A 54,942-nucleotide genomic window follows, 5' to 3' on the forward strand; every position below is an offset into this window, starting at 1 on the left:
TGTGCCTCGTCGCCGCGAAAGGCCTTCATGACATCGGCGATCGCCTGGTCGTTGCGGTGGTAGGGTCCGCCGACGGCGTCATGATGGGTCGCGACGATTAGGCGCGGTCCCAGGTCGATGAAGGTGAAGACCATTCCCTTGGGCTGTCGCTGGATCGGCGCTAGCGCCGCCAGGCTGGGACAGAGCCGATTGGCTTGGGCGACCTTGGCCCTCACTCCGCCCTGACTTTCCTGAGGAATGAGTTGCAGCGCCACCGGAACCGCGGCTCCGACCCCCAACAGGACCAGCACGACCGCCGCTGCGTGTAGCCATAGCTTGGGAGACTCCATCCAGCGCCCAGCGAACAGGACGATGAGCGCCGTCGCCGCGGGCAATGCCATCATCTGGGCCGCGGGGGCTGCCCGCATCTGCCAGAACAGAAGCGCCAGGGCGGCAACCGATGGCAGCGCCACGGCCAGCGTCCGGTACAGCAAGTCGCGGCCGTCCGGTCCCAACCTGGCCGCCTTCCAGACCAGGAACGCCCAGCCGATCAGGGCGGTGACTGGCAGTGCCACCGCGGTGCCGCCAATTCGCCACCCGTGGCGATAGAAGGGCCGGGCTTCGCGGACATGGTCCAACCACAACGTCGTCGCTTCGGGCGAGACCCCCTCCAACCGCTGCAGGCAGTGCGGCCAGGCCAAGGCGTGGAAGCCGGCCAGGAGGCCGCCAGCGACCACTGCCACGCCAAGCCGAGCTTTCCAGCTTTCAAGTCTGAGTAGCGCCAGCCCAAACATTGCCGCCCCGCCGAGGGCCGCGTCGCTAAGCCACACCGGCGACAGTGCGTCGCACACCGCGTGACGATTGGCGTAGGAAGCGAAGATCAAGAAACCGAGGCAAGTCGTCGCCACCAGCGAACCTGCATAAGCCGCAAGCCGCCGGCGCTGCTCGCGATCGGCCACCCACAGCAGCACCGTGGCGCCGCCGAGCAAGGCGAGGTAAATCATCATTTCGAGGCCGATTGCCAGCGAAAGCCCGCTTGCAATGCCGAGCACCGCGCCACCGCGAGCGCGCCTGGGGTCGGCCATTCCGGCAATTGCAACGCCGAGCAGGGCCAATTGCCAGCCATGGTGGTCGATCCGGAGCGGCGCGAACATGCCGATGGTCGAATAGGCGGACAACAGGCCGATTAGCGGCAGCGGCCAGGCCTTTTCGCTGACGAGCCGCTTCATGGTCAAAGCCAGAGCGAACATCAGCAAGAGCAATGGCAGCAGCGGTGCCACCGCCACGGCGATCCGTTCCGCATCGGCGCCGCCCACCAGTGGCCTCATCAGCAGGATGATTCCGGCAATCGGCAGGTCGACCAGCCGCGACCAGTGGATATTCCCTCCCCCGTGCGCGGGGTCGAAGCGATGCTGGGTGAGGTCGAACCAGCCTTGCCCGCCCAGCCACGCCCGGACCTGGGCCAATCGAAGATTATCGTCGGTATCGGGCAAGGCGAAAGCATGAATGGAACCCGACCGGCCAGCGATGACGACCACGACATAGGTCAGCCAGGCGAGGACCAGCATCAACCGCCAGTGACGGAAGAAAGGATCGGCCACCTTGGCCTGCAACTTCGCAAAACGATCTTCGGTCATCCCACCCCGCAAACACTCGGCCGAAATTCGAAGATTGTGTCCTAGCGGCAAGCCACTAGAGAGCAAGCCGATGATCCAGTCGGCCCTACATTCACTCGATCCCGAGCGCCGGACGGTTTTGCTCCAGCTCGTTCGCTATGCCCTGGCGGGGCTGGCTATCACGCTTGCCGCCGCTGCAAGCTATTGGGCCATCGCGGATCTTCTGCACGTGGATCCGATGCTAAGCTATACCATCGTCTTCATTATCTTTTCCGGCATCAGCTACGTCACCCATGGCGAATTCAGCTTCAAGGGACACGGCGAACGCGATCGCCATCATGTCCGGATGGGCCGTTTCTTCGCCATCAACGTGCTGGGATTCCTGGTCAACCAGGGCTTCATCTGGGTATTGGTCAAGCAATTGGGAGGTCCGACCTGGTGGCCGACCATCCCGATGGTTTTCGTAACGCCGCTATTGACCTTCGCCCTCCATCGCCGCTTCGTCTACGCATGAGCACCGTCGAACTCAGCCTGGTCATGCCGGTCAAGGACGAGGAGGCGGCGATCGGCCCTTGCCTCGCGCGATTGATCCCGGTTCTTGAGGCAATGGACGACCCGGTCGCCCGCTCATTCGAAATTTTGTTCGTCGATGACGGCAGCAGCGACACAACGCTGGAAGTGATCCGCAAGACCAATGCCGCCGACCCGCGAATTCGCGGCATTTCGCTGTCGCGCAATTTCGGCAAGGAGGCGGCGCTTTCGGCCGGGCTCGACGCGGCTCGTGGGAAAGCGGTGGTCCCGCTCGACGTCGATCTCCAGGATCCGCCCGAGGCGCTGCCGAAGATGGTGGCCAAGTGGCGCGACGGCTTCGACGTCGTCTATGGCGTCCGCGATAACCGGGAGAGCGACAGCCTGCCGAAACGGATTACCGCCGACTTCTACTATCGCGCGCATAACTGGCTTTCGAACGACAAGATCCCGGAACATGCCGGCGATTTCCGCCTGCTCGACCGCCGGGTCGTGGACGTCATCCGCCAGATGCCGGAACGCAATCGCTTCATGAAGGGGCTGTTCGCCTGGGCCGGCTTCCGCCAGGCCGCGGTCAGCTACCATCGCGAGGAACGCAAGGTCGGCAAGACCAAGTTCAATTACTGGAAGCTATGGACTCTGGCGATCGACGGCATCACGTCGGCCTCGACCATTCCCCTGCGTATCTGGAGCTACCTCGGGGCGCTCGTCGCCCTTGGTGCGCTGGGCTATGCGGTTTTCATCATCATCCGAACGCTGATCTCGGGAATCCAGGTCCCCGGCTATGCCTCATTGATGGTCGCGATCCTGTTCCTCGGCGGCCTCCAGCTCCTCTCGCTCGGCGTGCTCGGCGAATATGTCGGCCGGATCCTGACCGAGACCAAGGGCCGGCCTCTCTATGTCGTGCGCGAACGCATCGGCGACGCTGACGGACCGGGGCTCTAATGGAGCGCAAAGTCTATGAGCAAATGGCCCAGCTCGATAGCCGGCACTGGTGGTTCACGGCGCGGCGCCGAATATTGGACGGGGTTATCGAGCGGATCGTCAAGCCGCCGAGGGGCGCTCGCATCCTCGAACTGGGCGCAGGCACCGGCCACAACCTTGCCATGCTGTCGCGCTTCGGAGAAATCGAGGCCAGCGAGCTTGACCCGGTAGCACGCGAGCTTGCAAGCGAACGGCTCGGCCGGCCGGTAGTCGAGGCAGCGCTGCCCGATCTGTCGATGTTCCCCGCCCACTCCTATGACATGATCGCGCTCCTGGACGTGCTCGAACACGTCCCCGACGACAAGGGATCGCTGGCTGCCATTCACGAGCGGCTGAAGCCCGACGGCGCGCTATTGCTGACGGTACCGATCAATCCCTGGATGTGGAGCGCGCACGACGTCGCCCATCATCATCATCGCCGCTATCGCAAGGGCGAGATCCGCAAGCTGGCCCTCGACACAGGCTATGACATCGAGCTGCTTTCACCCTTCAACAGCCTGCTATTCCCGCCGATCGCCTTGGTCCGGGCCATCGGCAAGCTGACCGGCAAGGACGACAGCGACGACGCCATGCCGTCCCCTGCGATCAACAAGGCCCTTGACCTTATCTTTGGGCTGGAACGGTCGCTGATTGGGCGGGTACCGATGCCGCTGGGCGTGTCGCTGGTGGCGGTGCTTCGCCGCCCCCGCTGAGCGGTTCGCGCTCCAGCAGGATTGAACCTTCGCCTGCCCATACCGGCCGCCAGCCTTCTACCCAGGTCCGCGGTATGGGGCGCATGTCGATAAGCCACAAATAGTCGAAGGCATCGCGGGGCAGATTATTGAGCGCTGCATGGACCGACCAGCCCTCATGCCGGCAGCCGGGATCGCGGACGATCTGCGACGGATCACGCTGGAACCAGCCTGCCGCGGGATAGCGGACGGTCATCAGCGTCGCTCCGGCCATCGGCCAATGGTCGTTGGTATAGGCTTCGCGCCGAACGGTCGCGATCGCGCCGAGGTGGTCCGATCTGCGCAGCGGCCATTGCTCGCACTTGTCCCATACCAACACCGCGACGCGCGAGCCCATCAGGACGTAATCGAGTGCCTTCAGCTGTTCGGCCTGGCGCTTGCCGGCGATCGCCATGCTCACCGTCGTCCCTGCCAGCCGGACCAGCATGAAACCCACTGCCGCAATCGCCAGCCAGGTCGCCAGCGGGTAGCGCGTTTCCTTCTTGAAGCGGATCGCCAGGATGAAGATTGCCGCGGCGAACGGGACCAGTCGCATATCGGCATAGGCGGAGCCGAACACGATCCGCGGGAGCAGCACATAGCTGGCCGCCAGCACCAGTCCGGAAAAAGCGAGGTTGCGCGACAGGGTCAGCCGGGGATGCACCAGCGCGAAGAGTGGCACCGCCAAAACTATCCCCGCCGAAACGATGTCATATGTCTCCCACCGGTCGCGGAACATGCGGAGCAGATATTCCCACTTATATTCCCAATCGAACCAGCGATGGGTCAGCCCGCCGGTGGCCTCGCTCCGCCACACGAGGATCAGCAGAACCGGCAGCGCCATTACCGAGGCGTGGTAGGCAGCCCGGATGATTGCCATCCACCAGCTCCATCCGCGATCATGCTGCCTCACCGCCTCGGCGGAAAAGCACATCAGGCCGAGCGTTCCCCAGCCGAACGTATGCGCGAAGAAGACGACGAAGCTGATCGGCACGAACAGCAAGGCCCGGAGCCTCGACTTGCCCAGTCGGCCGAGCCGCAGCCACAGGCCGAAGGCAAGCATCGCCAGCGCCATCGACAGCGAAAAATTGACGAAGCCGAACATGAAAGGGTGGCCGAATGCCAGGGGCAGCGCAAAAGCGACTGTCGGCGGCAGGCGATTATGAACTTCGCGCGCGACCCACAGCATTCCCGCTACGGTCAGTGGCGGGATCGACATGACCACGAGCTTGGTGGCCAGCTCGATTCCCAGCAGCTTCGACAAGGGCACGACGAGCAGGTCGACGCCGAGGTTGCCGATCGGCAGCCAATGGAAGGTGAACCATTGTTGCAGCATCTGGCTGTGCGCCACGTCGGCCGCGACCTTGTAGCGGCCCATGTGCCCGCCAATGTCCACGATCGGCGGAATTTGCGGATAGATGAACGGAACGAAGGCGAGCAGCACCATGGCCGCGACGAACGGCCGCCCTTCCCACCAGGGCCTCGCGGCGCCAGGCCGTGATGGAGGGGCCGCAGCCTGGATCAACTGCGGTCGCGCCTTCCAAGCAGGCGCAGGCGTAGCGCGTTCAGCTTGATGAAGCCCTCTGCGTCGCGCTGGTCATAGGCGCCCGCATCGTCCTCGAACGTCACGACCTTCTCGCTGTAGAGGCTGTGCGGCGACTTGCGGCCGGTAATGTGCACCCCGCCTTTGTAGAGCTTCATCCGCACCGTGCCGTCGACCTTGGCCTGGCTGTGGTCGACCGCCGCCTGCAGCATCTCGCGCTCCGGCGAGAACCAGAAGCCGTTGTAGACCAGCTCGGCATAGCGCGGCATCAGTTCATCTTTTAGGTGGGAGGCGCCCCGGTCGAGTGTCAGCTGCTCGATCGCCCGGTGGGCAGCGTGATAGATGGTCCCGCCCGGCGTCTCGTACATGCCCCGGCTCTTCATGCCGACGAAGCGGTTCTCGACCAGGTCGAGACGGCCGATGCCGTGCCGCTTCCCTAACTCGTTAAGCCTGGTCAGCAGCGCGGCTGGCGACAACGCCTCGCCATTTACTGCGACCCCGTCGCCCGACTTGAAATCGATGGTGATTTCCTCGGGCGTATCGGGCGCCTGGACCAGATCGTCGGTACGCGAATAGACATAGTCAGGCACCTCGGCCCAGGGGTCCTCGAGCACTTTTCCCTCGGACGAGGTGTGCAGCAGGTTGGCGTCGGTCGAGAAGGGGCTTTCGCCGCGCTTGTCCTTGGGCACGGGGATCTGGTTCTTCTCGGCGAAATCGATCAGCGCCGTCCGGCTGGTCAGGTCCCATTCCCGCCACGGGGCGATCACCTTGATGTCCGGTGCCAGCGCATAATAGCCGAGCTCGAAGCGGACCTGGTCGTTGCCCTTGCCGGTCGCGCCGTGACTGACGGCGTCCGCGCCGACCTGGCGCGCGATTTCGACTTGCCGCTTGGCGATCAACGGACGGGCGATCGAGGTGCCGAGCAGATATAGCCCCTCGTAGAGCGCATTGGCGCGCATCATGGGAAAGACGTAGTCGCGGACGAACTCCTCGCGCAGGTCGTCGATGAAGATGTGCTCGGGCTTGACCCCCATCAGCTCGGCCTTGTGACGCGCCGGGCCAAGTTCTTCGCCCTGCCCCAGGTCGGCGGTAAAGGTCACGACCTCGCAGCCATAGGTCCGCTGCAGCCATTTCAGGATCACGCTCGTGTCGAGGCCGCCTGAAAAGGCGAGCACGACGCGATTGATCTTGTCGGCCATTTGACAGTTTCCTTTGTGCTTCTTTTAGGGGGCGGCTGATGGCGCGCGCCTTGCCACCATCACCACCGCCGTTCAAGCGCCATACATGGTCAGCGGCCTAGCCTGGTTCACTTCCTGTAGATGAGGGTATGACCCATGAAGAAGTTTCTGATTCCTGTTGCCGCGTTGATGGCCGGGACGGCAGCCCTGGCCCAAACCGCACCGGTCGCGTCGCCACCGCCGGCAACGCCTGCGCCAATGGCCCATCCGATGGCCGACAAGGTTATGACCCGCGCCGAAACGGTGGCGATGGTTCGCGACCATTTCGCCCGCCTCGACCAGAATAAGGACGGCGTCATTACCACCGCCGAAGCCGCTGAGGGCCAGGGCAAATGGGCCGAACATCGAATGGAGATGGGCGGAGGCCCAATGGGCGATCCCAACGCCGCTTTCGATCGGCTCGATACCAACAAGAATGGCTCGATCAGCCGTGACGAATTCGCCAAGGGACATGAGCAACGAATGGAACGCCGTACTGCCATGCGCGACAAGCGCAAGGACGCGACCCAAGAGGCCAAGGACGGCAGGCGCCACGAGCACCGGATGGGTGGCATGGGCGCGCATATGATCGCCATGGCCGACACCAACAAGGACGGGAAGGTCTCCGAGGCCGAGGCGGAGGCGATGGCGCTTCAGCATTTCGACCAGATGGACACCAACCATGACGGCAAGGTCACACCGGAAGAGCGCCGCGCAGCCCGGCCGATGATGATGAAGCAAATGCACGGGGAAAAGACGACCGGCTGAGCCGCGTCCAACACTGAACCCCCGCAAAGGCTCGGCGCTATAAGTGGCGCCGGGCCTTTGTTCGATCCGCCTAATTCCCCCGGTATTTCGCCTCGGCCTCGGCCATATAATCGCGGGTGATCGGCAGTGCGCGGCGGTCGCGGATATACTGGATCTGGTAATTGTTCATCGCGCCATTTTCGAAGGCGACGATCCCGCCGGCCAGGTAGAATTCCCACATCCTGAAGAAGCGTTCGTCATACATGGCGACGATCTGGTCGCGCGCCTTGGTTGCGCGCTCCAGCCAATGGCGCAGCGTATAGCCGTAGTGGAGGCGGAGCATCTCGACGTCGCTGGCGATCAGCCGCACCTTCTCGCTGGCCGTGACCATCTCGGACAGGGAGGGCACATGATAGCCGGGGAAGAGATATTTGTCGGTGAACGGATCGGACGCGCCCGCGGCTCCATATTTGCCGATGGTGTGGAGCAGCATCACCCCGTCCTCGGCCAGCAGCTCCCGGCATTTGGCGAAGAATTCGACATAATGGGGCGCGCCGACATGCTCGAACATGCCGACCGACACGATCCGGTCGAACGTGCCCGTGACCGAGCGGTAATCGATCAGTTCGAAACGGACATGCTCTGAAACGCCCGCCTCCTCTGCTCGCCGTCGCGCGACCTTCAGCTGCTCCTCCGACAAGGTGACGCCGGTGACGTCGACACCGGCAACCTTGTGCAAATAGATCGCAGTCCCGCCCCATCCCGAGCCGATGTCGAGCACGCGCTGGCCGGGCTTCAGGTGGAGCTTGGCCGCGATATGCGCCTTCTTGTCGGCCTGGGCCTGCTCCAGGCTGTTACCGGGGTCGGTAAAGTAGGCGCAGCTATATTGCCGGTCGTCGTCGAGGAAGAGCTCGTACAGCTCGTCCTTAAGGTCATAATGGTGGGCGACGTTGCGCTTCGACTTGGCGGCGCGGTTGCGGCCGAACAACCGCTTCCAGCGCAGCTTGCCCTTCTTGATCGCCTTGCGCGCATTGCCGCCGTCTTCCCAGCGGTTGTTGGTGGTGATGAGCTCCAGCAGGTCGAGGATCGTCCCGTCCTCGACGATCAGCCGGCCGTCCATATAGGTCTCGCCGACCGCCAGGCGCGGATTGCGGACCAGTTCGAACAGGACCTTGCGGTCGGTGATGCGGACCGTCAGCGCCTTGCCGCCGCCGGGACCATATGTGCTGCGCTTGCCGTCGGGCATGACGATCGTGATCTGCCCCTGCCCCAGCAGCGATCCGATTAACCGACCAATCAAGCTCATCCCTGCGCTCCCTTTGGATAGCAGGTTGGCCGGTCAGGCGGCGCTGTTCAAGCCTTGGCGCGCCCAACAACTTCCATTGGGGTCATTTGGGCCGCGTCGCGAATCGCCAACTGTCGGCGCACATCTGGGCGAGGTCGTGCATGGTGCGCCAGCCCAGTTCCCGCTCGGCTTTCCCAACCGCGGCGTACATCGCGGCGACATCGCCCGGACGGCGGGCGGCGGTTACATGCGGCACGCTGGCCCCGGTCGCCTGCACGAATGCCGCAATGAGCTCCAGCACGCTGGTACCGCGCCCGGTACCGAGATTGTACAATTGCAGCGCTTCGCCCTTGCCCAGCGCGTCCAGCGCCGCGACATGGCCCCGCGCAAGGTCGACAACATGGATATAATCGCGGACCGCCGTCCCATCGGGTGTCGGATAGTCGGTTCCGTAAACCTGAAGGCGGTCGATTTCGCCGAGGGCAGCGCGCGTAACCAGCGGCATCAGATTGTTGGGGATGCCGGTCGGTTCCTCGCCGATCAGTCCCGATGAATGGGCACCGACCGGGTTGAAGTAACGCAGGATGGATGCGCGCCAGCCTCGATCGGCACGCACGAGATCCATCAGCATATTCTCGCACATCAGCTTCGTCTGGCCATAGGGGTTGACCGCCTGGGTCGGATGGTCCTCGTCCAAGGGAAGCCGCTGGGGTCCCCCATAAACCGTCGCGCTGCTGCTGAAGACGAAGCTGCGCACGCCTTCAGCCTCCATCGCCTCCAGGACTGCCAGCGTCCCCCCTACATTGTTGGCGTAATAGGACAGGGGGTCGGCAACGGACTCCGCCACGGCCTTGCTCGCGGCGAAATGGATCACGGCATCAATCCGCTCCGCCGCCAGGGTGGAGCGGACAAGGCCAGGATCGCGAACGTCGCCGTTGACGATGGTCAGCGGACGTCCGGCAATCTCGCCAAGCCGGTCGACCACGTCGGGCACGCTGTTGCTGAAATTATCGAGCAGGACCGGCTCGTGCCCGGCATCCAGGACCGCGAGCGCGGTATGGGACCCAATATATCCGGCACCGCCAGTCAGGAGAATGCGCATCGAAAAGCCTGATTGTTGAAGCCACGAGCCCCCGCCCAGCAGGGTGGCGGCTTAGGCGGCGGCGTTTAAGCCTCGGAGTGCACCGTGCCAACCGACAAGAGTCGAATTCACCGAGGGAAATTTTGCTAGCTGTTTTCTGATGCAATTCCCGACGGCCGAAGCCGACCACCGGTGCGACTGAAGTCGGCAGTGAGATAAGTAAGGATTATTGGGTAGTGGTGCTGATCTTGCCACGCAACGATGTGACGATCTGTTCGCACCATTGCCCAATTGTATGAGCATGTTAGTGAGTAGGTTCAGGGGGCCAATGCAGTTCGAAATTCTGAAGTGTGCAGCTGGATCGCGGCTCCCGTGGAGAGGGTCGGTATTCGCGCCAGATGACATTACTACTGGGCCCGGTCACCGGCCGACGGTCGGCGTCAAGGGGTTATTGGCATGCCTCGTCCCGGTCCTTGCAGCTGGGCTGCTGTTGCAGCTCAGCACTTACCCCAATCACGATGTCGCCTGGGTGTTGTGGGGATCTCGCGAGATATTGGAGGGAGCAAGGTGGGGCATCGACGTAATTGAGCCCAATCCACCGCTCGCGTGGTATTTGTCTATGCCCACGACTGCGATCGCTAGCTGGCTGGGAGTGCCGCTGGATTGGACTTTTCGGATAGCGGTCGCACTTGCAGGGGCAATTTCAGCCGCCAGTTTCGCCCTAATATTGGCGGTGGGCCGATCGCGGAGCCAAACGATCATTCTCTGCTTGGTCGCTGGCCTATCGCTACTTATTCTTCCTGCACGCGAGTTCGGTCAGCGCGAGCATTTGCTGGCTATCGCCGTGTTGCCATATTTGGCGCTCGCCAGCCGGCGCGTTGGGCCGGAACGATGCTCGGCCGGACTTGTGGCGCTCATTATTGGTATAGTTGCCGGCGTCGGAGTGGCCCTCAAGCCTTACTTTGCAGCGGTTCCGATCCTGGTCGAACTCTTTGTGCAAATATTGAGTCGGCGGCAAGCACGGCTGCTACGCGCCGAGAACGTCGGCATGGGATTAGTCGCCGCAACTTACGCCATCGAGTTGCTTGCCTTTGAGCAGCCCTATTTGCAGCAGGCCGTGCCGCTTGCCCGCGAAATTTACTGGTCTTTTGATTTACCGTGGAAACAGGTCGTGGACCCGCTCCGGCTGCATCTCCTGCCAGCCGCACCGTTTGTTGCGTATGCGTTCGCTAGGCGCGACGGGACAGGAATTATTCTCTCGGCGGCGCTGTTCGGTGTGATTGCCTCATACCTGATCCAACATAAGGGCTATCCATACCATTTATTGCCCATCAGCATTTTTTCCTCCGTTTTGCTTGCTAACTTCGCGACTTCCGGGGGCGCGCTGGTTCGGACGCTAGCAGTCATTTGCCTTTCGATGCTCACGTTTGTCTGTCATCGCCCGGTAATTGGCTGGTGGAATGACAATCGGCCAGGCGGTGCCAGGGCGCTAGAAATTGATCGGATCCGATCATCGATCGCTGCCCACGCGGACAATGGAGGTTTCCTGATCGTATCGGTGCATCCATATCCGAGTTTCCCGGCCGCGATTTATACGCCTGCGCGGTATGTTTCGCGGACCAACAGTCACTGGTTCCTGCCCGCGGTCGCTCAAATACGGGCAAAGACGGCGCAATACCGAGACCGTGCAGCGATCGAACGGCATGCACGTGATTTCATTCTCCATGATCTTGCGTCAGGACCGGATCTCGTAATGATTGATACGGACGCCGGCCGTCATACCGTCGGGCCCAAGCAGTTCGATATTCTCGCTTTCTATCAGGAAGACCCGGCGTTCCGGTCGATCTGGACGCACTATAGAGAAATCGAGCGAATTAGTGGCTATCGTCAGTTTGTTCGCGTTGATCCGTTGCCACCGGGAGGTCCGACGAAATGAAGCGCGAAGAGCAAGCGCGGATCGCAGTGGTCATCCCTAGCTTCAATGTCGAGCAGAGCATCGAGGCGGTCATTGAAAGCATCCCGTTCGACGTCTGGCGAATCTACTGCGTAGACGACTGCAGTGATGATGAAACCTGGTCGGTCATATCGCGATTGGCCGAGAGTGACCCACGTGTCCGTGGCGTACGGCGAAGCAGGAATGGCGGGGTAGGCGCAGCGTTCGTCGACGGGCTATCCAAAGCACTTGAAGATTCTGCCGAAATTGTCGTCAAGGTCGACGGCGACGGGCAAATGAACGGAGCCTTCGTGGATGATTTCGCCAGACCAATTATGGACGGCGAAGCTGACTATGTGAAGGGAAACCGTTTCTTCGACATCGAGCGCGTGTTGGCTATGCCGCGGACTCGCTTGGTCGGAAACGCCGGATTGTCTTTTCTGTCGAAGCTGTCGACCGGCTATTGGAACCTGTTCGACCCCGCAAACGGATATGTCGCGATCCATGCCGACGTTGCGCGATTGATCCCGGTGAAAAAGCTTCATCAGCGATATTTCTTCGAATCTGACCTCTTGTTTCGGCTGGCGATTCTCCGGGCGAAGGTTATCGAGCTGCCATTGGAGACGGTATACGAGGACGAAACGAGCCATCTGAACGTATGGCGCTGCCTCGTCACTTTTCCGTTTCTACATGCCCGAAACTTCCTGAAGCGATTGTTCTACAATTATGTGCTTCGGAATTTCAGCTTAGGCTCGGTGGTGCTGCCGACAGGCCTGTTGCTGGTGGCATTGGGTGCAACCTACGGCGTGACCCAATGGATCGACAGCTTGAGAACCGGAGAGCCCGCAACCGCGGGCACCGTCATGCTGAGTGCATTGCCAGTGCTGGTTGGCATCCAGTTCGTCTTGAGCTTTTTGGCGCAAGACGTTTCGTCCGTGCCCGACGCGCCAATCCACAAGCGGTTGGTTCACAAAACAACGATTTTCACTCCGGGTCGGGAAGCGAGGCGTAAATGAAGGGCAGGATCGCGCATATCAGAAACCGGCAGCGGCTATTGCGCGAAGCGATTGGCTATCAGAAGGATTTCGAGGCTTGGGAAGAAAGCTGCGTCCCATCCTATTGCCATCCGAATCCGGCCGCAGCCTACGTCAGCTGGCTACGGCTGTTCGCGGCCGCCGACATGGCCAAGAAGGTGCGCCCGCCTGCAAAGAGGGTATTAGATTTTGGTTCCTCGATTGGAGAGCTAGGTCATCTACTAGCGGACGGCGTGCAGTATGAATTTATCGAAAGCCTGGATGCGGCTGCGGACTTTTTGAAAAAGCAACTGCCCGCAGCCAAGCGCACGACATTACAAGAAGCGCCAGTTGGCGCATACGACCGCATTTTCGCGATCGACTCCCTTGAACATAACACTGACTTTCGGGAGTTGCTTGCCGAACTTGTAGCGAAGCTCGCGCCGGGCGGGGCCTTGATTCTTTCCGGGCCGACCGAAAACCGGCTCTATAAATTGGGTAGAAAGATCGCCGGCTTTGAGGGCCATTATCACGAAACCAATATCCATGCGATTGAGGCGGCTGCCGCCGAGATGATGATCAGGCGTGCCGCCAAAACCATTTTGCCCTTGGCGCCTTTGTTCCGGGTGACGGCATGGACAGTAACTTAAGTTCCGGAAGCGAGGCGGTAGACTCGCTTTTACGGCTGCTACCCACAGCGATCCGCACAACAGTTTTGCAGATGGGGCGCTATGCCGTTGCAGGGCTGGCCATCACCTTAGCGGTCGCGGCGAGCTATTGGGGCCTAGCAGAATTCGCCGGCGTCGATCCGATGATATCGCTGACCGTCGTGGTCATCCTATTTGGCGCGGTCAGCTACATAACGCATGGCGCGTTTAGCTTCAGGGGGCATGGCGATAGGGATCGCCATCATATCCGAGCCAGCCGCTTCTTGCTCGTCGCGCTAGTCACGTTCGCGATCAATCAGTTTCACGTCTGGATGTTGGTGAAGCAGTTGGGTGGTCCCACTTGGTGGCCGACAATTCCGATGGTGTTCGTAACACCCTTGGTCACGTTCGCGCTGCTGCGCCGTTTCGTATATTACTAAGCAGCCGCCGCTTCCCGGTCTCGCTCCGCCCGGCTCTTCTTTTCCGCCGCCGTCTTCAGCTGACCGCAGGCGGCGTCGATGTCGCGGCCTCGTGGTGTGCGGATTGGGGCGGAAATTCCGGCTTCAAAGACGATGTTGCTGAACGCGCGGATCCGCTCGTCGGTCGAACATTCGTACGGCGCGCCGGGCCAGGGGTTGAACGGGATCAGATTGACCTTTGCCGGAAGCTTGTACTGGCGGATCAGCCTGACCAGTTCCCGAGCATCAGCGTCGCTGTCGTTCTTGTCCTTCAGCATCACATATTCGAAGGTGATGCGGCGGGCGTTGTTGGCGCCCGGATAGGCGGCGCAGGCCGACAGCAGTTCCTCGATGCCGTACTTCTTGTTGATCGGCACGATCTCGTCACGGACTTCCTTGGTCACCGCGTGCAGAGACACCGCCAAGTTGACCCCGATTTCCTCGCCGGCGCGCGACATCATCGGCACCACGCCCGATGTCGACAGGGTGATGCGGCGCTTGCTGAGGCCGAGGCCGTCGCCGTCCATGACGATCTTCAGCGCCTGCTTCACATTGTCGAAATTGTAGAGCGGCTCGCCCATTCCCATCATGACGATGTTGGTCAGCATGCGGCCTTCGGGCGAGCTCGGCCATTCGCCCAGCGCGTCGCGAGCCAGCATAACCTGTCCGACGATCTCCGCCGGCTCGAGATTGCGGACCAGCTTCATCGTCCCGGTGTGGCAGAAGCGGCAATTCAAGGTGCACCCCACCTGGCTCGACACGCAGAGCGTGCCGCGGTCGGCGTCGGGGATGAACACCATCTCAAAATCATGACCGTCGTGAGTGCGGAGCAGCCATTTGCGGGTGCCGTCGGTCGACACCTGCGCCTCGACCACTTCCGGGCGGGTCAAGGTGAACCGCTCCGCGAGCCACGGCTGCTGCGCCTTGGCGATGTCGGTCATCGCCGAAAAGTCGCTGACCCCCCGATTATAGATCCAGTGCCAGATCTGTTTTGCGCGGAGCTTCGCCTGTTTCGGATCGAGCCCGGCCGATTCCAGCGCGGCGCGAATTTCTTCCTTGGGCAGGCCGACCAATTCGACCTTGCCGTCGGCGCGTTGAACGGCCGCGCGCGGAACGGGCACGGGATCGATGGGGCCGGGGATCGGCATCAAATTAGTATCGGCGCTCATGGCAGGCGGGCGCCTTTACGTGAAAACTCAGCGATTTGCCAGCGCCGCCGCGCAGGCGGCCGCCGCGTCGATGGCCAGCGGCGCGCCGTCGAGGCTGTAGCGGTCGACGATCCGCCCGCCCCCGGGGCTTCTGGCTTCGAGCCGCATTCCGCCGCTCGCCCGCATCCTGGCGATGATCGCCTGCTCCTGCCCCGGGCCGCGACTCCAGGCCATGTCGCCCTGGGTCATCAGCAGGAACGGCGTGTCGCCAATGTATAGCATGACGCTGGCTCCTGCCCTCGGGACTCGGCTCAGCCGGGCGGCGAACTGGCCGTGCCGTGGTCCACCGGCATCGAACGACAGACTGGCGCGGGCCGGGGGGCGATCCTTGTAGACCGCGCCCAACGAGCGCGTTGCCGCCTCGCAAGTCCGCCCCGAACTGAGGGCCGCCCACTGCCCCCGTGCAGCAACGATCGATGGCGCGGCGGCGAGTGGTACGGAAATGAACAGAAATGCGGCGGCCAATATCCTCAATTGCGCAACCACCAGCCCATCAACGCAACGCCCAGCGCGATCGCGATCCCATAGGGAATGCCCCCTCTGGGTTGAAGCATCAAGACCCGCGCACGGACGGAGTCAGGCCATTTCAATCGCCTCAGCCCAATGATGATAAGCGCTTCGACGCCGCCCGCGATTGCGATAGCCACTAGCAAGCGCCAGCCGTTCGACAGGTCGAACCACAACACTGATGCCGCCAACAGCTTTATGTCGCCGCCGCCCATCCAGCCGCGGCCGAACGCGAATGTCCCGACCGCCAGCATCGCGGCGAACAGGGCGAAATTCTGCCACAGACCAATGATCGGGCCGTCAAGCGCAAGCGCGGCAAAGGCTCCGATGGCGATCGCGCCCGAAATCCAATCGCTAATCTTAAGACGCAAGCCGTCCTGAAGCGCGGCGGCCAGCAGCAGCATGAAGAGCGCGATCGCCAGCCATTGAGGAGCCAACGCGAGGAGATTCATTTAGAAACGCCCAGCGCCGCCAGATTTTCGGCCGCCCGGGCATACCAGCGGCTTCGCAGCTCAATCGCCTGGGCGAAGGCTGCTTCGGCTCGCTTGGTTTGGCCGTCCGCAGCGGCGACCACCCCCGCGTCGTTGAGTCGCGCCGCATAGGCCTCGTCACTCTCGCCCCGCATCCGGGCTGGAAGGTCCGCACCGACCGCCGCACGCGCCAATTCCAAGTTGTTGGCAAGGCGCGGCAGCGCGGGGTCGATCGCCGACGCTCGTTGAAAGAAGATCAGCGCCTCCGCCCATTGGCCGCGCAACATCAGCGACCAGCCCTGGTTATTGGGGACCTCGGCCCGCTTTGGATCGATGGCAGCGGCGCGGGCGTAGGCGGCGTCGGCCTCGGCCCAGCGACCCTGGCGGTCGGCGGCGGCTCCGCGCGCGTTCCATGCGCGCCAGCTGGCGGCGGGCACGCGCGTCGCCCGGTCGAGCAGCGCAGTTGCTTCGGTGGCTCGCCCCAGTCGAAGCGCTGCTATGCCCCCGCGTTCCAGCAACAGCCCGTCGTCCGGATGCACACCAAGCAGCGCCTTGTAGAGATTGAGCGCCTGCTCGTTTTCACCACGCGCCAAGGCAAGGTCGGCAAGCAGCCGATCGACCGGATCGCCCTTGGCTCCTGCCGCCACCGCGATAGCGAGCATCGCCTTGGCCTGATCTAGGCGCCCCGCCGCGATGGCGTGGCCAGCTTCGCTCAGTGAAATGGCCGGTGAAATCTGTTGTGCCGCTGGTTCCGGCAGCGGCGCTGGCGAGGCTGAATCGGCAAGTGCCAGGGCCAGCGCCAGCCCGAGGATCATGCGGTGCGCCTAGACGCGATCTCTCGCGCCGCATCGCGGCCGAGCAGGATGGTAAGTCCTCCCTCGGCACCTTCCTGCCGTTCGAGCGCGAACCCAAACTGAGCGGCGATCCGTTCGGCTCTCGCCGCATCCGGGGCTGAGAACAGAATGACGCTTTGCCTGCGGACCGCAGGAGCATCGCCGATCTTTGCGGCGGCAAAGCCGCGCGCCGCCAGATAGGCGCGGGTGCGAGCCGCAAGGCCTTGGACCCGGGCTGCATTGAGCAGGGTTACGGCGGGCTGCATCTTCTTTTCGAAGCGGATCGTCGTGCTGGTGGCGGTGCGGGTCACGGTTCGCGCTTCCCAGCGGGGCTCGGGCCTGGTGACCAGCGCCACCTCTCGCATCGACAGACGCTCAAGGCGAAGGGGAGCAACAGGATGCTCAACCGCCACCGGCGCGGGACGCGACGGTGCGAGGGCGACCGTCACGCTCCGCGCCGGCGGCGGCGGCAGCACGGGAACCGAGCCAGGCGCTTCGCGCGGCGCCTCGGGGGCGACGACGCGCGCCGCCAGCTCAGTCTTGACCCGTGCGGCTTCCTCACGCTGTCCCTGCGCATCCAGGGACTGGGCGAACAGCGAGTAAGTTTTCGTATCGGCAGGATTGACCGCCAATGCCATTTCATAGTGGCGACGCGACAGGTCGGTTCGGCCCATCCGATCGTAACAGGCAGCGAGTCCGAGCATCGCGTCGACGCTATCGGGCTCCTCCCGCAGCGCCTTGCGATAGGCTTCGACCGCCAGGCCGACATTGCCCAACGCCAGCTGCGCATTGCCTTCGCCGACGCGGAAGTTCGCAGGCTGGCGGCCAACCGCAAGCGGCTGCTTGATCGAGCGAACTTCGACGTTGCCGGTAGCACACGAAGCAAGGCCCGCTGCGGCGACAGCATAAAGGAGACAGCTACTGCGCTTGATCATATCAATTCCCCAAGGCTGGCATCACCGCGCGGATCGTACGGATCACGGCGGGAAGCATCAGCACCCCAATCATCACAGGCAACATGCAGCACACCAACGGTATCGACAGCAGCACCGGCAGCCGGTGCGCCTTTTCCTCGGCACGCATCCGGCGGCGCTCGCGCATTTCCGAGGCGTAGACGCGCAGCGTCTGCGCGACGCTCGATCCCAGCTTGTGCGATTGGATCAGAAGCGTTGCAAAGGCGCGAATATCGTCAGCGCCGGAGCGGTCGGCCATCCGCCGAAGCGCGTCTTCCTGGCTTCGCCCGGCGCGAAGCTCCAGCACCACGGCCCCCAATTGCTCCGCAAGCAGTGGGTGCGAACGGGTCATTTCCATCCCGACACGGCTGAAGGCCGCTTCCAATCCCAGTCCGGCTTCGACGCAGACGAGCATCAGGTCGAGGGCATCAGGGAAGCCGTTAATAATCTCACGCTGCCGCCGATCGGCCTTGGCGCGGATCCACAAGCTCGGCAGGTAGAGGCCGGCCACTGCTGCAATCATGCCGACGATGTAGAGCTTCATTGCCGACGGCGAACTGCCGCTGGCCCAAAGGAAGGCGATGGTCGCAAGGGGCAGGCCGATAACCATCAATAGCCGAATGAGCGAATAGGTGCGCGGTGCGTGACCCTTGGTATAGCCCGCAGCGACCAGCCTGCTGCGCAGGGTCGCATCCTTGGTGTCGACCAGTGGAACGCCCGCTTTTTCGATCGCCGTGACCAGCGCAATCCAGGCACCGCGTGCATCGTGAACCCGAAGTCCTGCGCCTGGCGCCACGCCGTCCTGTTCCGTCGAATGCCCGGTCGCGCCGGAAAGCCGCTGTCGAACCGCGCGCCTTTCCTCTACCGAAATCGTGAGCCCGAAGGTGACCCCGACCACCGCCACGAACAGCAGGAACAATAGGGCCATCCGTGCGGCGTCATTGGAAAGAAATTCGGTCATGACGCGCTACACCTTCAAGTCGATCATTTTGCGGATCGAAACAAATCCGATGGTATAGAGAATCAACAGCCCGACATATCCCGGCATGAACGCGGGATCGTCGGCAACGTCGAGATAGAATCTGGGATTGCCGAGAAACAGCAAGGTGAAGGCGACGATCGGCAAGCCGGTCAGCATTGCCCCGGTCATCCGTCCCTCGCTCGAAAGCGCCCGGACCTTCAGCATCATCGACGCTCGTTCGCGAATCACCTGGCTCAGATTTTCCAGGATTTCCGCCAGGTTGCCGCCCGTCTCGTTCTGCACCGCAAGGCTGACGACAAACATCCGCATGTCCTCAAGGTCCCAGCGATCCGCCATTGCCGACAATGCATCGCGCAAGTCTGCGCCATAGGTCACCTCATCGACGACGATCCCAAACTGGCTGCCGATCGGGTCGGGCATTTCCACTGTCAGCAAATCGAGTGCCGCGGCTATCGGATGGCCGGCACGAAGGCCGCGAACAAACACGTCGAGGGCCACCGGGAACTGGTCCTGCATCTTCTTGCGCATCCGGTTGGCCCGGACCTGGAAGTAGAGCATCGGGATGCCCGCGCCGATCACGAATGCGACGGTTGCAAGAAGCACTATTCGGCCGCCGCCAAGCGCCGCCCCACTGATCGCCATGAACAGGATCATGACGACGAAGATCAACGCTGGAGCGATCAGCAAGGTTAGCATCAGCCTGCCGGTCGGCATCGACACGCCGGCGGCCATCAATGTCTTTTCGAAGGCGATGGCCGGCCGTGCGATTATTTCCGGAAGGCCTTCGGGAAGGCTGCTTGCCCGACGGCGGAGCAATTGCATCGCTTCGCTGCGCCCCACTCCGCGATTGATCATATCCAGTCGCTGGTTGATGGCCCGGCTTTCCAGTCGGCGGCCGACGATGCTCGAAAGGATCCGCTCGACCGCGAATACGACTGCGGCAAAGATGAGGATCAGGGCGGTTGCTTTGAGCCAGACGCCGGTCATGCTTCGAAATTCCTGTCCGGTCGGAATAGGTCGGGCGCTAGTGTCACGCCATGCGCTATTACCTGCTCAAGGAAGCGCGGCCGGATGCCACTGGCTTCGAACCGGCCCTGCACCATCCCGTCCGACGATATTCCGGTTTGGCGGAAGCGGAAGATTTCCTGCATGGTGATGACGTCGCCCTCCATGCCGCTGATCTCCGACAGGCTGACGAGCCTGCGCCGGCCGTCACTCAGACGCGCGACCTGGACAACGACGTGGATTGCCGACGCGATTTGCGCTCGCGCTGAACGTGCCGGCACGTCGATACCGCTCATCCCGATCATCTGCTCGACGCGTGACAGGGCGTCGCGCGGAGTATTGGCGTGCACCGTCGTCATCGAACCGTCGTGACCGGTATTCATGGCCTGCAGCATGTCGAATGCTTCGCCGGCTCGAACCTCGCCGACGATGATCCGGTCGGGCCGCATGCGCAGCGAGTTCTTGACCAGGTCGCGTTGAAGGATTTCACCCTTGCCCTCAATATTCGCGGGCCGAGTTTCGAGGCGTGCGACATGGGGCTGCTGCAACTGCAGCTCAGCGGAGTCTTCGATGGTCACGATCCGCTCGCGATTGTCGATGAACGCCGACATGGCGTTGAGCATGGTCGTCTTGCCCGAGCCCGTTCCGCCCGAAATCAGCGTGTTGAGCCGGGCAGCGACAACTGCCTTCAGCACTTCAGCGACCTGAGACGGAACCGATCCGATTTCGATGAGCCGCGCCATGCTGATCGGCGTCTTAGCGAATTTGCGGATGGACAGCAGCGCGCCGTCGAGCGCCAGTGGCGGCACCACCGCATTGACGCGGCTTCCGTCGGCAAGGCGGGCATCGACCATCGGCGCGGATTCATCGACCCGGCGGCCGACAGCGGAGACGATCTTCTGGATGATCCGGATGAGATGCTTCTCATCCTTGAAGCGAACCGGCGACGGCTCAAGCACGCCGAAGCGCTCGACGAACACGCTGTCATGGCCATTGACCAGGATGTCGGTGATCGTTCCGTCTTTCAGCAGCGGCTCGAGCGGGCCAAGGCCGAGCAACTCGTCGAGAACGTCGTCAACCAGTTGGCGCCGTTCGGCATGGTTCAACGCATGGCGTTGCTTGTCGAGCTCCTCGAGGACGATGTCTCCGACTTCTTCCTCAATCTGCTCCCGCGACATAGTGTCGAGCGCGCTGAGGTTGATTAGGCTCAGCAGGCGCTGGTGAAGCTCGACCTTCAGGTCCGTATGGAGATCGACGGTCGTGAATGCCCCGGCGTCACCAGTCGCATCCAGGCGCCGGTCATGCTCGGTCCGCTCCGCGACCTCTTCAGGCGATATCTGGTCCTTGGGCTTGCGGATCTGCCACATGACTAATGCTCCAGCCCAAGGGCGGCGGTGACGCCCTGTTCAAGCGTGTCGATGTCCTTGCCAAGCGCGCACTTGCGCTTGACCTCCGCAATCGGCACGCCGCGATCGATTGCCATGCTCATCGTCTGATGGTCGTTGGCGACGGTGAAAGCGATCGGGCGCCGCAGCACCCGCTCCGCGTCGGCGGGCCCAAGGGTCCGGAACAGGCCTTTTTCCGTGCGATTGAGAACGATCCTCACATCGAGTTGGTCCAAATCCTGCGATGCCAGCAGGTCAAGTTGGCGCCGGGCGCGGTGGAGACTGGACACCCGCAATTGCGTGACCATCAGCACGAGGTCCGCCCGTGCCAGCAACGACAGCGACCAGTTGGTCCAGTTGGCGGGCAAGTCGATGAATACCGTCCCGAATTCGTCCGTGGCGAGATCGACGATCGACAGCAGCTGGTCGCTGTTAAGCGATTCCAGCGGCATGATATCGCGTGGCGCTGCGATCACGTGAAGGCCGCTTGAATCTTGTACGGCGATCGATCGCATCAGTCCGCCGTCGAGCCTTTTTCCGGCATCGATCAAGTCGCTGAATGTCAGTTTGGGATGAAGCCCAAGCTGAACCGCGGCGTCGCCGAACTGCACATCGAGGTCGATCAGGCACGCTTGGCGACCCACGGCTGCTTCGTCTGCAGCGAAACGGGTGGCCAGTTGGCCGAGAAGCGCAGTCGCCCCGACGCCGCCCTCGCTCTTGATCACCGCGACGATCTTGTGTTGACCGGCGCGTTGTCGCGGGCCTTGCTCCGACACCATCCGGCGGATCGGGTCGAGTGCGGTTTCCAGCTCTTCGGCGTCGATCGGCAATGGAATAACGTCATGCGCCCCTGCGCGAACCAGCGCACGAACCAATGCCATTGGCGGCTCATAGGCGGCGGCGATCAGCGGCACAGGCCCCTTGGCCAATTGCTCGAACCGGGCGACCGATGTCTTGTCGTCGGCATTGACCTGGACGACGGCCGCCGCTGCCCCGGACAGGACCGACGAATCAACCGTAGCGGACGGGTCGACGATCACCAGCTCCAGCGGGAAGCCGGATGCGCGGGCGCCGACCAGCTCATTCGCTTCCCCTTCGACACCGGCAAGCAACAGGCGCACGGGAGCGGGGCCGGTGTCGGCCATCCACTGGGCGCTGGGTCGATCAGGTGTGTGCACGCTCATAACATCCTCAATTCGAAAAAGTCCCCGAGCTATCCTCGGCGGTCAGCGTCGCGGAAGCCGCCGGTAGATTCCATCCGGCAAAGCCCAGCAAGGCAATTGGCTTGAATCGCATGTCCCGAACGGTGACGGTGACAAGAGGCTGGACATCCATCGTCTCATCGGCGGCGCCGGCATAGCCAAAGCCCGAACCTGAGTAGCTGATCACGACCTTGCTTGGGCTGATCAGCGGGTTCATCTGCGACATTCGCGTAACGATCGTGTTGAACGCGGTAGTGTCGACGGTGCTGTTAGAGAACGGGCAAGGGTCCACCTTGCACAGGCAGCCGCCACTGTTGCATTCGATCGTTCCCAATGCACTGGACGGAATTAGGTCGCCACTCTTGACCGTGCCAGCCACATAGCTTGCTTCGACGAGGTCCGGCGAGACCGGAGTCGTGACGATTGCCATCCGGGCGCCCATCTGGGTCGCCTTCTCGGTTTCGTTGAGCTGCCAGAAGAAGCGGCCGGTATCGATAATCCCGAACAGCAACAGGATTAGCAGCGGCAGGACGAGCGCAAACTCGGCGGCACTTGCAGCACGGCGATCGCCGAGAAGATGGTGGAGCATCAAGGTCATGACCCGATCACCGGAGCTTCGGATTCGGCGCGCAGGCAAAGGTTGGCCGTCGGCAGTCCGAGCGAACCCAGCACCGAACGGTAGCCGACTGCCGCGCTGACTTTGACGACCGGAATGTCGCCGGCGAGCGACTGGTAAATGCCGTCATAATCGTCGTTGGATACGCAGCGCACGGTGATGGTCAACGTCTGCGTCCCGCTCCCGCAATTTCGAGCCCAATAGCTGGCGCCGAACCGTCCCGTCCCCGCACCGGTGACGGTACCGGTCTTGGTGACATTCGCGATCAAGGTCTCCGCCCCCGAGCTAACTGTTGCCCCTGGGCAAGTGTAATTTGCTTCCAGCGGAAGCCTCGCCGCGTAGCGCGCGCCATCACGGACTTGTTTGACCAGCCCGTGTTCGTCGAGGAAGTAATTCCCGAGCTCGGCACTGCCGAACATCAGCACCAGCAGGAATGGCAATACCATCGCCATTTCCGCCGCCGCGGTGCCGCCGTCCTGGGCAAAGGGGTTGCGCCATTTCATCAGCGCACCAGGTACGGCCGGCTGCGGCTGTAATATTGGAAGCCTCCGCTGCCACCGACGGGCTGCGCGGGACCGATAACCTCACCATAGATTTCCTTGTCGTCGGTCACCGGGCTAATCGTCGCTCCAGGGACTTGGGCCTGCGTTCTCTGCAAGGAAGGTTCGGTGAGGAATATGTCGAAAACGCGCAGGATCACATAATCTTCAAACGCGGATCCTTTTCCTTTCAGATTGTCGCAATTGGCCGCTACGATCGGCAGGACACGTCGATCTTTGACGGTAGTAGCGGCGACAGTCGCAAACCTTGGCTTGTTGAACGCGCACTTCTTGACGATCGTCCAAGTTCGATTGCCTCCTTGAAGCTTGGAGCTGACATCCGCGGTTCCAATCTGGAGCGGGTCGAGCTTGCCGCTGCCCATGTTGGCAATTTCCCATTGGTAGACCTGGTATCTTGTAAGCGTCCCGGCGGACGCCCCACCACCGATCGCAGCTGCGATGGTCGCTGCCGTTTCGCCCGGGTGATTGGCGGCGATATACCCGGCCCGATCCCAGTTTCCGTCACCGAAGTTCTGGGCTCCCCCCGCCGTCGGGCACGAGCCGGTGTAATGGCAAGTGTCCCGTCCGAACTGCCTGGCTGCACCATTTTGTGCAAAGTCGCTTGCGTATGATGTCTTGCCTCCGGAGTTCACATTTCCGCCCGCTGCGGCCCCGCAATTTGGGCCGGCGGGCTGTGCTGCCGTACTGGAAAGTCGCACTTCAAACGTCATGTCCTGCGTCATATCCTTGCGCGTATCTTGCGCGGGACAGGCGACCCCAGTTGAGGGAACGCAATTGCTGGCATCGTTCTTGTTGCTGCCGGCGTAGACGTCCATCCGCGTATTGATCGCGTCGGTGGCGTTCTTGTTGCCGGGCTCCGTCTCATTGTCGTCCGTGTTCTGGCACCCGTTCAGGCCGTTCCCAAGCAGCGCGTTGAGCACCGCCGGGTTGCCGTTGCCGAAGTCGAGGAAACCGTAATTGCCGGGAGCCCAGGCGTTGCCGCCGGCGGTCTTCATGACAATTCCCTTGCCGACATCTTCAGGGGTCGGGAAATCGTCGGACGGAGCGCAGACCAGCAGCGGCGCGACGTTGCAAATGGACGATTCGATGCCCGCGACCGCGGTGGCCGAGACATCACCGGCGAAGGCGCCGACGATCGGCGTCAGCGCATAATTAGCGGCGCGGACCTTGGTGGTGACGATTACGTAGCGGGATTCGCTGTCGCCCGCGGCATCGCCATCGGCGACTTCTTCGCAAGCGGCGGCATTGTCCTGGATGGAATCATCGAATTCGCTGCAGAAGGTGATCGTCTCTATCTCGACCGCCGTGCCGTCAGCGTCGCTATCATTGGCAAATCGGGTCAGGTTTTCGGCAAGCCGGTCTTTATCATCGGAAGTAATCGCGTCGCGAGCTCGCTCGCGGGCCCCATCGGCCCGGTCCAATTGGGTCGCTGCGGCCAGCGCTGACTGGTCGGCGGCCTGCTGCAATTCGGTATCAAGGGTCGCGAGGCGCGCATAGTCAAAGGCAATTCCACCGGCGCCGATCAGCGCGAGCATCGACAGGGCTACGGTAGGCGCAACTGCTGCGCTCTTATCGCCCCAAATGTCGAAGAGACGCCGCATCATGCCACGTCATCCTTAATTAGACCCACCGGAGCCGCCGCTGCCCGAGCCCGACTTGGTGCTCTCCGTTCTCAGCGGCTTGGTTTGGCCCTTGCGGTAACGCTCGGTCGCCTTCTGCCCCTTTTCGCCGTGATAACCGGGCTGCAGGCTGTCAGCGGGATAAACCGGGTCGGGATCGACCGTCTGTACGGCCATGTCATATTTCAGCGCTTCTCCGAAACCGGGATCCACCGGCGTGCAGGCCGATGTGCCAGCAAGCGCCACGCCGGCGACGATCAGGAGGCGCTCAATACGCATGACCATATTCTTTCTCCAGCTTGGTGGGGTCGAGCGCGGCCATGCCGCCGCCCGCCGGCGGCATCGGTTGCACGGGCGCCGCCTGGGACGGTTCGCCAATCGGCCGGCCGACTGGCGATGTCCCGGTTGGCTCCAGCGGATTGACCCCAACACCGCCGTCGGTCCGGCCCATCAAGAACAGTTCGGCCTCGTCAGGCGGAGTCGCGTGGTCGGTCGGCACTTTCATCGCCGCCGCCCGTACCGGCTTCACCAGCCGCGGCGTGACAATGATCACCAACTCGGTCTCTTCCTTCTCGAAGTTAGTCGAGCGGAACAGGGTGCCGATAATCGGAATGGTGCCGAGGACAGGGAATTGGCGGATCGTGTCCCGGAAGTCTTTTCGGATCAGGCCCGCCAGCGCAAAGCTTTCCCCATCGCGCAATTCGATCGTCGTATGGGCGCGGCGGGTTTGCAGGCCCGGAACCCGTAGATTGTTGATGACTACCGAGGCGCTTGGGTCGATCGAGCTGACTTCCGGCGCCACTTCCAGGTTAATTACGCCATCGGCCAGCACGGTCGGGGTGAAGGCAAGGCTTACCCCGAACTGCTTGAACTCCACTGAAATCGCGGCGTCTCCGCCGTTGGTTCCGCTTTGGGATACCGGGATCGGGAATTCGCCGCCGGCGAGGAAGCTTGCAGTCTCACCGGACAGTGCGATCAGCGTCGGCTCGGCCAGGGTGGTGACAACGCCCTTCCGCTCAAGCGCGTTAAACGTCGCGTCGAAATTCAATCCGCCAATATGGAACACCCGCGACAGGATTCCGAAACTGTCGACGATCGAGCCAAGTGAGAGCGTCGGCGGATTGGGCGTGGTCGTTTCGGTAACAGCCCCGGTCACCGGATCGGTTGTGGTGACGGTGGTCGAACCGAGAGAGGGAGTCAGGCTGGCCCCTCCTCCGATCGCGCCCTGGAACCCATTGTTGCCGCTGCCGGTCACGAAGCTGCTGAACCCGAGATCCTTGAGCGCGCCGCGCTTAATTTCCGAGAAGCGGACCTCGAGCATGACCTGCTGCGACGAGCCGATCGAAAGAAGGTTGATGACCTTGCCCGGCGCATAGGATTCGGCGACCTGGACAGCCTTGTCGGCTGCCGGCCCGCTACTGACGACGCCTTCTAGTATGAGCGACTCATTGGAAATTCGTGCCCCAACCTGGTCGTTCGGCATCAATTCCGACAATTGGCGCTTAAGGCCGATCACGTCGGGCCCGACAGCAATGTCGACCACCGCAATCAGCGCGTTGCCGCGGTCGTAGAGGGTGAGACTGGTTGTCCCCATCTTCTTGCCAAGCACATAGAGCGAGCGGTCGGAAAGCGGCAGGATGTCGGCAATATCAGGATTGCCGATCAGTGCCTTGGCGAACGGCCGATCGGACCGCAGCACCTGGCTCTTATTGAGCGGCACGGCCAGTTCACCGGCGCGGACCTCGTCGGCCTCGCTGACGGTAATCTGCGCCGCGGCCGGAGCCGCGTACACAAAGACGGATGCAGCGACGGCGATGGAGGCGCCAAGCGCAGCTCCTTTCATGGTCCTAGCGAACATAGCCCCCCACCTCATAGTCTTTGGTTTCCGTTCCCCGGGTTACGCTGATCGTTGAAGTTGCCTTGGCCATCGGTGCGGCGCTGCGCACGACTGGCGAGCGCGGCCGGGTCAGGCGAGCAACCTGCGCGCGCCGTTCTGGCGGCGGCGGAAGCATGCTGCTGCCCGGCACCGGATTGGCGGCGGAGGGCCGCGAACCGGGCGGAAGCGATCCGTAATAGCTGTAGCGCAGGTCATCGAGGCTGACGGTCTCCACCTGCGGGATATTCTGCTCCTCGCCCGGCTTGCGCAGGACGAAGCTCAGCTGCCCGAGCCGCTGGCCGAGCGCGACTTTCTGCGCGTCGAGCGGAGTCAGTTCCAGCGTCGCGTTGCGTGTGGAGCTGGGCTTTCCATCGGCGCCGACCGCATCCTGGCCCATGGCAATGACGCGAATGTTCTGAAGAAGCACGTCGGTTACCTGCTCGCCACGGTCAGTGCCGTCGGGTCCGATCGCGTTACGGGTGATCAGCACGTCGACCGTGTCGTTCGGTTTGACGAAACCGGCGACGCCGGAGATGTCGTTGATGCGGACCGTTGCTGCGCGCATTCCGTCGGGAAGCAGCGCGGCGATGGAGGCGTTCTGCCCTTCGCCCGAAAGATCGGCGGCCAGAAGCGGCTGGTTGACCTGGATCGGGCGAAGCGCGACGCGGCGCTTGCCCATCGGCAGCAGTTCCGGAAGAGACTTGTAAACGCCCGGCGGTAGGCTAGTCGCCGGATAATTGACGAACTTGACCTTGTCGGGTGTGATGTCAACGCCATAGTCCAGCGGCATCGCGGCGACCGCGACCCGAACCATGCCTTCGGGCGATGCGGCGAGCTGCTTCTCGCGCCCGGTCAAATAGGTGTTGGCAAGAAATACGGCGAGCACGCCGAGAATGATGGCGACGCCTAGCGCAATTAATGTCTGCCTTTTCATCAGCCCGGTCCCCCGCTGAAGGCTACGCACTCATACATAACACAGGCCCGGCCCACCCGAGCGAGAAAAATGGACGGCCGCGCCGAGACGCGACCGCCCATAAACTTAGCAGACTGTCGAAGTAGGAGTATTAATGCAGTCAGCCGTATTGTTCATAGCGTTACCGATTGCGCCGCTGAGAGTCAGCGCCGCGATGGCGATAACGGCGCCGATGATGGCGAGAATGAGCGCATATTCCGCTGCCGATGCGCCACGGTCGTCGCGAAGCATGTTAATGAAAGTTTTCATTGTCCGTCCCCTTACTGTTGATCCCCCCGTCCCAGCCGGGACGAATGGATGGTCAGCGCCAGGGGAGGCGGACACTCATGATTTCAAACGGGCGGGGAGGGTCATCAATCAACAGCCCCCGCAATCATGTTTCCGCGGCCCCCCAGCCGCTAGACCCTTGAAACGTCTGCCTAGCTTAACTTTTTGTCAAGCATATCCATTTAACCCAAGTTAACACCCTGGCCTAATCGCGATTGCGGTAAATGGCTCGAGAAACTGCCATTTTTTCAATGGAGAAGGGCCGATATGGCGGAGATTCGATGATCGGGCCCTTGTCTCGAATCTGGACAGGTGGGGGCGGGAAACAGCCAATTATCGAAAGTTAAGGGTCGCCGGAGCCAAGCCTTTGCCCCGCATTTTGGGATCCGGTCCCCGAGTCGCATGTTCTCTGTTCGTCAATGCGAGTGCGCCGCTATCGCGACACGCAATGACGGAATGAAGGGTGGTGAGTTAGACCTCAACCCGATGGCGGAATGTCACATTCACCCGCTTCGACATCAACAAGTAAGGTAGCCACAGGCAGACGCTAATCAGCACCTTCTTGACGTTACCGTCGAGCAACGCATGCAACGCGCGGGCAACCTGTCCAGGAAGGCCCTGCGTCCCGGCAACGGCGGTAGCAATGCCCAACTGCATGACGATATCGATCAACCAAATGGCAACCAGCAAGCGCGGGAACAGCGGTACGCGGCGCAACCCCGCGACAAAGCCAATGGTATAGAGGCTGGATAGCAAGACGACGTCTAGGGTCATTACGAAACGGAGCGTAGATAGCCAGAGCGGAACATTTCCGGCAATCGCCGGCATCGCCGCAAGATATTCCAGCGCGCGGACGGGCACATTGAGGAGCATCCCGACCAGCAGCGAGACCATAATACCGTTGCTGCCATAAAGCGGATGCTGCTGCGCCTCGACCCGTTCGACATTGCGCCAGCGCCCGTAACGGGCAAGGCGCGTACGCGGTTGAGGCAGACCGTCGCCATTTTTAAACCAATGCAAGGCTAGCATCATCGAAGCCAGCGGCGCGCCAACTAGCAAAATGTAGGGAAGGAATGTCGAAAGGTCGGGTACCGAATGAATTGGGCTGACCGCAACGCGAAGGGCGCAAGCGAGGATCGCGACACCAACCCAGATCGTCATTATGCGCGGCAGGCGAGATTCGATTGAAAGCAGGAGCGCTGTAGACTTGGCCCGCAGCCGCTGATGGACTCTCGCGTAAGTTGCTCGCGCGTTGTTTCGGTAGAATGTCATGACGAAGAGGTACGGTGTTAACCTTACTCCGGAGTAAAAGATCCATCCTCTTCCCGGGTTCCGCAGGTTGGCATTACATGGCAGCAGGGAATGTCCGATGAGCCATCATGCCACCGTCAGGATCAGGTGTGCCAGTCGGAAACGCGTGCAGCTCGGTGAGCGACATGAACGCAGCAGGTGATAGGTAAAGGCGATGAGAGATGCCGATTGGGTCATGCCTGCGATTGTGTTGCTATTGCTGCAATACTTCTCGGCAATTTTTATTAGTCAACTGACCGGCTTCGCCGGGCGCCCACAAACGTTCAGCTACATGATTATGGCGTTGGTCCTGTCGTCGATTGGCGGCTTAGCAATCCTGTTACATCGGCTTTGGCGGATGTGGCGAGAGGGGGAGGAAGGGCCAATTGAGCGTTTGCGTGCAGATACCGATCCTGCAGCAGTGGTTACCTATTTTTTGGGCTTTCAGCTGGTCGCGCTGCAAATTGCTGCACTCACCTGGCTAAAGGAAATGCTGCCTTGGGCAATTCCCTACTGGGCAGATCCGCCCTTGGCTGCCTTCGACCGGGCAGTGCTTGGAACCGATGCGTGGCGAATCATCCCCGATAGATTCATCCATCTGCTCGACGTGCTTTACACAACCTGGGCGCCGGTAAAATTCTTTGCGCTGATGTTGGCCTTGGTCCTTCCCGCGTCGCGGCTTAAGGCTCAGGCAATGATGGCCTACTTTCTTACAGTCGGCCTGATTGGCGTATCAGGTCAGTACCTCCTGTCCTCGGGCGGCCCGATTTTCTATGATCGGCTCGTTAATACACGTGAGTTTGGCGCACTGGCCTTACGCACCCGGGAACTCGCCCCTATCGCCCACACCGCTTCGGAATATCTTTGGCACTCCTACCTCGGACGTGACACTTCGATCGGCAACGGCATTTCTGCGATGCCGTCGATCCATGTTGCGACAACGACCTGGGCCTCAATGATCATCAGCCGATTCTGGAGAAAGGCAGCTGTTGCGATTTGGACCTTTTGGGTCATAATTTTTGCTGGCTCTATCGCCCTAGGCTGGCATTATCTCAGCGACGGTATCGTGGGTGCGGGGGGAGCAGTTTTGTGTTGGAAGTTGGCGCCGAGGCTGTTGCTTCGAAGTAGTCGATTAAACTTTAGACGTTTGCAGAAATTGGGAAATCATTCGGAAAATGTGAGTCCGCTTCCATGAACTCGGAAAATCTTTGGATCATTTTGGAATCGTTTTCCGGAAGAAAGACTTTGAAACGGATTGCGTTAGTTGAATAAATTTTGCTCCTGCGCCCTACAGCGGACTTTAGTGGATTCGTACACTCGCTACATCTTAAAGTTGGCCAGTATTTGCATCGCTTCTTTATCAGCGATCGTCTTTATAGTTTTTGTTGGCATTTGGCATATCGATTTATTTATGATGGACTTTGGTGTCTATTGGCGCGTCGCAAATGGACCCATTTCATCAGCCTATGAGCACCGCGCGTCTCTAAATTTTCCCTATCCGCCGACGATGCTGCTGTGGATTTCACCATTAAGCCTTTTATCGAAGGGACCAGCCTACGCGCTATGGATTGTAGCTAGTGTGGCTGCGCTAGTGGCTGCCAGCCGCCGCCACTTGGACAGATCGGCGCTCACCCTAACACTGATCGCCCCACCCGTTGTGTATTGCCTACTTACAGGCCAAGTTTCCGTCGCGCTTGGGGCCTTAATTCTATGGTCCTGTTCCGTTAATAGTCGGATCGCCGCCGGTAGTGCTTTGGCGATAGCCGCATCTGTCAAGCCCCAACTCGTATTGATGGCCCCATTGTTACTTGCCGCTAGAAAAGATCATTCCGCGATAATCTGGGGCGGCATAGTGTTAATCAGCCTCGTGCTTCTGACTGTGGCAATGTTCGGCATCGAAACGTGGGCGGCATGGCTTGGCTCTCTCGATCATTTCCGGTCAATCGTCGTGAGGAACGGCGTACTAAACGTTACAATCACTCCTGCTTCAGTTGCTGTGCTTTGGCACCTTCCGCCGGTCCCGTTTCTAATTTTAGGTGCTACCCTTGGTGCATGGATTGCAATCTATTGCTGCGATGGTGACCCTCTGATCCGGAGCGCGGCAATCGTAACGGGGAGCTTACTCGCCTCCCCATACGCAGTAATCTATGACCTTGCGGCATTGGTGCCCTTTTTGGCCTGGGCTGTTGCACGAGGGAAAATAGTCGCGGTTATTGGCTATCTTGGTGGTCTCAACATCATACCTCTGTTGGTAACGGCCTTCGAACTTGCTCAGGTCGCGCCGGCAAAGATCGAAACTGACCCTCAGGAAGAGGCTAGTGCCTCGCGCGAATCGTCCGTCATTGATTGACTTGGAACTGCAAAAATCTTGCGCGCAATTATCCAACAAAATACTGCGGCGATGGCTGCTACAGGAGCGTCGACTGCATAATGATAGCCAAGGTAAATTGAACCGAAGAAAGTCAGCCCCCAAAATAATAGCGCTAGCGGGAACCAGCGCGTCCTAAATGCCATGAGAGCCAAAATTGTGGCAGTGGCAATGTGCATTGACGGCATGGCTGAAACTCCTCCCCCCTTCAGCGCAATCTTCATGTTCATGCCAATGGCTAGGTATCGTTGTGACTTCAGGACTAGGTCATCTTTTGCCAATATACGACCAAGCTCGACACGAAGCGGCAGGAATCGATCCGCGAGATTTGGATCCGTTAGATGAGCAAAGACTGGCCCGGCAGCTGAAATGGAATAGGCCATAGCAGTTCCGCCAATCAGCCAGCAAAGCATAAGCGCGGTGAAATAGGTTGCGGTGAACCTGCGGCTTGCGAATGCGCTGATCAATGTCCCGCTGAATACAAGCGCGAAGCCCCATATTACAGCATAGTAGAAGGTCATAGCGGAGGCGAGAAACTCGGGGAGAACGGAGTGCGCCCAGCGCCACGCATCTTCGCCGAAAATCATGCGATCGGCGTTTGCCCAGACCTCTTCCCAGCCATAACCGACTGTAAACGGAATGGAGCACTTGGCCCAGGTGTACGCCCCCAGGAAGAGTGGAAAGATAAACGCGGGCAACAGCGCCACCCGCGCTGGCTCTCGGACCCTTCGCAAGACCGCCTGAAGAGGGTGGTCGGCGCGGGTCGGAAGCAGGACGAGAACTTGCACGAACATCCACACCAACATCGATAAAAGTGTCGATGCTCCCCATGCACCGAGGTAGGGAGCAAACACGCGCCAGCCGCTTACCCCGGTCTGCAGGCTGATTGCGCTGGCAACGGCTAGCATGACCAGCGCCAGAAGCGCCGGAAATGCCAAGGCGCGCTTGGTCGAGATGTCGTCCAATCCGCCCCCCACGAACAATCGGCCTATTTGGATTGTGCCACGTAGTCGAGCGACGGGAAATCCCTACCCTGCAAGAGTGGCCCGCTTCATGCCGCCGCAAGCTTCTGCCGAGGCTGAACTGCCGCCGGGATAGCGATCGGAGCGGTCAGCTTCCAGACGAGCACCGCCATTGCCGAACCGACGATCCCGTCGAGCGCATAGTGATAGCCGAGATGAACCGATCCCACCCAGATGACCGACCACAGGATCAGTGCCGGTATGCGCCACCACCTGCTGTGCCAGGCGAGGAGGGTGAGAATCGTACAGTCGGCAAGGTGCATCGAGGGCATCGCCGACACGCCGCCGGCGCGAACCGCTTCCCGGAGGTAGAAGTGGTGGCGAAGATAGGCCTGGGACTGAATGATGGTGTCGTCGGGCGGCAGGAGCGCGGCCAGCGAGTGGCGCAGCGGTGCGAAGCGCTCGCCAAGCGCCGGATCGACCAGGTCGGCAAATACCGGCCCGGCCGAGGAGAAAGCGGCGGCGCCGACCACTCCGACCAGGAACCAGGTGGCCATCAGCGCGGTATATGCCCGGATGACCGCGCGGGGGCTGGCCGAAAAACTGTATAAAGGAAGCGCCCAGGCCAGCGTCAGGGCCCAGATCAGCGTGTAGAAAACGACGATGACCTGAGTCCCCCGGACGCCGATCAGCCGGTGGGTCACCAGCCATGGATCGCCATTGAACAGAAACGCGTCGGCCGCGGTCCAGAAGCCGTCCCAATGAAAGCCGGTGAACAGCGGGAAACTGATCTTTGACACCGTGAAGCCGGTCATGAAGATGGGAAAGATCGCCAGCGGCAGGATCAGCAGCAGCCAGCGTTCGCGAAGCATCATGGACGCGGCTTTGAACGGGCCGGCCTGGCGAAGGTCGGCGCCGCGGAGCCACGGAATCAGCATCCAGATGAGGAACGCCAGGCCGCTGGTCACCAAGCTGATCGTCACATAATCGATCAGGATCTGTGTCCCCGTGACCCGCCCGGCAATCGCCATGGCCAGGGCCACCGCGAAGGTCATGGCGCATAGCGCGCAAGGCAGCACCAATTCGCGCGCGTGCTTCATTGGCCGCCGACTTCCTCCAACATCGGAATGGCCTAATGGCAACGTGGTTAAGGGATCGATAAAGCGGACGGTGCGGCCGCACGCCAGACTTGGCGGTCGAGGCGAATATTGGCGCCATAGTCCTCGAGAATTCTTGTTGCCTTGGTTTTGCCGCTCATTTGCGGCTAGCGTTGCCAGCACGACGCACCATGGACATTTACCTCCCTATAGCCGGCATGTCGGTCAATGCGCTGCTGATGGTCGCGCTGGGTGGTCTGGTCGGTCTCTTGTCCGGCATGTTCGGGGTTGGTGGCGGCTTTCTCACCACTCCGTTGCTGATCTTCTACGGCATTCCGCCAACCGTCGCAGTTGCGTCCGCGACGACCCAGATCACCGGCGCCAGCGTGTCCGGGGCGCATGCCCATTGGCAGCGCGGAGGGGTCGATTTCAAAATGAGTGCCGTGCTGATTGCCGGGGGCGCGGTCGGCAGCCTGGTCGGTGCCGGCCTGTTTCGGCTGCTCCAGTCATCCGGCCAAATCGACCTGGTCATCGGCTTCCTTTATGTCCTCCTGCTCGGGGGAATCGGTGGCTTGATGCTGAAAGATGCGCTGGTCGCATTGGGCTGGGTCAAGCTAGAGGAGCGAACGGAGCGCCCACGCCATAACCGGTGGGTAGCTAGCCTGCCGCTCCGCTGGCGCTTTTATGCTTCGGGCCTCTACATTTCGCCGCTCGCGCCGCTCGCTCTTGGATTCTTAGCCGGTGTGATGACCGTGCTGTTGGGGATCGGCGGAGGATTCATTCTCGTCCCAGCGATGATCTATCTTTTTGGAATGGCCGCACGCGTCGTCGTCGGGACCAGCCTGGTGATGATCCTGGCCGTGAGCGCCGTAACCACGATGGTCCACGCAACTACGACCCAGGCCGTCGACATCGTCCTGGCTGGGCTTTTGCTGATCGGCGGCGTGATCGGCGCCCAATATGGCGCTGCGCTCGCCACCCGGCTCAAGCCAGACCTGCTTCGCCTGGCGCTGGCTGCGATTATCCTGATGGTCGCGCTGCGGATGCTGCTTGGGCTAACCTGGCGGCCCGACGAGATCTTCACGATCGAATATCTGTGAGGCGGGCGTTTATCCTGCTCGGCCTGGCGCCGATCCTGATGGCCCAGGCCGAGCCCAAGCTGGTGCCAGATATCAGCGCCCGGTCGATTCAAATCCGCTACAGCTTCACCGGCGCGCAGTTGCTGCTGTTCGGCGCAATTCTTTATCCCGGCGGACGCGTGCCGAGGCACCCTGCCGACGTTATCGTCGTGCTGAAGGGTCCAGTCGAGCCGATCCTGATGCGCGAAAAGGCGAAAATTGCAGGTATTTGGATGAACGCCGATTCCAACCGCTTCCGTTCGGCGCCGAGCTTTTATGCGGTCGCGTCGTCGGCACCGGTGCGCAAGCTGGTCGATGAAAGGACCGCCGCAATCTACGAACTGGGCTTGCAGGACTTGCAGCTTTCGCCCGGCGGGGGCGCACTACCCGACAAGGAGCGGAGATTCGAGGCTGGCTTGCTCGATGTCCGAAAGCGCAACGGACTGTACGCGGAAAATCCGCATGGCGTGGAGATCAGCGAGGGGGTGCTTTACCGAGCCCGCATTTCCATCCCCAGCCAGGTCCCGGTCGGCACCTATACCGCCGAAACATTCCTGGTGGACAAGGGCAAGGTGATCGCCGCCGCCACCAAGGAGATCGAGATCGGAAAATCGGGTTTCGAACGCTACGTCGCGCTGGCGGCGCGGCGACACGGCTTTTTGTACGGGCTTGCCGCGGTGATGTTGTCGCTTGGCCTCGGCTGGGCCGCAGCTCTCGCCTTCCGACGCAGATTCTAGCCCTAAATCCAATCTTAACCCGGTTAGGCTAATCCAGCCGCAACCGTAACGATTGAGCGAGGGCGTCTGCGCGTATGAACGATCAACCGAGCCTGAGGCATTTTCTCGACGAGATGAGCAACTATACCGAGAGCGAGGGCGGCGCTGGCGCCAGCTCCGCCTCGCGGGATGCCTGCCCGCCGATCGGCCAGGTGCTTGAGATCGCCGGGTCCGGTTCGCGCGTCGTGATGGACGCCGCGCGGCTGCTGGAATTGCAGGCCCATGGCGACCCTTCGATCGCCATGTCGGGCCAGGTTGGTAGCCAGGTGAAGATGAAGGTCGCCAACAGCTGGCTTGTCGCCAACGTCCGCACCCTTCGCGCCGGCGACGAGCCCGGCACGGTAGTTGCCAATGTCGACTTCCTTGGCGAAGGCACGCAGCGTTCCGGGGGCGGTCTTAGTGGCTTTCGTCGCGGTGTGACCCGCTACCCGATTCCGGGCCAGGCAATCCTGCCCGTCACCACCGAAGACATGCGCGCCATTTTTGCCGCCGACGACAGCCCTCACGTGGAGATCGGCACCGTCTATCCGACCGATGACATCCGCGGCACTCTCTATGTCGACCCGATGCTGTCGAAGCACTTCGCGATCCTGGGATCAACCGGTACCGGTAAGTCGACTTCGGTCGCGCTGATCCTCCATCGTATCTCGGAGCTCAGCCCCGAGGGTCATATCGTGATGATCGACCCGCACGGCGAATATTCCGCGGCGTTCAAGAGCTGCGGCGAGCTGTTCAACGTCGACAATCTTCAACTGCCCTACTGGCTGCTGAACTTTGAAGAGCATTGCGAGGTGATGCTGACGACCGATGGTGCGGAACGGCAGCGCGATGCCGATATCCTTGCCAAGTGCCTGCTCAGCGCACGGACAAAGTCCAAGTCATCGGAGCAGTTTGGCAAGGTCACCGTCGATTCGCCGATCCCCTATCTATTGACCGATCTCAACCAGATCTTGGTGGCGGAGATGGGCAAGCTCGATCGTGCTGGCGACACCACGCCTTACCAGCGCCTGAAGAACAAGCTGGACGAGCTGCGCGCCGATCCGCGCTACAACTTCATGTTTTCGGGCATGCTGGTGTCGGACACGATGGGCAGCTTCATCGCCAAGCTGTTCCGCCTCCCAAGTCATGGCCGGCCGATCTCGATCGTCGACGTTTCAGGCGTCCCGTCTGAGGTCACGTCGGTCGTGGTCTCGGTGCTTGCCCGCATGGTGTTCGACTATGCCATCTGGTCGCGGACCGAGGCACAGCGGCCGCTGCTGCTGGTTTGCGAAGAGGCCCACCGTTACGTCCCCAAAGACGAGCATGCGGGCGGCCAGGCGGTTCGCAAGATCCTCGAGCGTATCGCCAAGGAAGGCCGCAAGTACGGCGTTTCGCTGGGCCTCATTACGCAGCGTCCGTCCGATCTGGCCGAAGGCGTGCTGTCGCAGTGCGGCACGATCATCTCGATGCGCTTGAACAACGACCGCGACCAGGCCTGCGTCCGTGCCGCGATGCCGGAAGGCGCGCGCGGCTTCCTCGATGCCATCCCGGCGCTCCGCAACCGCGAATGCATCGTATGCGGCGAAGGCGTTGCCATCCCGATCCGGGTGCGGTTCGACGACCTCGAACCGGAACGACGCCCGGCTTCGTCCGACCCCAGTTTCGCCGCCGCTTGGCGCGAAACAGGCGACGAGGAAGGCATCATCCAGCGCACCGTCCGCCGCTGGCGCGGGCATGGGAAATAGGGGGCGCAATCAATCCTGGAAATGATCAGGCACAACTAGGAACGACCCAAGCGACGTAAGCGTTTTGTCGTTGCTGATTGTCCCCATTCAGCGTGTGATGGCCCCGTCGGATTGCTCTTGCCGGCGGGGCCTTTGCCGTCTTTGCAAACATAGGCTTTTTTAACCACCTTCTGTTACGCGGCAAGACGGAGGGCCCTCGGTTGCCCACACAGCTGGGGGCTTTCCATCATTTTTGCGTGAAGGCCTGTCGTATAGAGCCCAAGCAGCGGGCCTAGGTCATTCGGGCATAGGGACGGGAAGCGAACGCTAGCCTTTGTTAGCCTTACGAAGGGCAAATCCCTCTGCAAGGTCACATTGGGCGAGAAAGTCTCGCATCATGTATATTACAGCATCGCTGGGTCCCAGTTTTACTGCTTCGGAGGCAGGCGGCCAACTGGCCCACACGGCTTCATCAAGCAAACTGAAGACGATAACGTCCATTGCGGGGTCGTTGTCCATCGGCACGATCTGCTCCCTCATCAAGCGGGAGCGCGACTAACAATGTCTCTCAGCCGCTAGCGCGCTTCTGAACACTGCTAGCGATGTGGCAAATCTACACCTCCGGCGGCCCCAAAGATATTGGGGTTTGTGACTACTCCCAAGGCCGCAGGCGGTGTTCCTATCCTGCAACGCCCTTCCCAATAGACCGAGCCATAGCCCTTAAATGCCCGTCCAAGCGCGGTTCAGGAACTATCGATCGGGCGGTGTCCATTCAGCGGGCTCCACGTCCCTGCGGATGAGGCGTTGAGCGAGGCCGATTGCCGTTCCCACAGCTATCGCCACGGTCAAGTCGCTGACCACGGTCAGGATCATGGTTAGCAGCAGGAGGAATCGGTCGGCGGGACGAGCTCGAAGATGCTCTCGCCAGCGATGGGGTTCACTCATCGACCAGGCCGTTACCATGAGCAGAGCGGCAAGAGCGGGCATCGCCAGATACCCGGCGAGCGGAGCAGCAGCGACGACGAAGACCAGAATTGCAAGCGCATGAACTATGCCCGCGACTGGCGTGCGCCCGCCGGCCCGCACATTGGCTGTAGTACGGGCGATAGCACCGGTCGCAGGAAGGCCGCCAAACAAGGGCGAAGCGATGTTGGCTGCACCTTGCGCCAGCAACTCGGCATTGGAGCGGTGGGCACCGCCTATCATTCGGTCGGCAACAATCGCTGACAGCAAGGATTCGACCCCTGCCAGGAACGCGATCACCAGGGCCGATGGAAGTAGCTCGCTCATCCGCGCGAGGGTGATTGCAGGAAGCGACGGAAACGGCAGTCCATTGGGAAGGTCGCCGAAGCGAGAGTGGATCGTTTCCACCGGGAGCGTGAACAGGGCGACTGCGGCGGATGCCAGGGCGATAACAATTATTGAGCCCGCCCGCCTTCGCAAAAGCGCGATCGCGACGATCGAGGCAATGCCGATTACGGCAGCCACCAGACTTGCCGAATGTCGAGCAGCCCACAGGGCGGGGACGGTGTCGACGAAGTCGGCGGGCAATCTGGCGATTGAAAGTCCGAACAGATCCTTGAGCTGGCTAATTGCAATGATCAGCGCAATTCCAATCGTGAACCCTTCAATTACCGCTTCTGGAATCAGTGCGATTAAGCTGCCGGCGCGGGCCATGGCAGCAATGAGCAGGATCACACCGGCCATCAAAGTTGCTAGCAACAGGCCGTCAAACCCAAATTGATCGATCACACCATAGACGACGACGATGAAGGCGCCGGTGGGACCGCCTATCTGGACGCGGCTTCCGCCCAGGGCTGAGATCAGCAGGCCTCCAACAATCGCCGTGACCAGTCCTGCCGCCGGTTCGGCCCCCGACGCGATGGCGATGGCGATACTCAACGGGAGCGCGACCATCGCCACGGTAATTCCAGCCAGAGCGTCGGCGAAAAAGAGCTTGGCGGAATAGTCCGTGATTGTGGTGAGCAGTTTTGGCTTCATCGGCCAAGGCTATCGGGTACGTTAGGCGGCTGCAAATGGCCGTCGCTGAGTTTTGGGTGGACGGTTGCACATACGGTCCATTGCGTATGGCTAGCTGCCCCTGACTAGGCAAAGCGCATAGTTCACCGACTGGGAACGACGAATGGCAAAAGCCACGGACAAAGTGAGGGTTTGGGACCTCCCGCTCCGCCTCTTCCATTGGACCCTCGTGATCGCCATTGCGATCGCGTTTTTATCTTCCGAAGAGGAAAGCGTTCTCAATCAATGGCACGTCCTGGCTGGCTGGGTTGTCGCCGTGTTGATCGCCTTTCGCTGCGTGTGGGGCTTCGTTGGTGGAGAACACAGCCGCTTTTCGGATTTCATCCGCCCTGTTCGCATTGCCGATCACATTTCTGGGCTACTCCGCGGCAAAAGCGAGGCGTCGCTCGGCCATAACCCGCTAGGCGCCGTCGCAGTCCTCATCCTACTTGCACTTGCTGCAGCCACCGTGTGGACGGGAGCGTTCGGCGGCGAAGGAGCAGAGGAGTTCCACGAAATCATCGCATGGACGCTCCTCGCCATGGTCGGTATCCATGTCGCTGCGGTTATCATCATGTCTGCGATGGAGCGGGAGAGCCTGATCCGCGCAATGATTAGCGGGTACAAGCCCGCACCTCGCCACCCCGGAGCGGCTAACGCGAGGCCCCCAAATTTATTTGGTTGGGCCATTGCCATTCTCACCGTGGCCGGCTCGATCCTTCTTATCCTTCGATACGATCCGCAGGCCTTCACTCCGCGAAGCGCAGAAGCCTTCGAGCATCGCGCCGAAGGAACCAGTCGCCCTTCTGTCAGCGATGAAGGGAGCGAACACGAAAACTGAGGCAGGTTTAGGCGGAATGATGCCACGATAGTGCATTCTCGAGGGCTCGCTATTAATTGCTTGCAATGTAGGGCAGATTGTTCGCCGAATCGGAGGCGGGCAGGTTGATGCATTTCCGATCCTGGAGCGACCGGAGAATCGGATGTTCCTTCACCGCATCGTCGACCACCTGAAGACACAAAACTGGACGGCAGTCGGGCTCGATCTGGCGATCGTAATTGTTGGTGTGTTCGTTGGTACGCAGGTGTCCAATTGGAACCAGGGGCGGCTCCAGAAGCGCGAGACGGCGCAGCTGCTCGTCGAACTCAAGCCGGCTCTCAACACATTCACCGACTTTTTCGCCGCGGCCAAAATCTATTACGCAACGACACACGATTATTCTGACCGTGCATTCGCAGGCTGGCGGCGCGATCCGAACGTAAGCAACGAGCAATTCGTAATCGCTGCCTATCAAGCAAGCCAGATTTATACCTGGGGGCTTAATGGGGAAAATTGGGCCTCGATATTCGGAAGCGACCAACTGCGTGACATCAACGATGCGGATGTACGCCTGGGCCTCACGACACTTATGACGATCAGCTACGACCAAATCGACTCAGTCGTCACTAATACGGCATATCGTGAAGATGTTCGGCAGGTGATCCCGGAGGACATCCAGGATGCCATCCGCGCAAATTGCGACGACCAGGTTGTCCCGGAGCGACCGCTTACGGTTCGCCTGCCCCGAACTTGTGACCTACCACTAGCTGACGCGAAATTCGCAGAGGCCGCTGCTATGCTGCGTAGCCACCCTGAGCTGATCGGCAAGCTGCGATGGCATCGCGCCGCCGTTGCTGCGTTCATGAGGGATTATAGTACAGTCGACCAACTGACTCGGGATCTTCAAAGCGACATCGACAAAGCGACCTAGGTGGAGGGACCGAATGAATTCCCCGTCGAATTCAATGTCCGCTTTGGGTGGAAAGCGGTCATTGGGAAATCAGGTGAGGAAGCAGGGCCAGGAGCAAATAGTAGATCAAGAGGATGACAAGAAGCGCCAGGTTCGAGCGCTTTTTAGTCACCCAGATTGCCAATGCGAGCGGAGGAAAGAACAGGCCTACCGAGAACCAGTCGCCCGGGCTTGCGAATGGGGGGAGGCCGAGCGCCCACTGGCCTGCGATGGCAAGCAGGTTGCACAGCAGTACGCCGCTAAGGATCAGGCGTTTGTGCGCGAAATAATAGCGGTCGAAATCTGGCCATTTTCCAGGATCGCGTGGAAAAACGAGGCGCGCTACCAGATAATAGATGGCGGTCAACACGAACCCCCAAAACAGGCTAAGGTAACTTGCTGGGATGGTGCCGCGGACCGTCCACGCAACGCCCCAAAATGAGATTAAGTCGAGCGCGACGAACAATCCCAGCAATGGCGTCAGCCACCCGACCTGAACGCTGCCTCGCGTCTCCACTGCGCGCCCAAACCCGGCCAGCACCTCGGCCAGCGCCAGCCCGAGCAGCAGCCCGAACAGCGAAAAGACAAATTCAAAATTGCCCATACGGTTCGCCCCCCGCACGGAACCATCTCATTCTAAATCAATGACCGCAATGGGTCGACTCCGGTCATGACCGGAATGGGTGGAAAGCGGACATTAAATGGGCGAGAAAGTCGCCATGAAAGCGAATGACTACGCCGTTGCAGAGGCTTGGACCAAGGCTGGGCGAAGCCTTCTCGCTACCGCGCTTGCGTTAAGCGCTGTCCTATCTGGATTTGCTGCCTTCATTGTGCGGACATTTTTCGGTGGCGACGACGCCAACGTGATAGATGGCCTGCTACTGCTATTCGCCGGCGCAGCCGTTGCGACGGCTATTGGATTTAGGCGCGTTCAAACTCCGAGTTGGAAGCACTGGTCGGCTGTTGCCCTTCTGGCCGCTCCAGGAGGCTTATTCCTCCAGACCCAGGCGGTGCGCTAGCGACCGCTTTGGGTGGGAAGCTGCCATATCAGATACCCTGACGCGGCTCCCACCAAGTGGTCGCACGCGGCAACTCGCATTATAATCGAAGCCATCCTCCGGATCGAGCGTTTCACCCCCGCCAATCCAAGGAGAGTCTTTATGCCAGCGAAATCCGCAGCACAGCAGAAAGCCGCCGGTGCGGCCCTCTCGGCCAAACGCGGCGAGACGCCGAAGAGCAAGCTCAAGGGCGCATCGAAGTCGATGGCCTCATCGATGAGTGAGAAGGAGCTTAAGAAGATGGCGTCGACCAGCCGCAAAGGCAAAGTCGAGCACAAATCGCCATAAGAGAGCCATCGGCCCGCCGTTTCCCTCCGAATTGACGGCCTATTGCGGGTCTAAATGTGTGCAATAGATCGAGAGCGACCATTAGCTTAATGACCGGAATGGGTCGAAAGCGGTCATAACCGCTAATGACCGGAATGGGTGGAAAGCGGACATTAGCTTGACACCCAAGGCGTTCGGGCATTTCCTCCTAACGCTCGGTCAAAAGGGAGGGGAGACCCATGGCTGAAGTTGGCAAGGAATCGCACGACCGTCGCACTGGCGAGGGCCGCAGGAGTGATGACAGGCGCAAGCACGGCGATGCAAGTCAGATGCCGCCAGAGGGCGACCGCCGGAAGGGAGATAGGCGTCAGGGAGATCGGCGGGATTAGGCTCGCACTGATCGGTAAAGCTGGAATGCACACGTTAGCATTGGGCCGCGTGTCTTAGTCCGATTGCGCTTCAAGAACCCGTTCGGGCACAAAAGCCTTAATCATATCGCGCAACTGCCCTGGCCTCACCAGATCCGCCGCATGCTTGATGCTTACCCACTGCCGCTCACGCATATCCATTTCGGGCCACTGCAGCTCAACCGATACTACCTCGAGAGCGAACGTGATGACCTCAACGATCTTGGGCCTTTCGCCAAAGAGTTTTGGGGTCTTGTCATGAAGATAGCTACCCAACGCATTTGACCAGACCCTGCCGGTGACGCCCGCCTCTTCATAAGCTTCAATCGCGGCGGCCTCGTGGAGTTCTCGACCAGCAATCGGTTTGCCCTTTGGGATGGACCAATGGATATGTCCGTGACGACGTATCAGGAGAATTTCAGCTTCACTGCCCATAGCCGCTCGAAACGGGAGAACACCGGTTCGCATAGCTAAGCTCGGCCACTGTCGTTTGAAGCTGTAACTCATCCCTGCCCCCGGCAGTCAATTCTCACGGCGTAATTGGCTTTGACCTGCGGGGGAGTCGAGTCCTGAAATGACGAGAATGGCCATCTTAAAAAGCATGGATGTCAGGTAGTGTTGACATCGGTTCTCGCGTTTTGTATGTAAGGTAATGCTGACAATGTGTCAGTCATATTTGACAGGAGAACATCATGCTGTTCTATCGGTCTAAGGCCGGTGCTTCGAATTTGCCTGTTGGCGCTGCTCGCGCGCTTTCGCTGTTTGCCCTAGCGGCATACCCAGCAGGCGCGCTGATGCTCGACCTGTCGAAGAAGTCGCTCCCGGCAAGCTTAGGCGGCTACGCGCTCATATTGGCCGCGCTGATTTGTGCGGCGGCTCTCGTGAAATCTTCCTTGCAACGAATTGTCGCCGAGCAGCCGAGCAAACTGGACGAGTATGAGCTTCAGCTTCGTAGCCGAGCGATGAACCTGGCCTATGGCGGCTTCACAGCGCTCGCTCTCGTGGCCGTGATCTACGCCGCCATTGCAAGCGACCATGGGGGCTGGGTTCCCGTCAACTATGACCAATTCAACGGCCTTTTCTGGGGCGTTTTCTTGTACGCGGTTGTGATCCCCGTCGCAGTGCTCAGCTGGATGGTCGATGAGTCTTTCGAGACCGAGCGATGATCGGGCGAGCAGGAGCCACGCAATGAACAATCGTTTGCGGGTATTGAGAGCAGAGCGGGCGTGGAGCCAAGCTGATCTGGGTGCGCAACTAGGGGTATCGAGGCAAGCGGTGAACGCCATTGAAACTGGCAAGCACGATCCGTCCCTGCCGCTTGCATTCAAAATCGCACGGTTATTCGGCCTTTCAATCGAAACCATCTTTGACGAGCCGGTCGCGTAATGACACCTGCCGTAATGTCCGTTTTGGGTCGAAAGCTGCCATAACGCCGCTAACGGCAGGAATGAGTGGAAAGCGGACGGCCATTCGGTCACTTCACCAACAGAAAGAACGCAATGATGGCAACGCTTGAGATAATCGACGTTGTCCATCCCATCGCTCTTGAGTGGCTCCATCCAGACGCCGCAATAGCGGCCAGCAGCGCAACCATGCCGATCGAAAAGCTGATGGCCAGTAGCGGCCGAATTGCCGCCGTCGAACGCGCGGCCGTAACAGGCGGCGCATCGGGGTGCGCAATTGCGATCAACGCGCTCGAGGCCATGACTGCGATGACGAACGACACAGCGGCGACCGCCGACGCATGAGCGGCGACGAGCGAGCCTCGCGACTTTCGTCCGACGGTAAGAAACAGTGCCAGCATCGTTGCCGCAAATCCTCCGAAGAAGGCGCTCACCGACCCAAGTTGCGTCGCAATCGCCATCAGATAGTCGGGCTTTAGCGGCACCATGTCTTATCGAATGACCGCAAAACCCACAGTTTAGCAAGCGTCATCCCCGAAAGGCTTTGCCGAATGTCCGCTTTGGGTAGAAAGCAGACATAGGCCAGCCGACGCTCCGGGGTCCTCTTGTGGTTCCTGTCTCATGGTGCGAAATGTCCGGTGAAAAGGGGGCCAATGCCTTACCGCAAAGCTTGGCTTTACGTGCTGGCGCTGCTCGCGCTGACCTTCGTTGCCTTCTGGCCCGGATATTTCGCGAAGCTACCGGCCAAATTAATGGCCCATCACGCCCATGCGGCAAGCGCCGTCCTATGGATGATCCTCGCCATCTTGCAGAGCTGGACGATCCACCACGATCAATTCGCCTTGCACCGCAAAGTTGGCCTCGCAACCTTCATTCTCTTCCCATTCTTCCTGGTCGCGGGAATGTGGGTCATCCATGTCGAGGCGACGACCCTGGCCGGAGATTTCAATAGTCTTGAAGGCAGGCAGATTGCGCAGTTCGGCTGGTTCGATCCGCTGGCCAATATCGGCTTTGCCCTATTGTTCTGGGCGGGGCTTAAATATCGCCACAAGGTCCAGCTCCATGCCCGCTATATGCTGGCGACATTGCTGTTCGTGATCTCTCCGATCGGCTTCCGGTTGCTCGCTATCGGGATCCCGTTCCTGAGATCCGATGAGAATTTTTCCTACGCCATGGCTGGCGGAAACCTCATCGCTTTTGCCATAGCGCTTTACCTATACCGTCAGGCGCCCAAGCATGGCCGGCCGTTCCTGATCGCCGCCGGTTTCATCGCGGCGCAGGAAATCACCTTCGAGACGCTGGGGCGCCTACCGGCTTGGGCGCCGATGTTCGCCAGCGTCTCCTATATTAATCTGCCATTCCTGCTCCTCCTGACCGGCATCGCCAGCGTTGGCATCGCCTGGCACGGCTGGGTCACCGGCGCGCGTCCAGGAAGTCCCAAGGTGGCGTTGGCGGCCTAAGACCGGCTAACTGAGGCCGACGCATATCAACTCCTCGACCGTGGCTCTCACGGTTGGCTAATGACCGCAATGGGTGGCAAGCGGTCATTAGAACACGTTAATTCGGCACTGCCTGCATTGCGTCTTTAAACGACCGCATCGGCAGGCCGTGCGCCTTGCAGAATTTGTAGCTCCCGTAGCGCTTGGTAAGCCTTTCGGCATTTTCTGGCGCCGGAAGCATTCCGGCCTTTTTGATATTATCGATCACATTGCCCTGAATCATATCCAGATATTCGAGGCGGCCTCGTATTCGCTCGATATCCTTAATGATCGCGTATCGAACTCCCGGATCCAGCGGTAAGCGGTGGGCCAGAGCGACAAATGCCGGCTCAACCGCGTTATTTTCAGCGTTCATTTCCGCCATTTCCGGGAGTAGCGCGTAATGGCCCGCCAGTTGACGCCTTAACGTCGGATCGAAGCTCCGGATCGTGCCGTCGCTCACGGCCGCCTCCCATGCGTCGGCTGGATAAATCTTTCCCGGCAATCGCAGGACGTAATGCAAATCATAGTCTTCCGAAAAGACAGGCGCCGGGTCCAATGTTGAACCACTTGCCAAAACGCGGTCCCGCAAGCGGCTAATCTGTGCCTGTAGACATGGGTAAATAACGCGATATTCGACCGCATAGTCATAGTGTTCGGCGAGCTCGGCACGGAGCGCGGACCTAGTCGCCTCGACATTGCGGTCCCAACTGCGATCTTCGGCCCATTGCTGCGCGGCAAGTGCGAGAAGCACGCCTGCCGTGACGATGACCAATTCAATGGCGATCGCGACCCAGTCCTGGGCCCGCAGCTTCGCTACGGCGCGCTTGAAGATCATTGCTTGCCCTCCCGGCTGAGCCTTACCGCAGCGGGCGGGCATTTCCTAATGACCGGAATGGGTCGAAAGCGGACATAGCGCCACGGATGGCGGCCGCTTCTCAGGGTTTCACTCGATTTCCTTCTTCCTCCGCATGGCCATTAGCTGTCTTGGAAAATCATCACGGTCGGTCAGGAGTGAATGGTCATGTGCCGTTGGCTCGCATATTCTGGAACACCGCTCCCGCTGGAGGCGCTTCTCTACAAGCCAAAGCATTCGCTGATCGACCAAAGCCTCCACGCCAAGCTCGGGCCGAACACGACCAATGGCGACGGATTTGGCGTCGGTTGGTACGGCGACGATGATGATCCGGCGCTGTACAAGGGCGTCGATCCCGCGTGGAACGATCAGAACCTGCGCGAGATTTCACGGCAAGTCCAATCGCACCTCATCTTTGCGCATATCCGGGCGTCGACGGGCTCACCCGTTCAATACACCAATTGCCATCCGTTTCGGCACGGCAAGTGGTTGTGGATGCACAACGGGCAGATTGCCAACTTCGGTCTGGTCAAGCGCGACCTCACACTGGCGATTGCCCCCGACCTCTATCCCTTCGTCAAAGGCTCGAGCGATACCGAAACCTTCTTCTTTCTCGCGCTGACCTTCGGGTTGGAGGACGACCCGCCGCTCGGCGTGGAGCGCGCTGTCGGTTTCATCGAACAGGTCTGCCGGCGCGCCGGCATTGATCATCCGGTCCGGATGAGCGTTGCCGTCAGCAATGGCCTGGACGTCTGGGCCTTTCGCTACTCAAGCGAGGGCCAGCCTCCGACATTATATTTCTCGACAAAGGTTTCGACCCTGCGCGAACAACATCCGGAAATTCCCGCTTTCCAAGCGCTTTCGGATGAATCGAGGATGGTTGTGTCGGAACCGCTTGGGGACCTTGAGGGCGCCTGGAACGAGCTTCCCGCATCCAGCTATGGTGTGGTCAAGCTGGGCCCAGACAATCTCAAGCAATTTACACCGCGAAACGACTAGCCACCGTCGGCCCAAGCCTTAAGCGTTCGTCGCGCCTGTAACGTCCGCGCTGGGCCGAAAGCAGGCATTCGCCTAAGGCAGCTTTGGGTGGAAAGCGGCCATTGGGTCGACCATGCAAGTTCGCGCGACCGGCCGCTTTGTATTTGGCTTAGGTTCATTTTGCGGTGCGTTTATTAGCGGCGCCAAAACCCGTGTGGTGTTGAGGGAGATATTCATGGCGAGTTTGAAAGCACTTATGGCGACGGGCATGCTGGCCGCGTCCGCGCTGCCAGCGATGGCAATTGCTCAGCAGGCGCCGACCGCCAGCATCGCCGAAATGGCGAGCACGCCGCTGGTGCGCGTCAACATCCAGGAATCTTTGAAGACGCCACCGGACGAAGCCAGCATGACGGTCGGAACGCAAGCCAAGGCGGCGACAGCCACCGAAGCGGTCGCGCTCAACAAGGCGAAGACGGAGAAGCTGCTCGCCACGATCCGCGCTGCCGGGATCCGCGAACGCGATATTCAGACGCAGGGCATTCAGCTCAATCCCGACTATCGTTGGGACAATGAACCAGGCGGGCGCGGAAAGCAGACGCTGATAGGCTATATCGCCGGCAATTCGGTGCTGATCAAAACGCGCAATATCGAAAAGCTGACGTCGCTGCTCGATGCGCTGACGACCGCCGGCGCGGACACCGTCTACGGGCCGAGTTTCGCCATTTCCGACCCAGCGCCTTTACGGAAGGAGGCGCGCATCCGTGCGATGGCACGCGGCCAAGCCGAAGCCACGGAATATGCCCGCAATAACGGTTACGCCTCGGTCCGGCTGCTTTCGGTAGAAGAGGGCGTATCTTATCGCGGCACCGACGTGATCGTGACGGGCGCTCAGGTTGGCAACGCCATGGCCCCGCCGCCACCGCCACCCCCCGCACCCGAGCGCGGCGGAGGCATCGTCGCTCCTGGCCAACTGGAAACGGCAGTCTCGCTCAGCCTGCTATATCGCATGGAACGCTAAAGATTGCTGCGGCCCGCTAGCTTGCTAATGTCCGCAATGGGTGGAAACCGGTCATAGCGACTGGTTAGGCTGGCGAGGCCAGCGGGCGGTTCCACCAGTCGAAACCCCAGATCAGCCAGGCCAGCGTGACGATCATCACCGCGCCGCTGATCCAGCGTGGCTTGACGCGGGTCATGACGAAATAGCCCACGATGCAAATGAAATCGAAGTAATGGTCTTGCAGGATTTCCGAGGCGGAACGGCCGGCTTCAATCTTTCGCAGCACGATCAACGGTATGTAGACCAGAAGGTAGGTGCCATAGAGCGCCCAGAAATAGGCTCGGTTCTCGTCAAAATACCGGCCCAGGTCGATGCCGCCTTCGGGCACTTGGTCAGGCAGAGTGATCGCCGCTGTCAGGAACAGCACGATCAGCGCAAGGAAGTAGGGTGCGATGTCGCCCAGGGTTGATCCGGTGAACCCTCGCCACTGCCACCAGAAATTGAAAAGCTCCGTCAGGATCAGAAGGGCAGCGAGCGGCGCCACCCAGTCCCATTGAACACGACGGCGATCACGAAGGAGCCTGTGCAGGCTGAGTGCTTGGTCAGCTATGGCTAGGCCGACGACCACGGCCACCAGCACAGTGATATAGTCGAACGTCCCCATGCAATCGCTCCCCGGGCGGCTGTGTCACACGGCGCGCTAATGACCGCAATGGGTCGAAAGCGGTCATAAGCGGCTTATGACCGGAATGGGTGGAAAGCGGACGTTAACGACACAACGGATCGGCAATGCTAAGATTCCTCACAATGGGGGTCTTATGCGATATCCGTCATTGATCCTTTGCAGCTTCATTCTCACTGTGCCGGCTGAGGCCCAAACGCCGCCGCGGCCCGGTATGAGCGAAAGAGGTCTTGCGCCAGATCCGGCGGGGCAACGGCCGATTGCGACGCGCGATAGCGTATGGATCGAAGAGCTGACCTGGATGGAGGTCCGCGACGCGCTGGCCAGTGGAAAGAAGACCGTCATTGTCCCGACGGGCGGTGTCGAGCAAAACGGACCCTATGTCGCCGCTGGGAAGCATAACCTGATTCTTCGAGCGACGGCGGAAGCAATTGCCCGCAAGCTAGGCGACGCGCTCGTTGCACCGATCATTCCGTTCGTCCCGGAGGGTCAGATCGATCCTCCGACAAGTCACATGCGCTATCCTTCGACTATCAGTCTGGAGGAGTCGACGTACCAAGCTCTGCTAAAGGACATAGCGCGCTCGTTGCACGCGCATGGCTTCCGCAATGTGATTTTCATTGGCGACAGCAAAAACAATCAGGACGGCATGAACATCGTCGCCAAGCAACTCGACGACTTGTGGCGTACGTCTGGAGATCGAGCACTCTTCGTGCCCGAATATTACGATTGGGATGACCGTTCGCGTTGGTTGCGGGCTCGTGGCTTTCAGGAAGTGGACGAGGGCATTCACGACGAGTTGAGCGTGGAATCAATCATTATGGCAGTCGATCCTACAGCGATCCGCCTCGCGGAAAGGCAAGCTGCCGGCCGGGACTCCATAAATCGCGTGAAGCTGGCACCTCCGGACTCCATTGCCAAGACTGGCAGGGAGTTGGTTCAACACATCGCGGACGTCACGGTGGCAGCAATCCAGAGGCAGCTACAGTCCCAACGTTGAGTGGCCGCAATGGGTGGAAAGCAGACATAGCGTTTTCCCGGTCAGGCCAAGAATGAGCGCACGAAGTCCGATGCAGGGTCTTGCATGATTCTCTTGGGCTTCTCGAACTGCTCTACCTGACCATGATTGAGGATCGCGACCCGGTCGGCCAGCGTGAACGCCTCCTCATGGTCGTGAGTGACGAAGATGGAAGTGAGCCCTAACTCGTCATGGATCGTACGCAGAGCACCCCGAAGCTCGCGCCGGACCTTGGCATCCAGCGCTCCAAACGGTTCGTCGAGAAGCAGGATTCGCGGTCGGCGCGCGAGCGCCCGGGCCAGTGCAACGCGCTGCCGCTGACCACCTGAAAGCTCACTCGGATAGCGGCCGCCAATTCCGGGTAGCTGAACCAGGTCGAGCAGTTCGTTAGTGCGAAGCAAGATATCCTTTTTGGACGGGCGCGAGGCGCGGGGCATGACGGTAAGCCCGAAGCCGATATTCTCCGCCACCGTCATGTGACCGAACAGCGCATAATGCTGGAATACGAAACCGATTCCCCGTGAGGCGGCCGCTGCCTCGGTCACATTTTTCCTGCCGAACCAGACCTCGCCCGACTCCGGAACTTCCAGTCCGGCGATGATCCTGAGCAAGGTCGTCTTGCCGGACCCCGAAGGTCCAAGCAGCGCTGCGAACTCGCCGTCGCGGATCTCCAACGACACCTGGTTAAGTGCTGCAAATGCAGAGAAGTTCTTCGACACATTTTCGATACGGATCGACATGTCAGCTTCTCGCCGCAATTGCGGCTCGATATCGCCATTCAAGAGCGCTCTTGAGGGCGAGAGTGACGACTGCGAGGAGGGCGAGGAGGGAAGCGACCGCGAAGGCGGCGATAAAGTTATACTCATTATAGAGCACCTCGACATGAAGCGGCATGGTGTTGGTTTCGCCGCGGATGTGGCCGGATACGACGCTGACTGCCCCAAACTCCCCCATCGCCCGAGCGTTGCATAGCAGCACGCCGTAGAGGAGGCCGAAGCGGATATTGGGGAGGGTTACGTGCCAAAAGGTCTGCCAACCGGACGCGCCGAGCGTGAGCGCGGCTTCTTCGTCGCCGCGACCCTGGGCTGTCATCAACGGGATCAATTGTCGCGCGACGAATGGGAAGGTTACGAAGACCGTCGCGAGCACCAGTCCGGGCAGCGCGAAGATAATTTCGATATCATGCTGTTGCAGCCATCCACCGAACCAGCCCTGGGCTCCGAACAGCAGGACGAAGACTAGGCCGGAGACGACCGGCGAGACCGAGAAGGGCAATTCGATCAGGGTGATCAGGATGGACTTGCCACGAAAATCATATTTGGAGATCGCCCAGGACGCCGCGATTCCGAAGATCATGTTGAGTGGCACGGAAATTCCGGCCACGAGCAACGTCAGCCGAATTGCGGAACGCGCGTCGGGCTCGGTCACGGCGGCGAGCCAGCCTCGCCAACCGTCGGCGAACGCCTGACTGAGCACTGCGCCGAGCGGCAACAGCAGCATTAAAGCGACATAGGCGAGCGCCACCAGGGTCAGCAGCGCCTTGATCGCCGCCGGCTCGCGCAGATGCGAAGCACGGCGCATCAGGCTGAACGCCTCTGCTGCCAATGTTGCAGCAAGTTGAGCACCATCAGGATCGCGAATGAAACGACCAACATAACCGCCGCAATCGCGGTCGCGCCCTCGAAATCATATTCCTCCAGCTGTGTGACGATCAGCAGCGGTGCGATTTCTGATTCGAAGGGCATGTTGCCGGCGATGAAAATGACCGATCCATATTCCCCGGCTCCCCTCGCGAATGCCAGCGCGAAACCGGTCGCCAGTGCCGGCGCGATGGTGGGGAAAATAACCCGGGCGAAAGTCTGCCACCGTGAGGCGCCGAGCGTCAGGGCAGCTTCCTCGGTTTCGCGCGACACTTCCGCAAGGACAGGCTCGACCGTTCGAACGACGAAGGGAAGGCCGACGAAGATCAGCGCCACGACGACACCCGTCGGCTTATAGGCGACCGCCAATCCGAGCCGAGCGAGCTGCGCGCCGATCAGGCCGGTATCGGCATAGAGTGCTGCCAGCGCGATCCCTGCGACGGCGGTTGGCAACGCGAACGGCAGGTCGATCAGCGCCGCGAACAACCGCTTGCCCGGGAAATGGTAGCGGACGATGACCCAGGCGATGAGGAGCCCGAACAGGGCATTGACGGCAGCCGCGCCAAGCGCGGCGCCGAACGTCAGCTTGTAAGATGCAATTGCCCGTGGTGTACCCGCTGCCGCCCAAAATGCGTCCCATCCGCCTCCCCAGCTACGGATGAATACCGCCGACAGCGGAATGAGAACGATGAACGACAGCCAGAAGATCGTAATGCCAAGGGAAAGGCCCAACCCCGGCAGCGGGGAGGGATTGCGTATAAGGGTGCGGGCCATTCCCATACCGCTTGGCTCAGAAGTCGTAATGGAGACGCGTGGCGAAAGCATCGCCCTCCGTCTTCGACCCGTCGGGATCCAGAGGCGTGTTGTCGCCGCGGAAGTGGATCCAGTTGAACATCAGTTTGGCATAGGGATTGAAATACCAATTCAGGCCAAGGGTGATGGTTTCGGCCTCGTTGCCTGCCCGGGCAGCGACCGGCGTATTCGAAAGGTCGAGCGAGTCATATCGAAGAGCCAGCTCGAACGCGCCGAGCCCGTCCTTACCAAGTTCCTTGAACGGCCGCACCCGATCGAAATTGCCGCCTCTGAACGGGCGCGTTTCGCCGGTCAGCATGTAGGCCACATAGCTGTAAAAGCCGGTGAAGGATTTGTTGCTGAGATCGGGTCGATCTAGCCAAATACGGCCAACCTCGCCGGCCGCGGTAAATGGCCCAAGCACGACCGCGGCCTCTGCGCCGCCGTAGCTCAACGAGCGCACGCCAGTGATGACTCCACTGTCAGCGATGTTGCCATTGTCGACGCGGACGTTTGGTCGATCGGACAGGCGGACTGCGTCTTGTGTGTCGCCGGACTTAAGCGCCATACGATAATAGCCCGATAGGCCGAGGTGGACGATCTTTCCGGTGTCGAAAATCGGCTCCCAGGTTGCTCGCCCATTGAAGCCCCAACTTTCGTCGGGGGTATCCGTAACCGGAGTGCTGTTCGAACGACTGATGCTTTCGTTGTCGCCGAAAAGGCCGATGGCGAGGTTGAGGTTTTCCTTGGGGGCGTATGCTGCCGACAGGCCGATCCGACGTTCAGCACCGACATTCCCAAATGCATTGGTGAACATGCCGCGTTCGAGGAACATGTTGAAATTGTCGCTATTGTTGGACTCGAGGCCGAATGGCGCTTTGTGCTGTCCGAACGTCAGGAGGGTCTTCGGGATCTTGGAGTATTGCAGATAAGCGTCGGTCAGATTTACCGCATTGCCGGCAAAGTCCATCTCCACCCGATAGTTGAAATATTTATACGCCGTGCCCTCGAAGCCGATGCGTGCGCGGCGAAATGCCGTGCCATTATTGTAGTCATAGCCACCCTTGCGCTCGATGAACGCCGCCACGTCCGCTTCGACTACGCCCCGTGGCCTGAAGCTGAAATTGCCCGACGGGTCGGAGATCGTCGGCGTCCAGCTAAACTGCGCTGCCTTTGCGGCTCGGGTTTCAACGGTCTCCAGCCGCCCTTCGTTCAGCTCCGCCTGTTGTTCCAGTTCTGCATTGCGGGCCTCCAGTTGGCGGACCCTCGCCTCGAGTGCGTTCAAGCGGTCGAGGATCGGATCTCCGGTCGGCGTTGCGGCTTCGACAGCAGGCGTGGCGTCGGCATCGACCACGCTATCGATCGGGCTGTCCGTTGTGGTCTCGGCAGGAGGCTCTTCTGATTGGCCCTGCGCAAATGCAGGCGAGGAAAGCGCAAGGAACGAACCCCCGGCCAGGAGCAGTAAGCGCATTTGGGCCCCCTTTTGCGGTTGAATAATTTGGCGAAAAATCTGGCGCCGGTCAGCGCTTGGCGCTCTCGAAGATCTGGTCGAACAGGCCACCGTCGTTGAAATGCGTCTTCTGCGCCCGCGCCCAGCCGCCGAAATGGCGGTCGATGGTCAACAGCGACACGTTGGGGAAGCGCGCTTTATATTTAGCTGCCACCTGCGGGTTGCGCGGCCGGTAGTAATGCCTGGCAATGATATCCTGAGCTTGGGGCGTGTAGAGATATTTGAGATATGCCTCCGCAGCGCGCCGCGTCCCCTTGCGGTCTACTACCTTGTCGACGACGGCGACCGGCGGCTCGGCCAGGATCGAAATGGACGGAACGACAATGTCGAACTTTCCGCGGCCGAGTTCATTGACGGCAAGGAATGCCTCATTCTCCCAAGCGAGCAATACGTCGCCTTGCCCGCGTTGAACGAATGTCGTGGTTGAGCCGCGCGCGCCGGAATCAAGCACCGGCACGTTGCGGAACAGGCGCGTCATATATTCTCGCGCCTTGGCCGGTGACCCGTATTTGCGTTGAGCATAGCCCCAGGCAGCGAGGTAATTCCATCGTGCGCCG

57 protein-coding genes (2 of these 57 only partly in view) are annotated in these 54,942 nt (G+C 60.7%); 22 read left to right on the plus strand and 35 right to left on the minus strand.

Annotation, left to right across the window (positions count from 1 at the left end; translation table 11 throughout):
• On the minus strand, positions 1–1,616 hold the 5' portion of the coding sequence (locus LVY65_RS06920) for a glycosyltransferase family protein (RefSeq protein ID WP_235067290.1). The gene continues 196 nt to the left of window position 1, outside the view; only the first 1,616 of its 1,812 coding nucleotides appear in the window; the start codon lies at positions 1,614–1,616; the stop codon falls past the left edge of the window.
• 70 nt (positions 1,617–1,686) lie between these two features.
• On the opposite strand from LVY65_RS06920, the gene LVY65_RS06925 reads away from it, so the two are divergent.
• The 3 genes from LVY65_RS06925 to LVY65_RS06935 are packed head-to-tail and all read left to right on the plus strand — an operon-like array spanning position 1,687 to position 3,799.
• A complete protein-coding gene (locus LVY65_RS06925; RefSeq protein WP_235067291.1) occupies positions 1,687–2,109 on the plus strand; it encodes a GtrA family protein in 423 nt (140 codons plus the stop codon).
• Positions 2,106–3,068: a glycosyltransferase family 2 protein gene (locus tag LVY65_RS06930; RefSeq protein ID WP_235067292.1), complete on the plus strand. Its 963-nt coding sequence runs from the start codon at positions 2,106–2,108 to the stop codon at positions 3,066–3,068. The genes LVY65_RS06925 and LVY65_RS06930 overlap by 4 nt, the downstream gene beginning before the upstream one ends.
• Entirely contained in the window at positions 3,068–3,799 is a 732-nt protein-coding gene (locus LVY65_RS06935) for a class I SAM-dependent methyltransferase (RefSeq protein ID WP_235067293.1), read from the plus strand. The genes LVY65_RS06930 and LVY65_RS06935 overlap by 1 nt, the downstream gene beginning before the upstream one ends.
• Here LVY65_RS06935 and LVY65_RS06940 read toward each other — a convergent pair.
• Together LVY65_RS06940 and LVY65_RS06945 are read right to left on the minus strand one after the other, a co-directional pair.
• Positions 3,711–5,342 (minus strand): hypothetical protein, encoded by a 1,632-nt coding sequence (locus LVY65_RS06940; RefSeq protein ID WP_235067294.1) that lies wholly within the window; start codon positions 5,340–5,342, stop codon positions 3,711–3,713. The genes LVY65_RS06935 and LVY65_RS06940 overlap by 89 nt on opposite strands.
• A complete protein-coding gene (locus LVY65_RS06945) occupies positions 5,339–6,559 on the minus strand; it encodes an argininosuccinate synthase (RefSeq protein WP_235067295.1) in 1,221 nt (406 codons plus the stop codon). Before LVY65_RS06945 ends, LVY65_RS06940 begins: the two co-directional genes overlap by 4 nt.
• A gap of 135 nt (positions 6,560–6,694) precedes the next feature.
• Here LVY65_RS06945 and LVY65_RS06950 point away from each other — a divergent pair, with 135 nt between their 5' ends.
• Positions 6,695–7,345, plus strand: coding sequence for an EF-hand domain-containing protein (locus tag LVY65_RS06950; protein ID WP_235067296.1), 651 nt, complete (start codon positions 6,695–6,697; stop codon positions 7,343–7,345).
• A 70-nt stretch (positions 7,346–7,415) separates the two neighbouring features.
• Here LVY65_RS06950 and LVY65_RS06955 read toward each other — a convergent pair whose 3' ends face one another.
• Positions 7,416–8,630, minus strand: a complete 1,215-nt coding sequence (locus LVY65_RS06955) for an SAM-dependent methyltransferase (protein WP_235067297.1) — start codon at positions 8,628–8,630, stop codon at positions 7,416–7,418.
• Between the two features lie 82 nt (positions 8,631–8,712).
• Positions 8,713–9,711 (minus strand): UDP-glucose 4-epimerase GalE, encoded by a 999-nt coding sequence (gene galE, locus LVY65_RS06960; RefSeq protein WP_235067298.1) that lies wholly within the window; start codon positions 9,709–9,711, stop codon positions 8,713–8,715.
• Positions 9,712–10,417: 706 nt separating this feature from the next.
• Here galE and LVY65_RS06965 point away from each other — a divergent pair.
• The 4 genes from LVY65_RS06965 to LVY65_RS06980 all read left to right on the plus strand — a co-directional run bounded on the left by LVY65_RS06965 (position 10,418) and on the right by LVY65_RS06980 (position 13,723).
• The gene (locus LVY65_RS06965) at positions 10,418–11,626 is read left to right on the plus strand and encodes a hypothetical protein (protein ID WP_235067299.1); all 1,209 of its coding nucleotides are present in this window, start codon (positions 10,418–10,420) and stop codon (positions 11,624–11,626) included.
• Positions 11,623–12,639 (plus strand): glycosyltransferase family 2 protein, encoded by a 1,017-nt coding sequence (locus LVY65_RS06970; protein ID WP_235067300.1) that lies wholly within the window; start codon positions 11,623–11,625, stop codon positions 12,637–12,639. The genes LVY65_RS06965 and LVY65_RS06970 overlap by 4 nt, the downstream gene beginning before the upstream one ends.
• Positions 12,636–13,286 (plus strand): class I SAM-dependent methyltransferase, encoded by a 651-nt coding sequence (locus LVY65_RS06975; RefSeq protein WP_235067301.1) that lies wholly within the window; start codon positions 12,636–12,638, stop codon positions 13,284–13,286. Before LVY65_RS06970 ends, LVY65_RS06975 begins: the two co-directional genes overlap by 4 nt.
• A gap of 71 nt (positions 13,287–13,357) precedes the next feature.
• A complete protein-coding gene (locus LVY65_RS06980) occupies positions 13,358–13,723 on the plus strand; it encodes a GtrA family protein (RefSeq protein WP_235067302.1) in 366 nt (121 codons plus the stop codon).
• Here LVY65_RS06980 and rlmN read toward each other — a convergent pair.
• From rlmN to LVY65_RS07065, 17 genes are all read right to left on the minus strand, one after another.
• Positions 13,720–14,910 (minus strand): 23S rRNA (adenine(2503)-C(2))-methyltransferase RlmN, encoded by a 1,191-nt coding sequence (gene rlmN, locus LVY65_RS06985; RefSeq protein WP_235067303.1) that lies wholly within the window; start codon positions 14,908–14,910, stop codon positions 13,720–13,722. The genes LVY65_RS06980 and rlmN overlap by 4 nt on opposite strands.
• Before the next feature lie 27 nt (positions 14,911–14,937).
• On the minus strand, positions 14,938–15,435 hold the full coding sequence (locus LVY65_RS06990) for a hypothetical protein (RefSeq protein WP_235067304.1): 498 nt from the start codon (positions 15,433–15,435) through the stop codon (positions 14,938–14,940).
• Entirely contained in the window at positions 15,420–15,908 is a 489-nt protein-coding gene (locus tag LVY65_RS06995; RefSeq protein ID WP_235067305.1) for an A24 family peptidase, read from the minus strand. The genes LVY65_RS06990 and LVY65_RS06995 overlap by 16 nt, the downstream gene beginning before the upstream one ends.
• Positions 15,905–16,741 (minus strand): tetratricopeptide repeat protein, encoded by an 837-nt coding sequence (locus LVY65_RS07000; RefSeq protein WP_235067306.1) that lies wholly within the window; start codon positions 16,739–16,741, stop codon positions 15,905–15,907. The genes LVY65_RS06995 and LVY65_RS07000 overlap by 4 nt, the downstream gene beginning before the upstream one ends.
• Positions 16,738–17,694, minus strand: a complete 957-nt coding sequence (locus tag LVY65_RS07005; RefSeq protein ID WP_235067307.1) for a LytR C-terminal domain-containing protein — start codon at positions 17,692–17,694, stop codon at positions 16,738–16,740. The genes LVY65_RS07000 and LVY65_RS07005 overlap by 4 nt, the downstream gene beginning before the upstream one ends.
• A gap of 1 nt (position 17,695) precedes the next feature.
• A complete protein-coding gene (locus tag LVY65_RS07010; protein ID WP_235067308.1) occupies positions 17,696–18,673 on the minus strand; it encodes a type II secretion system F family protein in 978 nt (325 codons plus the stop codon).
• 6 nt (positions 18,674–18,679) lie between these two features.
• Positions 18,680–19,681 (minus strand): type II secretion system F family protein, encoded by a 1,002-nt coding sequence (locus LVY65_RS07015; RefSeq protein ID WP_235067309.1) that lies wholly within the window; start codon positions 19,679–19,681, stop codon positions 18,680–18,682.
• Positions 19,678–21,066, minus strand: coding sequence for a CpaF family protein (locus LVY65_RS07020; RefSeq protein WP_235067310.1), 1,389 nt, complete (start codon positions 21,064–21,066; stop codon positions 19,678–19,680). The genes LVY65_RS07015 and LVY65_RS07020 overlap by 4 nt, the downstream gene beginning before the upstream one ends.
• A gap of 2 nt (positions 21,067–21,068) precedes the next feature.
• On the minus strand, positions 21,069–22,268 hold the full coding sequence (locus tag LVY65_RS07025; RefSeq protein WP_235067311.1) for an AAA family ATPase: 1,200 nt from the start codon (positions 22,266–22,268) through the stop codon (positions 21,069–21,071).
• A gap of 7 nt (positions 22,269–22,275) precedes the next feature.
• Positions 22,276–22,884: a TadE/TadG family type IV pilus assembly protein gene (locus LVY65_RS07030; RefSeq protein WP_235067312.1), complete on the minus strand. Its 609-nt coding sequence runs from the start codon at positions 22,882–22,884 to the stop codon at positions 22,276–22,278.
• Positions 22,881–23,405 (minus strand): TadE family protein, encoded by a 525-nt coding sequence (locus tag LVY65_RS07035; RefSeq protein WP_235067313.1) that lies wholly within the window; start codon positions 23,403–23,405, stop codon positions 22,881–22,883. Before LVY65_RS07035 ends, LVY65_RS07030 begins: the two co-directional genes overlap by 4 nt.
• Complete coding sequence (locus LVY65_RS07040) at positions 23,405–25,066, minus strand: pilus assembly protein TadG-related protein (RefSeq protein WP_235067314.1); 1,662 nt, start codon at positions 25,064–25,066, stop codon at positions 23,405–23,407. The genes LVY65_RS07035 and LVY65_RS07040 overlap by 1 nt, the downstream gene beginning before the upstream one ends.
• Positions 25,067–25,078: 12 nt before the next feature.
• Complete coding sequence (locus tag LVY65_RS07045) at positions 25,079–25,366, minus strand: hypothetical protein (RefSeq protein WP_235067315.1); 288 nt, start codon at positions 25,364–25,366, stop codon at positions 25,079–25,081.
• Entirely contained in the window at positions 25,350–26,939 is a 1,590-nt protein-coding gene (locus LVY65_RS07050) for a type II and III secretion system protein family protein (RefSeq protein ID WP_235067316.1), read from the minus strand. The genes LVY65_RS07045 and LVY65_RS07050 overlap by 17 nt, the downstream gene beginning before the upstream one ends.
• Positions 26,929–27,891, minus strand: coding sequence for a Flp pilus assembly protein CpaB (gene cpaB / locus LVY65_RS07055; RefSeq protein WP_235067317.1), 963 nt, complete (start codon positions 27,889–27,891; stop codon positions 26,929–26,931). The genes LVY65_RS07050 and cpaB overlap by 11 nt, the downstream gene beginning before the upstream one ends.
• A 105-nt stretch (positions 27,892–27,996) precedes the next feature.
• A complete protein-coding gene (locus LVY65_RS07060) occupies positions 27,997–28,179 on the minus strand; it encodes a Flp family type IVb pilin (protein ID WP_235067318.1) in 183 nt (60 codons plus the stop codon).
• A gap of 489 nt (positions 28,180–28,668) precedes the next feature.
• A complete protein-coding gene (locus LVY65_RS07065) occupies positions 28,669–29,358 on the minus strand; it encodes a DUF2569 domain-containing protein (protein WP_235067319.1) in 690 nt (229 codons plus the stop codon).
• Between the two features lie 304 nt (positions 29,359–29,662).
• On the opposite strand from LVY65_RS07065, the gene LVY65_RS07070 reads away from it, so the two are divergent.
• Together LVY65_RS07070 and LVY65_RS07075 are read left to right on the plus strand one after the other, a co-directional pair.
• The gene (locus tag LVY65_RS07070) at positions 29,663–30,682 is read left to right on the plus strand and encodes a phosphatase PAP2 family protein (RefSeq protein WP_235067320.1); all 1,020 of its coding nucleotides are present in this window, start codon (positions 29,663–29,665) and stop codon (positions 30,680–30,682) included.
• 138 nt (positions 30,683–30,820) lie between these two features.
• A complete protein-coding gene (locus tag LVY65_RS07075; protein WP_235067321.1) occupies positions 30,821–31,837 on the plus strand; it encodes a glycosyltransferase family 87 protein in 1,017 nt (338 codons plus the stop codon).
• On the opposite strand, the gene LVY65_RS07080 is transcribed toward LVY65_RS07075, so the two are convergent.
• Together LVY65_RS07080 and LVY65_RS07085 are read right to left on the minus strand one after the other, a co-directional pair.
• Positions 31,792–32,820, minus strand: coding sequence for a phosphatase PAP2 family protein (locus LVY65_RS07080; protein ID WP_235067322.1), 1,029 nt, complete (start codon positions 32,818–32,820; stop codon positions 31,792–31,794). The two genes, LVY65_RS07075 and LVY65_RS07080, sit on opposite strands and share 46 nt — an antisense overlap.
• 86 nt (positions 32,821–32,906) lie before the next feature.
• Entirely contained in the window at positions 32,907–33,917 is a 1,011-nt protein-coding gene (locus LVY65_RS07085; protein ID WP_235067323.1) for a phosphatase PAP2 family protein, read from the minus strand.
• 188 nt (positions 33,918–34,105) lie between these two features.
• On the opposite strand from LVY65_RS07085, the gene LVY65_RS07090 reads away from it, so the two are divergent.
• The 3 genes from LVY65_RS07090 to LVY65_RS07100 all read left to right on the plus strand — a co-directional run bounded on the left by LVY65_RS07090 (position 34,106) and on the right by LVY65_RS07100 (position 37,532).
• Positions 34,106–35,014, plus strand: coding sequence for a sulfite exporter TauE/SafE family protein (locus LVY65_RS07090; RefSeq protein WP_235067324.1), 909 nt, complete (start codon positions 34,106–34,108; stop codon positions 35,012–35,014).
• Positions 35,015–35,052: 38 nt separating this feature from the next.
• A complete protein-coding gene (locus tag LVY65_RS07095; protein ID WP_235067965.1) occupies positions 35,053–35,769 on the plus strand; it encodes a TIGR02186 family protein in 717 nt (238 codons plus the stop codon).
• A gap of 74 nt (positions 35,770–35,843) precedes the next feature.
• Positions 35,844–37,532 (plus strand): ATP-binding protein, encoded by a 1,689-nt coding sequence (locus LVY65_RS07100; RefSeq protein ID WP_235067325.1) that lies wholly within the window; start codon positions 35,844–35,846, stop codon positions 37,530–37,532.
• 729 nt (positions 37,533–38,261) lie between these two features.
• Here LVY65_RS07100 and LVY65_RS07105 read toward each other — a convergent pair.
• Complete coding sequence (locus LVY65_RS07105; RefSeq protein ID WP_235067326.1) at positions 38,262–39,512, minus strand: SulP family inorganic anion transporter; 1,251 nt, start codon at positions 39,510–39,512, stop codon at positions 38,262–38,264.
• Positions 39,513–39,654: 142 nt separating this feature from the next.
• Between LVY65_RS07105 and LVY65_RS07110 the strand changes: the two genes are divergently transcribed.
• Both LVY65_RS07110 and LVY65_RS07115 read left to right on the plus strand, forming a co-directional pair.
• Positions 39,655–40,371 carry a cytochrome b/b6 domain-containing protein gene (locus tag LVY65_RS07110; protein WP_235067327.1) on the plus strand — a complete coding sequence of 239 codons (717 nt, stop codon included), beginning with the start codon at positions 39,655–39,657 and terminating at the stop codon, positions 40,369–40,371.
• A gap of 142 nt (positions 40,372–40,513) precedes the next feature.
• Positions 40,514–41,281: a hypothetical protein gene (locus LVY65_RS07115; RefSeq protein ID WP_235067328.1), complete on the plus strand. Its 768-nt coding sequence runs from the start codon at positions 40,514–40,516 to the stop codon at positions 41,279–41,281.
• A gap of 58 nt (positions 41,282–41,339) precedes the next feature.
• Here LVY65_RS07115 and LVY65_RS07120 read toward each other — a convergent pair whose 3' ends face one another.
• Positions 41,340–41,903, minus strand: a complete 564-nt coding sequence (locus tag LVY65_RS07120; RefSeq protein WP_235067329.1) for a hypothetical protein — start codon at positions 41,901–41,903, stop codon at positions 41,340–41,342.
• A 556-nt stretch (positions 41,904–42,459) separates the two neighbouring features.
• Between LVY65_RS07120 and LVY65_RS07125 the strand changes: the two genes are divergently transcribed.
• On the plus strand, positions 42,460–42,645 hold the full coding sequence (locus LVY65_RS07125) for a DUF3008 family protein (protein ID WP_235067330.1): 186 nt from the start codon (positions 42,460–42,462) through the stop codon (positions 42,643–42,645).
• Positions 42,646–43,067: 422 nt separating this feature from the next.
• Here the strand turns inward: LVY65_RS07125 and LVY65_RS07130 are convergent, their stop codons facing one another.
• Positions 43,068–43,538: an NUDIX domain-containing protein gene (locus LVY65_RS07130; RefSeq protein ID WP_235067331.1), complete on the minus strand. Its 471-nt coding sequence runs from the start codon at positions 43,536–43,538 to the stop codon at positions 43,068–43,070.
• Positions 43,539–43,723: 185 nt separating this feature from the next.
• On the opposite strand from LVY65_RS07130, the gene LVY65_RS07135 reads away from it, so the two are divergent.
• Positions 43,724–44,197 carry a hypothetical protein gene (locus LVY65_RS07135; RefSeq protein ID WP_235067332.1) on the plus strand — a complete coding sequence of 158 codons (474 nt, stop codon included), beginning with the start codon at positions 43,724–43,726 and terminating at the stop codon, positions 44,195–44,197.
• A gap of 22 nt (positions 44,198–44,219) precedes the next feature.
• Positions 44,220–44,417, plus strand: a complete 198-nt coding sequence (locus LVY65_RS07140; protein WP_235067333.1) for a helix-turn-helix transcriptional regulator — start codon at positions 44,220–44,222, stop codon at positions 44,415–44,417.
• Between the two features lie 88 nt (positions 44,418–44,505).
• Here the strand turns inward: LVY65_RS07140 and LVY65_RS07145 are convergent, their stop codons facing one another.
• Positions 44,506–44,922, minus strand: coding sequence for a hypothetical protein (locus LVY65_RS07145; RefSeq protein WP_235067334.1), 417 nt, complete (start codon positions 44,920–44,922; stop codon positions 44,506–44,508).
• A gap of 165 nt (positions 44,923–45,087) precedes the next feature.
• Between LVY65_RS07145 and LVY65_RS07150 the strand changes: the two genes are divergently transcribed.
• Positions 45,088–45,894 (plus strand): hypothetical protein, encoded by an 807-nt coding sequence (locus tag LVY65_RS07150; protein WP_235067335.1) that lies wholly within the window; start codon positions 45,088–45,090, stop codon positions 45,892–45,894.
• Positions 45,895–45,991: 97 nt separating this feature from the next.
• Here the strand turns inward: LVY65_RS07150 and LVY65_RS07155 are convergent, their stop codons facing one another.
• A complete protein-coding gene (locus tag LVY65_RS07155; RefSeq protein ID WP_235067336.1) occupies positions 45,992–46,750 on the minus strand; it encodes a hypothetical protein in 759 nt (252 codons plus the stop codon).
• A 186-nt stretch (positions 46,751–46,936) separates the two neighbouring features.
• Between LVY65_RS07155 and LVY65_RS07160 the strand changes: the two genes are divergently transcribed.
• On the plus strand, positions 46,937–47,767 hold the full coding sequence (locus LVY65_RS07160; RefSeq protein WP_235067337.1) for a class II glutamine amidotransferase: 831 nt from the start codon (positions 46,937–46,939) through the stop codon (positions 47,765–47,767).
• Positions 47,768–47,981: 214 nt separating this feature from the next.
• Positions 47,982–48,764, plus strand: a complete 783-nt coding sequence (locus LVY65_RS07165; protein ID WP_235067338.1) for an SIMPL domain-containing protein — start codon at positions 47,982–47,984, stop codon at positions 48,762–48,764.
• A gap of 64 nt (positions 48,765–48,828) precedes the next feature.
• Here LVY65_RS07165 and LVY65_RS07170 read toward each other — a convergent pair whose 3' ends face one another.
• Positions 48,829–49,407, minus strand: coding sequence for a hypothetical protein (locus LVY65_RS07170; RefSeq protein ID WP_235067339.1), 579 nt, complete (start codon positions 49,405–49,407; stop codon positions 48,829–48,831).
• Between the two features lie 232 nt (positions 49,408–49,639).
• Between LVY65_RS07170 and LVY65_RS07175 the strand changes: the two genes are divergently transcribed.
• Positions 49,640–50,425 (plus strand): creatininase family protein, encoded by a 786-nt coding sequence (locus LVY65_RS07175; RefSeq protein ID WP_235067340.1) that lies wholly within the window; start codon positions 49,640–49,642, stop codon positions 50,423–50,425.
• 41 nt (positions 50,426–50,466) lie between these two features.
• On the opposite strand, the gene LVY65_RS07180 is transcribed toward LVY65_RS07175, so the two are convergent.
• The 5 genes in view from LVY65_RS07180 to LVY65_RS07200 are tightly spaced (at most 49 nt apart) and all read right to left on the minus strand, a layout consistent with a single transcriptional unit that may run on beyond the window.
• Entirely contained in the window at positions 50,467–51,183 is a 717-nt protein-coding gene (locus LVY65_RS07180) for a sulfate/molybdate ABC transporter ATP-binding protein (RefSeq protein WP_235067341.1), read from the minus strand.
• 1 nt (position 51,184) lies between these two features.
• Positions 51,185–52,024 (minus strand): sulfate ABC transporter permease subunit CysW, encoded by an 840-nt coding sequence (gene cysW, locus LVY65_RS07185; RefSeq protein ID WP_235067342.1) that lies wholly within the window; start codon positions 52,022–52,024, stop codon positions 51,185–51,187.
• A complete protein-coding gene (gene cysT / locus LVY65_RS07190; RefSeq protein WP_235067343.1) occupies positions 52,024–52,857 on the minus strand; it encodes a sulfate ABC transporter permease subunit CysT in 834 nt (277 codons plus the stop codon). Before cysT ends, cysW begins: the two co-directional genes overlap by 1 nt.
• Before the next feature lie 16 nt (positions 52,858–52,873).
• Entirely contained in the window at positions 52,874–54,346 is a 1,473-nt protein-coding gene (locus tag LVY65_RS07195; RefSeq protein ID WP_235067344.1) for an OprO/OprP family phosphate-selective porin, read from the minus strand.
• 49 nt (positions 54,347–54,395) lie between these two features.
• Positions 54,396–54,942, minus strand: the 3' portion of a protein-coding gene (locus LVY65_RS07200) for a sulfate ABC transporter substrate-binding protein (RefSeq protein ID WP_235067345.1). Its footprint extends 467 nt past the window's final position; only the last 547 of its 1,014 coding nucleotides appear in the window; its start codon lies beyond the right edge, outside the window — the gene reads right to left on this strand; it ends in the stop codon at positions 54,396–54,398.

The sequence above is a fragment of the Sphingomonas cremea genome (assembly GCF_021502585.1).
In the GTDB taxonomy this organism is placed as follows: Bacteria; Pseudomonadota; Alphaproteobacteria; order Sphingomonadales; family Sphingomonadaceae; genus Sphingomicrobium; species Sphingomicrobium cremea.

What these genes read in the sequence shown, in the direction of transcription:
- LVY65_RS06925 (WP_235067291.1), top strand. Translation starts at nt 1,687, where the DNA reads ATGATCCAGTCGGCCCTACATTCACTCGATCCCGAGCGCCGGACGGTT.
- LVY65_RS06930 (WP_235067292.1), top strand. Translation starts at nt 2,106, where the DNA reads ATGAGCACCGTCGAACTCAGCCTGGTCATGCCGGTCAAGGACGAGGAG.
- LVY65_RS06935 (WP_235067293.1), top strand. Translation starts at nt 3,068, where the DNA reads ATGGAGCGCAAAGTCTATGAGCAAATGGCCCAGCTCGATAGCCGGCAC.
- LVY65_RS06945 (WP_235067295.1), bottom strand. Translation starts at nt 6,559, where the DNA reads ATGGCCGACAAGATCAATCGCGTCGTGCTCGCCTTTTCAGGCGGCCTC.
- LVY65_RS06950 (WP_235067296.1), top strand. Translation starts at nt 6,695, where the DNA reads ATGAAGAAGTTTCTGATTCCTGTTGCCGCGTTGATGGCCGGGACGGCA.
- LVY65_RS06955 (WP_235067297.1), bottom strand. Translation starts at nt 8,630, where the DNA reads ATGAGCTTGATTGGTCGGTTAATCGGATCGCTGCTGGGGCAGGGGCAG.
- galE (WP_235067298.1), bottom strand. Translation starts at nt 9,711, where the DNA reads ATGCGCATTCTCCTGACTGGCGGTGCCGGATATATTGGGTCCCATACC.
- LVY65_RS06970 (WP_235067300.1), top strand. Translation starts at nt 11,623, where the DNA reads ATGAAGCGCGAAGAGCAAGCGCGGATCGCAGTGGTCATCCCTAGCTTC.
- LVY65_RS06975 (WP_235067301.1), top strand. Translation starts at nt 12,636, where the DNA reads ATGAAGGGCAGGATCGCGCATATCAGAAACCGGCAGCGGCTATTGCGC.
- LVY65_RS06980 (WP_235067302.1), top strand. Translation starts at nt 13,358, where the DNA reads ATGGGGCGCTATGCCGTTGCAGGGCTGGCCATCACCTTAGCGGTCGCG.
- rlmN (WP_235067303.1), bottom strand. Translation starts at nt 14,910, where the DNA reads ATGAGCGCCGATACTAATTTGATGCCGATCCCCGGCCCCATCGATCCC.
- LVY65_RS06995 (WP_235067305.1), bottom strand. Translation starts at nt 15,908, where the DNA reads ATGAATCTCCTCGCGTTGGCTCCTCAATGGCTGGCGATCGCGCTCTTC.
- LVY65_RS07000 (WP_235067306.1), bottom strand. Translation starts at nt 16,741, where the DNA reads ATGATCCTCGGGCTGGCGCTGGCCCTGGCACTTGCCGATTCAGCCTCG.
- LVY65_RS07005 (WP_235067307.1), bottom strand. Translation starts at nt 17,694, where the DNA reads ATGATCAAGCGCAGTAGCTGTCTCCTTTATGCTGTCGCCGCAGCGGGC.
- LVY65_RS07010 (WP_235067308.1), bottom strand. Translation starts at nt 18,673, where the DNA reads ATGACCGAATTTCTTTCCAATGACGCCGCACGGATGGCCCTATTGTTC.
- LVY65_RS07015 (WP_235067309.1), bottom strand. Translation starts at nt 19,681, where the DNA reads ATGACCGGCGTCTGGCTCAAAGCAACCGCCCTGATCCTCATCTTTGCC.
- LVY65_RS07020 (WP_235067310.1), bottom strand. Translation starts at nt 21,066, where the DNA reads ATGTGGCAGATCCGCAAGCCCAAGGACCAGATATCGCCTGAAGAGGTC.
- LVY65_RS07025 (WP_235067311.1), bottom strand. Translation starts at nt 22,268, where the DNA reads ATGAGCGTGCACACACCTGATCGACCCAGCGCCCAGTGGATGGCCGAC.
- LVY65_RS07030 (WP_235067312.1), bottom strand. Translation starts at nt 22,884, where the DNA reads ATGACCTTGATGCTCCACCATCTTCTCGGCGATCGCCGTGCTGCAAGT.
- LVY65_RS07035 (WP_235067313.1), bottom strand. Translation starts at nt 23,405, where the DNA reads ATGAAATGGCGCAACCCCTTTGCCCAGGACGGCGGCACCGCGGCGGCG.
- LVY65_RS07040 (WP_235067314.1), bottom strand. Translation starts at nt 25,066, where the DNA reads ATGATGCGGCGTCTCTTCGACATTTGGGGCGATAAGAGCGCAGCAGTT.
- LVY65_RS07045 (WP_235067315.1), bottom strand. Translation starts at nt 25,366, where the DNA reads ATGGTCATGCGTATTGAGCGCCTCCTGATCGTCGCCGGCGTGGCGCTT.
- LVY65_RS07050 (WP_235067316.1), bottom strand. Translation starts at nt 26,939, where the DNA reads ATGTTCGCTAGGACCATGAAAGGAGCTGCGCTTGGCGCCTCCATCGCC.
- cpaB (WP_235067317.1), bottom strand. Translation starts at nt 27,891, where the DNA reads ATGAAAAGGCAGACATTAATTGCGCTAGGCGTCGCCATCATTCTCGGC.
- LVY65_RS07060 (WP_235067318.1), bottom strand. Translation starts at nt 28,179, where the DNA reads ATGAAAACTTTCATTAACATGCTTCGCGACGACCGTGGCGCATCGGCA.
- LVY65_RS07065 (WP_235067319.1), bottom strand. Translation starts at nt 29,358, where the DNA reads ATGACGATCTGGGTTGGTGTCGCGATCCTCGCTTGCGCCCTTCGCGTT.
- LVY65_RS07070 (WP_235067320.1), top strand. Translation starts at nt 29,663, where the DNA reads ATGAGAGATGCCGATTGGGTCATGCCTGCGATTGTGTTGCTATTGCTG.
- LVY65_RS07085 (WP_235067323.1), bottom strand. Translation starts at nt 33,917, where the DNA reads ATGAAGCACGCGCGCGAATTGGTGCTGCCTTGCGCGCTATGCGCCATG.
- LVY65_RS07090 (WP_235067324.1), top strand. Translation starts at nt 34,106, where the DNA reads ATGGACATTTACCTCCCTATAGCCGGCATGTCGGTCAATGCGCTGCTG.
- LVY65_RS07095 (WP_235067965.1), top strand. Translation starts at nt 35,053, where the DNA reads ATGGCCCAGGCCGAGCCCAAGCTGGTGCCAGATATCAGCGCCCGGTCG.
- LVY65_RS07100 (WP_235067325.1), top strand. Translation starts at nt 35,844, where the DNA reads ATGAACGATCAACCGAGCCTGAGGCATTTTCTCGACGAGATGAGCAAC.
- LVY65_RS07105 (WP_235067326.1), bottom strand. Translation starts at nt 39,512, where the DNA reads ATGAAGCCAAAACTGCTCACCACAATCACGGACTATTCCGCCAAGCTC.
- LVY65_RS07110 (WP_235067327.1), top strand. Translation starts at nt 39,655, where the DNA reads ATGGCAAAAGCCACGGACAAAGTGAGGGTTTGGGACCTCCCGCTCCGC.
- LVY65_RS07115 (WP_235067328.1), top strand. Translation starts at nt 40,514, where the DNA reads ATGTTCCTTCACCGCATCGTCGACCACCTGAAGACACAAAACTGGACG.
- LVY65_RS07120 (WP_235067329.1), bottom strand. Translation starts at nt 41,903, where the DNA reads ATGGGCAATTTTGAATTTGTCTTTTCGCTGTTCGGGCTGCTGCTCGGG.
- LVY65_RS07125 (WP_235067330.1), top strand. Translation starts at nt 42,460, where the DNA reads ATGCCAGCGAAATCCGCAGCACAGCAGAAAGCCGCCGGTGCGGCCCTC.
- LVY65_RS07130 (WP_235067331.1), bottom strand. Translation starts at nt 43,538, where the DNA reads ATGAGTTACAGCTTCAAACGACAGTGGCCGAGCTTAGCTATGCGAACC.
- LVY65_RS07135 (WP_235067332.1), top strand. Translation starts at nt 43,724, where the DNA reads ATGCTGTTCTATCGGTCTAAGGCCGGTGCTTCGAATTTGCCTGTTGGC.
- LVY65_RS07140 (WP_235067333.1), top strand. Translation starts at nt 44,220, where the DNA reads ATGAACAATCGTTTGCGGGTATTGAGAGCAGAGCGGGCGTGGAGCCAA.
- LVY65_RS07145 (WP_235067334.1), bottom strand. Translation starts at nt 44,922, where the DNA reads ATGGTGCCGCTAAAGCCCGACTATCTGATGGCGATTGCGACGCAACTT.
- LVY65_RS07150 (WP_235067335.1), top strand. Translation starts at nt 45,088, where the DNA reads ATGCCTTACCGCAAAGCTTGGCTTTACGTGCTGGCGCTGCTCGCGCTG.
- LVY65_RS07155 (WP_235067336.1), bottom strand. Translation starts at nt 46,750, where the DNA reads ATGATCTTCAAGCGCGCCGTAGCGAAGCTGCGGGCCCAGGACTGGGTC.
- LVY65_RS07160 (WP_235067337.1), top strand. Translation starts at nt 46,937, where the DNA reads ATGTGCCGTTGGCTCGCATATTCTGGAACACCGCTCCCGCTGGAGGCG.
- LVY65_RS07165 (WP_235067338.1), top strand. Translation starts at nt 47,982, where the DNA reads ATGGCGAGTTTGAAAGCACTTATGGCGACGGGCATGCTGGCCGCGTCC.
- LVY65_RS07170 (WP_235067339.1), bottom strand. Translation starts at nt 49,407, where the DNA reads ATGGGGACGTTCGACTATATCACTGTGCTGGTGGCCGTGGTCGTCGGC.
- LVY65_RS07175 (WP_235067340.1), top strand. Translation starts at nt 49,640, where the DNA reads ATGAGCGAAAGAGGTCTTGCGCCAGATCCGGCGGGGCAACGGCCGATT.
- LVY65_RS07180 (WP_235067341.1), bottom strand. Translation starts at nt 51,183, where the DNA reads ATGTCGATCCGTATCGAAAATGTGTCGAAGAACTTCTCTGCATTTGCA.
- cysW (WP_235067342.1), bottom strand. Translation starts at nt 52,024, where the DNA reads ATGCGCCGTGCTTCGCATCTGCGCGAGCCGGCGGCGATCAAGGCGCTG.
- cysT (WP_235067343.1), bottom strand. Translation starts at nt 52,857, where the DNA reads ATGGCCCGCACCCTTATACGCAATCCCTCCCCGCTGCCGGGGTTGGGC.
- LVY65_RS07195 (WP_235067344.1), bottom strand. Translation starts at nt 54,346, where the DNA reads ATGCGCTTACTGCTCCTGGCCGGGGGTTCGTTCCTTGCGCTTTCCTCG.